This is a genomic window from Proteus genomosp. 6 (assembly GCF_040139785.1).
GTDB lineage: Bacteria > Pseudomonadota > Gammaproteobacteria > Enterobacterales > Enterobacteriaceae > Proteus.
In genome coordinates this window covers 403,701-461,371 of sequence record NZ_JBEEVJ010000001.1, presented here as the reverse complement: position 1 = coordinate 461,371, position 57,671 = coordinate 403,701, and the positions used below count along the sequence as shown (strand labels likewise).

At 38.7% G+C, this 57,671-nt stretch carries 46 protein-coding genes and 1 tRNA gene (1 of these 47 only partly in view); 26 read left to right on the top strand and 21 right to left on the bottom strand.

Annotated elements, in window-relative coordinates; genetic code table 11:
• Positions 1 to 1,349, top strand: the 3' portion of a protein-coding gene (gene dtpB / locus ABN212_RS01990; protein WP_198619424.1) for a dipeptide/tripeptide permease DtpB. Its footprint begins 139 nt before the window's first position; the window shows 1,349 of its 1,488 coding nt (coding positions 140-1,488); its start codon lies beyond the left edge, outside the window; its stop codon occupies positions 1,347 to 1,349.
• Between the two features lie 143 nt (positions 1,350 to 1,492).
• On the opposite strand, the gene fbaA is transcribed toward dtpB, so the two are convergent.
• The 9 genes from fbaA to dnaQ form a co-directional block, all read right to left on the bottom strand.
• Positions 1,493 to 2,572, bottom strand: a complete 1,080-nt coding sequence (gene fbaA, locus ABN212_RS01985; RefSeq protein WP_198619423.1) for a class II fructose-bisphosphate aldolase — start codon at positions 2,570 to 2,572, stop codon at positions 1,493 to 1,495.
• Between the two features lie 63 nt (positions 2,573 to 2,635).
• Positions 2,636 to 3,799, bottom strand: a complete 1,164-nt coding sequence (pgk, locus tag ABN212_RS01980) for a phosphoglycerate kinase (RefSeq protein ID WP_099074324.1) — start codon at positions 3,797 to 3,799, stop codon at positions 2,636 to 2,638.
• A gap of 87 nt (positions 3,800 to 3,886) precedes the next feature.
• Complete coding sequence (gene epd, locus ABN212_RS01975; RefSeq protein ID WP_098940985.1) at positions 3,887 to 4,906, bottom strand: erythrose-4-phosphate dehydrogenase; 1,020 nt, start codon at positions 4,904 to 4,906, stop codon at positions 3,887 to 3,889.
• Positions 4,907 to 5,163: 257 nt separating this feature from the next.
• On the bottom strand, positions 5,164 to 7,158 hold the full coding sequence (tkt, locus tag ABN212_RS01970; protein WP_198619421.1) for a transketolase: 1,995 nt from the start codon (positions 7,156 to 7,158) through the stop codon (positions 5,164 to 5,166).
• A 515-nt stretch (positions 7,159 to 7,673) separates the two neighbouring features.
• The gene (locus ABN212_RS01965) at positions 7,674 to 8,654 is read right to left on the bottom strand and encodes a hypothetical protein (protein WP_349442784.1); all 981 of its coding nucleotides are present in this window, start codon (positions 8,652 to 8,654) and stop codon (positions 7,674 to 7,676) included.
• 48 nt (positions 8,655 to 8,702) lie between these two features.
• A complete protein-coding gene (locus ABN212_RS01960; RefSeq protein WP_198619419.1) occupies positions 8,703 to 9,155 on the bottom strand; it encodes a hypothetical protein in 453 nt (150 codons plus the stop codon).
• A 377-nt stretch (positions 9,156 to 9,532) separates the two neighbouring features.
• Positions 9,533 to 9,862 carry a hypothetical protein gene (locus ABN212_RS01955; RefSeq protein ID WP_311748428.1) on the bottom strand — a complete coding sequence of 110 codons (330 nt, stop codon included), beginning with the start codon at positions 9,860 to 9,862 and terminating at the stop codon, positions 9,533 to 9,535.
• Between the two features lie 188 nt (positions 9,863 to 10,050).
• Positions 10,051 to 10,127: transfer RNA gene (locus tag ABN212_RS01950), tRNA-Asp, on the bottom strand.
• A gap of 123 nt (positions 10,128 to 10,250) precedes the next feature.
• Positions 10,251 to 11,003, bottom strand: coding sequence for a DNA polymerase III subunit epsilon (dnaQ, locus tag ABN212_RS01945; RefSeq protein ID WP_198630210.1), 753 nt, complete (start codon positions 11,001 to 11,003; stop codon positions 10,251 to 10,253).
• Between the two features lie 65 nt (positions 11,004 to 11,068).
• Between dnaQ and rnhA the strand changes: the two genes are divergently transcribed.
• Complete coding sequence (gene rnhA / locus ABN212_RS01940) at positions 11,069 to 11,551, top strand: ribonuclease HI (protein ID WP_023581088.1); 483 nt, start codon at positions 11,069 to 11,071, stop codon at positions 11,549 to 11,551.
• An 8-nt stretch (positions 11,552 to 11,559) separates the two neighbouring features.
• On the opposite strand, the gene ABN212_RS01935 is transcribed toward rnhA, so the two are convergent.
• Complete coding sequence (locus tag ABN212_RS01935) at positions 11,560 to 12,276, bottom strand: methyltransferase domain-containing protein (protein ID WP_198626060.1); 717 nt, start codon at positions 12,274 to 12,276, stop codon at positions 11,560 to 11,562.
• A gap of 38 nt (positions 12,277 to 12,314) precedes the next feature.
• Between ABN212_RS01935 and gloB the strand changes: the two genes are divergently transcribed.
• Both gloB and mltD read left to right on the top strand, forming a co-directional pair.
• Complete coding sequence (gene gloB / locus ABN212_RS01930; protein ID WP_198619416.1) at positions 12,315 to 13,070, top strand: hydroxyacylglutathione hydrolase; 756 nt, start codon at positions 12,315 to 12,317, stop codon at positions 13,068 to 13,070.
• Between the two features lie 75 nt (positions 13,071 to 13,145).
• On the top strand, positions 13,146 to 14,480 hold the full coding sequence (gene mltD / locus ABN212_RS01925) for a murein transglycosylase D (RefSeq protein ID WP_109371532.1): 1,335 nt from the start codon (positions 13,146 to 13,148) through the stop codon (positions 14,478 to 14,480).
• 166 nt (positions 14,481 to 14,646) lie between these two features.
• On the opposite strand, the gene ABN212_RS01920 is transcribed toward mltD, so the two are convergent.
• The 4 genes from ABN212_RS01920 to mazG all read right to left on the bottom strand — a co-directional run bounded on the left by ABN212_RS01920 (position 14,647) and on the right by mazG (position 20,659).
• A complete protein-coding gene (locus ABN212_RS01920; protein WP_109371534.1) occupies positions 14,647 to 16,029 on the bottom strand; it encodes an SLC13 family permease in 1,383 nt (460 codons plus the stop codon).
• A 319-nt stretch (positions 16,030 to 16,348) separates the two neighbouring features.
• Positions 16,349 to 17,650, bottom strand: a complete 1,302-nt coding sequence (eno, locus tag ABN212_RS01915; protein ID WP_036911952.1) for a phosphopyruvate hydratase — start codon at positions 17,648 to 17,650, stop codon at positions 16,349 to 16,351.
• Between the two features lie 62 nt (positions 17,651 to 17,712).
• Positions 17,713 to 19,350, bottom strand: a complete 1,638-nt coding sequence (gene pyrG / locus ABN212_RS01910) for a glutamine hydrolyzing CTP synthase (protein WP_109371536.1) — start codon at positions 19,348 to 19,350, stop codon at positions 17,713 to 17,715.
• A 511-nt stretch (positions 19,351 to 19,861) separates the two neighbouring features.
• Complete coding sequence (gene mazG / locus ABN212_RS01905) at positions 19,862 to 20,659, bottom strand: nucleoside triphosphate pyrophosphohydrolase (RefSeq protein WP_196573510.1); 798 nt, start codon at positions 20,657 to 20,659, stop codon at positions 19,862 to 19,864.
• 244 nt (positions 20,660 to 20,903) lie between these two features.
• Here mazG and ABN212_RS01900 point away from each other — a divergent pair, with 244 nt between their 5' ends.
• A complete protein-coding gene (locus ABN212_RS01900) occupies positions 20,904 to 22,178 on the top strand; it encodes a colicin-like pore-forming protein (protein WP_232806236.1) in 1,275 nt (424 codons plus the stop codon).
• 23 nt (positions 22,179 to 22,201) lie between these two features.
• On the opposite strand, the gene ABN212_RS01895 is transcribed toward ABN212_RS01900, so the two are convergent.
• From ABN212_RS01895 to dgt, 4 genes are all read right to left on the bottom strand, one after another.
• On the bottom strand, positions 22,202 to 22,540 hold the full coding sequence (locus tag ABN212_RS01895; RefSeq protein WP_232799376.1) for a colicin E1 family microcin immunity protein: 339 nt from the start codon (positions 22,538 to 22,540) through the stop codon (positions 22,202 to 22,204).
• Positions 22,541 to 22,689: 149 nt separating this feature from the next.
• Entirely contained in the window at positions 22,690 to 24,927 is a 2,238-nt protein-coding gene (relA, locus tag ABN212_RS01890) for a GTP diphosphokinase (protein ID WP_198626058.1), read from the bottom strand.
• A 71-nt stretch (positions 24,928 to 24,998) separates the two neighbouring features.
• The gene (gene rlmD / locus ABN212_RS01885) at positions 24,999 to 26,324 is read right to left on the bottom strand and encodes a 23S rRNA (uracil(1939)-C(5))-methyltransferase RlmD (RefSeq protein ID WP_349442782.1); all 1,326 of its coding nucleotides are present in this window, start codon (positions 26,322 to 26,324) and stop codon (positions 24,999 to 25,001) included.
• A 389-nt stretch (positions 26,325 to 26,713) separates the two neighbouring features.
• The gene (dgt, locus tag ABN212_RS01880) at positions 26,714 to 28,222 is read right to left on the bottom strand and encodes a dGTPase (protein WP_198619413.1); all 1,509 of its coding nucleotides are present in this window, start codon (positions 28,220 to 28,222) and stop codon (positions 26,714 to 26,716) included.
• Positions 28,223 to 28,349: 127 nt separating this feature from the next.
• Here dgt and mtnN point away from each other — a divergent pair, with 127 nt between their 5' ends.
• Together mtnN and btuF are read left to right on the top strand one after the other, a co-directional pair.
• Positions 28,350 to 29,045 carry a 5'-methylthioadenosine/S-adenosylhomocysteine nucleosidase gene (gene mtnN, locus ABN212_RS01875; protein WP_109371548.1) on the top strand — a complete coding sequence of 232 codons (696 nt, stop codon included), beginning with the start codon at positions 28,350 to 28,352 and terminating at the stop codon, positions 29,043 to 29,045.
• Positions 29,046 to 29,149: 104 nt separating this feature from the next.
• On the top strand, positions 29,150 to 29,977 hold the full coding sequence (gene btuF, locus ABN212_RS01870; RefSeq protein WP_198626054.1) for a vitamin B12 ABC transporter substrate-binding protein BtuF: 828 nt from the start codon (positions 29,150 to 29,152) through the stop codon (positions 29,975 to 29,977).
• A gap of 268 nt (positions 29,978 to 30,245) precedes the next feature.
• Here the strand turns inward: btuF and erpA are convergent, their stop codons facing one another.
• The gene (gene erpA, locus ABN212_RS01865) at positions 30,246 to 30,590 is read right to left on the bottom strand and encodes an iron-sulfur cluster insertion protein ErpA (protein ID WP_006534944.1); all 345 of its coding nucleotides are present in this window, start codon (positions 30,588 to 30,590) and stop codon (positions 30,246 to 30,248) included.
• A gap of 275 nt (positions 30,591 to 30,865) precedes the next feature.
• On the opposite strand from erpA, the gene hemL reads away from it, so the two are divergent.
• The 3 genes from hemL (at position 30,866) to ABN212_RS01850 (ending at position 32,822) form a co-directional block, all read left to right on the top strand.
• Positions 30,866 to 32,152, top strand: a complete 1,287-nt coding sequence (hemL, locus tag ABN212_RS01860) for a glutamate-1-semialdehyde 2,1-aminomutase (RefSeq protein WP_198619410.1) — start codon at positions 30,866 to 30,868, stop codon at positions 32,150 to 32,152.
• Positions 32,153 to 32,403: 251 nt separating this feature from the next.
• Positions 32,404 to 32,652: a hypothetical protein gene (locus tag ABN212_RS01855; protein WP_349442780.1), complete on the top strand. Its 249-nt coding sequence runs from the start codon at positions 32,404 to 32,406 to the stop codon at positions 32,650 to 32,652.
• A gap of 38 nt (positions 32,653 to 32,690) precedes the next feature.
• Positions 32,691 to 32,822, top strand: a complete 132-nt coding sequence (locus ABN212_RS01850) for a hypothetical protein (RefSeq protein ID WP_349442779.1) — start codon at positions 32,691 to 32,693, stop codon at positions 32,820 to 32,822.
• On the opposite strand, the gene mrcB is transcribed toward ABN212_RS01850, so the two are convergent.
• Both mrcB and hrpB read right to left on the bottom strand, forming a co-directional pair.
• Positions 32,799 to 35,105 carry a bifunctional glycosyl transferase/transpeptidase gene (gene mrcB, locus ABN212_RS01845; RefSeq protein ID WP_109371560.1) on the bottom strand — a complete coding sequence of 769 codons (2,307 nt, stop codon included), beginning with the start codon at positions 35,103 to 35,105 and terminating at the stop codon, positions 32,799 to 32,801. The genes ABN212_RS01850 and mrcB overlap by 24 nt on opposite strands.
• Before the next feature lie 143 nt (positions 35,106 to 35,248).
• The gene (gene hrpB, locus ABN212_RS01840) at positions 35,249 to 37,681 is read right to left on the bottom strand and encodes an ATP-dependent helicase HrpB (protein ID WP_198632112.1); all 2,433 of its coding nucleotides are present in this window, start codon (positions 37,679 to 37,681) and stop codon (positions 35,249 to 35,251) included.
• Positions 37,682 to 37,766: 85 nt separating this feature from the next.
• On the opposite strand from hrpB, the gene sfsA reads away from it, so the two are divergent.
• The 16 genes from sfsA to ABN212_RS01760 all read left to right on the top strand — a co-directional run bounded on the left by sfsA (position 37,767) and on the right by ABN212_RS01760 (position 57,452).
• Positions 37,767 to 38,477: a DNA/RNA nuclease SfsA gene (gene sfsA / locus ABN212_RS01835; protein WP_196532251.1), complete on the top strand. Its 711-nt coding sequence runs from the start codon at positions 37,767 to 37,769 to the stop codon at positions 38,475 to 38,477.
• A 196-nt stretch (positions 38,478 to 38,673) separates the two neighbouring features.
• Positions 38,674 to 39,129, top strand: a complete 456-nt coding sequence (gene dksA / locus ABN212_RS01830; protein WP_023580786.1) for an RNA polymerase-binding protein DksA — start codon at positions 38,674 to 38,676, stop codon at positions 39,127 to 39,129.
• Positions 39,130 to 39,182: 53 nt separating this feature from the next.
• Complete coding sequence (gene gluQRS, locus ABN212_RS01825; RefSeq protein WP_198619408.1) at positions 39,183 to 40,094, top strand: tRNA glutamyl-Q(34) synthetase GluQRS; 912 nt, start codon at positions 39,183 to 39,185, stop codon at positions 40,092 to 40,094.
• A gap of 90 nt (positions 40,095 to 40,184) precedes the next feature.
• Positions 40,185 to 41,738, top strand: a complete 1,554-nt coding sequence (pcnB, locus tag ABN212_RS01820) for a polynucleotide adenylyltransferase PcnB (RefSeq protein ID WP_406588703.1) — start codon at positions 40,185 to 40,187, stop codon at positions 41,736 to 41,738.
• The gene (gene folK / locus ABN212_RS01815; RefSeq protein ID WP_100159309.1) at positions 41,731 to 42,225 is read left to right on the top strand and encodes a 2-amino-4-hydroxy-6-hydroxymethyldihydropteridine diphosphokinase; all 495 of its coding nucleotides are present in this window, start codon (positions 41,731 to 41,733) and stop codon (positions 42,223 to 42,225) included. The genes pcnB and folK overlap by 8 nt, the downstream gene beginning before the upstream one ends.
• 360 nt (positions 42,226 to 42,585) lie before the next feature.
• Positions 42,586 to 43,377 carry a 3-methyl-2-oxobutanoate hydroxymethyltransferase gene (panB, locus tag ABN212_RS01810; protein WP_349442778.1) on the top strand — a complete coding sequence of 264 codons (792 nt, stop codon included), beginning with the start codon at positions 42,586 to 42,588 and terminating at the stop codon, positions 43,375 to 43,377.
• A 43-nt stretch (positions 43,378 to 43,420) separates the two neighbouring features.
• On the top strand, positions 43,421 to 44,272 hold the full coding sequence (gene panC, locus ABN212_RS01805; protein ID WP_349442777.1) for a pantoate--beta-alanine ligase: 852 nt from the start codon (positions 43,421 to 43,423) through the stop codon (positions 44,270 to 44,272).
• A gap of 32 nt (positions 44,273 to 44,304) precedes the next feature.
• Positions 44,305 to 44,685 (top strand): aspartate 1-decarboxylase, encoded by a 381-nt coding sequence (gene panD, locus ABN212_RS01800; RefSeq protein ID WP_349442776.1) that lies wholly within the window; start codon positions 44,305 to 44,307, stop codon positions 44,683 to 44,685.
• A 233-nt stretch (positions 44,686 to 44,918) separates the two neighbouring features.
• A complete protein-coding gene (locus ABN212_RS01795) occupies positions 44,919 to 45,551 on the top strand; it encodes a response regulator transcription factor (RefSeq protein ID WP_109371574.1) in 633 nt (210 codons plus the stop codon).
• Between the two features lies 1 nt (position 45,552).
• Entirely contained in the window at positions 45,553 to 47,109 is a 1,557-nt protein-coding gene (locus tag ABN212_RS01790; protein ID WP_198619404.1) for an MASE1 domain-containing sensor histidine kinase, read from the top strand.
• Between the two features lie 67 nt (positions 47,110 to 47,176).
• Positions 47,177 to 48,529 carry an MFS transporter family glucose-6-phosphate receptor UhpC gene (gene uhpC / locus ABN212_RS01785; RefSeq protein ID WP_311747287.1) on the top strand — a complete coding sequence of 451 codons (1,353 nt, stop codon included), beginning with the start codon at positions 47,177 to 47,179 and terminating at the stop codon, positions 48,527 to 48,529.
• Positions 48,530 to 48,531: 2 nt separating this feature from the next.
• A complete protein-coding gene (locus ABN212_RS01780) occupies positions 48,532 to 49,563 on the top strand; it encodes an ABC transporter substrate-binding protein (protein WP_069368510.1) in 1,032 nt (343 codons plus the stop codon).
• A gap of 74 nt (positions 49,564 to 49,637) precedes the next feature.
• Entirely contained in the window at positions 49,638 to 51,716 is a 2,079-nt protein-coding gene (locus ABN212_RS01775; protein ID WP_349442774.1) for an ABC transporter permease, read from the top strand.
• Positions 51,717 to 51,731: 15 nt separating this feature from the next.
• On the top strand, positions 51,732 to 52,772 hold the full coding sequence (fbpC, locus tag ABN212_RS01770; RefSeq protein WP_109371582.1) for a ferric ABC transporter ATP-binding protein: 1,041 nt from the start codon (positions 51,732 to 51,734) through the stop codon (positions 52,770 to 52,772).
• A 216-nt stretch (positions 52,773 to 52,988) separates the two neighbouring features.
• On the top strand, positions 52,989 to 55,067 hold the full coding sequence (locus ABN212_RS01765) for a TonB-dependent receptor domain-containing protein (RefSeq protein ID WP_198630217.1): 2,079 nt from the start codon (positions 52,989 to 52,991) through the stop codon (positions 55,065 to 55,067).
• A gap of 15 nt (positions 55,068 to 55,082) precedes the next feature.
• Entirely contained in the window at positions 55,083 to 57,452 is a 2,370-nt protein-coding gene (locus ABN212_RS01760; RefSeq protein WP_349442773.1) for a TonB-dependent receptor, read from the top strand.
• The last annotated feature ends 219 nt before the right edge of the window (positions 57,453 to 57,671 follow it).

Below are 57,671 nucleotides of genomic sequence, written 5' to 3'. Positions count from 1 at the left end.
TCTCTCAAGAACAGGCTTTCATTACTTTTGGTGCATTCTCTGCACTGGTTTATGGGCTTATTTCTATTGGTGGTTATGTTGGTGACCACTTATTAGGAACAAAACGAACCATTGTTTTAGGTGCTATTGTTTTGGCTATCGGTTATTTCATGACTGGTATGTCAATTATGTATCCTAATTTAATTTTCTACGCATTGGGAACTATCGCAGTAGGTAATGGTTTATTTAAAGCCAATCCTGCAAGTTTATTAGCGAAATGCTATCCACCTAAAGATCCACGTCTTGATGGCGCATTTACGCTATTTTATATGTCGATCAATATCGGCTCATTAATTTCTTTATCTATCGCCCCGGTACTTGCTGAACGTTACGGATATGCACTGACTTATAATATCTGTGGTATTGGCTTGCTCATGGCGTTATTAGTTTATTTCTTCTGTCGTAAAATGGTTGCCAATATTGGTTCTGAACCAGACCATTTACCGATGAACTTTAGCAAACTGTTATTAGTTATTGCTGGCTCAATTGCTATGGTATTTGTTTGTGCATGGTTATTGCACAACGTTATGATTGCAAATATTGTCTTAGTTAGCTTGTCTATTATTGTTGTCTTCATTTATTTCCGTGAAGCGTTTAAACAAAAAGACAGAGTTGCTCGTAATAAAATGTATGTTGCATTTGTTCTGATGTTAGAAGCTGTTGTTTTCTACATTCTGTATGCTCAGATGCCAACTTCACTGAACTTCTTTGCTATTCATAATGTTCATCACACGCTTTTAGGCTTTGATATTAACCCTGTAAGCTTCCAAGCACTAAACCCATTCTGGATCATTATTGCTAGCCCAATCCTTGCTATCGCTTACAGCCATTTTGGCGCGAAAGGTAAAGATTTCTCAATGCCAGCGAAGTTTACTGCTGGTATGCTTCTGTGCTCATTAGGATTCCTTACAGCGGCAGCATCAGGTATGTGGTTTGCCGATGCTCAAGGCTTAACATCACCTTGGTTTATCGTTCTGGTTTACTTATTCCAGAGCTTAGGTGAACTGATGATCAGTGCGTTAGGTTTAGCAATGGTTGCAGCATTCGTACCACAATACATGATGGGCTTTATTTTAGGTATGTGGTTCTTAACACAAGCCACGGCTTATCTGTTAGGGGGTTATGTAGCGACTTTCACAGCAGCACCAGAAGGTATTACTGATCCACTACAAACATTACCTATTTACACTGATGTATTTGGTAAAATTGGTATTGTGACCTTAATTGTTGGTTTAGTGATGTGGGCAACAGTACCTTTACTGAACCGCATGATGAAAGAAGAAAGCAAAGACGTTAAAGTCGCTGGCTAATCTTTCAATCAATATCTAATTGAATATTAAGCGCCTATTTATAGGCGCTTTTATTTTGGGCTAAGAAGATTATTCTCTTTTTGCTAGCCATAAAAAAACCCGCTAAATAAGCGGGTTTAGTTTAATCATTAAGAATGATTCAATTACAGAACATCAATTGCATTCAGTTCTTTAAAGGCTTGTTCTAAACGAACAACCATTGATGCTTGTGCTTGACGTAACCAGTTACGTGGGTCGTAGTATTTCTTGTTAGGTTTATCAGCACCTTCTGGGTTACCTAACTGACCTTGCAGATAACCTTCGTTCTTTTTGTAGAACTGTAAGATACCATCCCAAGTTGCCCACTGAGTATCTGTATCGATATTCATTTTGATAACACCATAGCCAACAGCTTCTTTGATTTCTTCTGCTGAAGAACCGGAGCCGCCGTGGAATACGAAATCTAAGCTATTGTGTGGTAAGTTGAATTTTTCTGATACGTAGTCTTGTGAGTTACGTAGAATTTTTGGCGTTAACTGAACGTTACCTGGTTTATAAACACCGTGAACGTTACCGAAAGATGCCGCGATAGTGAAACGAGGGCTTACCGCACTCAGTTTTTCGTATGCGTAAGCAACATCTTCTGGTTGAGTATAAAGCGCAGAGCTGTCCATACCCGTGTTATCAACACCGTCTTCTTCACCACCCGTACAGCCTAATTCGATTTCTAAAGTCATATCGATTTTAGCCATACGCGCTAAATATTTAGCACAGATTTCGATGTTTTCTTCTAATGACTCTTCAGATAAGTCAATCATGTGAGAAGAGAACAGTGGTTTGCCTGTTTTAGCGTAGTGTTTCTCACCAGCATCTAACAGACCATCAATCCATGGTAATAATTTTTTCGCACAGTGGTCAGTATGCAGGATAACAGGAACGCCGTAATATTCAGCCATTTGGTGCACATGGTGAGCACCTGAAATTGCGCCTAAAATAGCAGCTTGCTGTGGTACATCAGATTTAAGACCTTTACCTGCGATAAATGCAGCACCACCGTTAGAGAACTGTACAATAACAGGAGAACGAACTTTCGCAGCAGCTTCTAACACAGCATTGATTGAGTCAGTACCTACACAGTTAACCGCAGGCAGAGCAAATTTATTTTCTTTTGCTACCGCAAATACTTTTTGTACATCATCACCAGTGATGACACCCGGTTTCACGAAATCAAAAACTTTAGACATGTAATAAGATCCTATATTTGGAACAGGTAGAAAATAACTTTCTACCTGTATGAGCTGACTTAATTACTGTTTAGCGCGTTCTTCTAACATTGCAACAGCAGGAAGTTTTTTACCTTCAACGAATTCTAAGAAAGCACCACCACCGGTTGAAATGTAAGAGATTTTGTCTGCGATATCAAATAAATCAATAGCAGCCAGCGTATCACCACCACCTGCGATAGAGAATGCTTCACTATCTGCGATTGCATTAGCAATGATTTCTGTACCTTTGCGGAAGTTAGGGAATTCAAACACACCGACTGGACCATTCCACAGGATAGTTTTCGCGTTTTTCAGGATCTCAGCTAAACGTTCTGCCGTCACATCACCGATATCCAGCACTTGTTCATCATCTTTGATGTCACTTGCTGATTTTAAAACAGCTTCAGCAGTTTCAGAGAACTCAGTTGCAACACGAACATCACTTGGTACTGGAATATCACATTTTTCCATCAGTTTTTTAGCATCATCAACAAGGTCTGCTTCATATAAAGAACGACCTACTGGATGGCCTTCTGCTGCGATAAAGGTATTTGCGATACCACCACCAACGATTAATTGGTCAGCAATTTTTGATAAAGAATCTAATACAGTCAGTTTAGTTGAAACTTTAGAACCACCAACAATCGCAACCATTGGGCGAGCAGGTTTATCTAATGCTTTACCTAATGCTTCAAGCTCTGCTGATAACAGAGGACCCGCGCAAGCAACTTGTGCAAATTTAGCAACACCATGAGTTGATGCTTGAGCACGGTGAGCGGTACCAAATGCATCCATGACGAAAACATCACATAATGCAGCGTATTGCTTAGACAGAGTTTCGTCGTCTTTCTTTTCGCCTTTGTTAAAACGAACGTTTTCAAGAACAACTAATTCACCTGCATTGACTTCAACACCATTTAAATAGTCTTTAGCAAGGCTAACTGGTGCAGTTAATTTATCTTTCAGATAGTCAACAACTGGTTTTAAAGAGAACTCTTCGTTGTACTCACCTTCAGTAGGACGACCTAAGTGAGAAGTTACCATCACTTTAGCGCCTTGTTTTAACGCGGCTTCAATTGTTGGTAAAGAAGCACGGATACGCGCATCTGAAGTCACTTTACCATCTTTAACTGGAACGTTCAGGTCAGCACGGATAAGAACTCGTTTACCCGCTAGGTCTAAATCGGTCATCTTAATTACAGACATGATGAATCCTCTCATTGATTCTCTAAAATTTAGTAATCTTCTGTTCAGTGCCTTGTATTATTACGCGACACCGTCATTAAAACATGATTATTTAAAACCAGTTGCAGCCATTGCTAACGTTGTATCAAGCATTCTGTTAGCAAAGCCCCATTCATTATCACACCAGACTAAAGTCTTGATCAGGTGTTGCCCACTGACTCTTGTTTGTGTGCCATCAACGATTGCACTATGAGGGTCGTGGTTAAAATCAGTTGAGACTAATGGCAATTCTGTGTAATCCACTATACCACGAAATGCGCCAGTTGCTGATTTTTGAATTAACCGATTGACATCTAACACATTTACAGCAGTTTTTACAGTGACACTTAAATCAATTGCCGTCACATTAATTGTAGGAACTCGTACAGAAATTGCCTCAAAATGATCCTTAAATTTCGGGAAAATTCGAGTAATTCCTGCCGCCAATTTCGTATCAACAGGAATAATAGATTGTCCTGCTGCACGAGTACGGCGTAAATCCTTATGGTATGCATCAATCACAGGTTGATCGTTCATGGCTGCATGGATTGTGGTTACTGTTCCTGACTCTATATTAAACGCGTCATCCATCATTTTAATGATGGGAATAATGCAATTTGTTGTACAAGATGCGTTTGAAACAATTCGGTGCTCTTTTTTAAGTTCGTGTTGATTCACACCAAAAACGACAGTTGCATCTAAATCCGTTGTACCGGGATGAGAAAAAAGTACTTTCTTTGCGCCTTGTGCAATATGCGCTTCGCCATCAGCTCGTGAGCCGTAAGCACCACTACAATCAAGTACAACATCAATACCAAGTTCACCCCAAGGTAAATCAGTAATATCAGCGTGATGAAATAAACGAATAGTATCATCACCCACTTGCAATAAATCGTTATTAATTCGTACATCCCAAGCAAAACGTCCGTGGCTGGAGTCATACTTGAGAAGATGCCCAATACCTTGTGCATCAGCCAATTCATTTATTGCAATAACTGTTATTTCAGCTCGTTTACCTGATTCATAAAGCGCTCTTAACACATTACGCCCTATACGACCAAAACCGTTAATAGCGACTCTGATTGTCATGTGACTTCCTTGATAACTCGTGATTTGCAACCGCTTAGAATAATAGAGCAAGATACTAATCAACAACGATAAATCAAGTAAATCTAGAAATTGTGCAGTCACCGACATTTTAGGATTAACTGAAACGGTTCAGCTTACTGATAATCAGATTACGAGAAATGAGAGAAGATCGCAATAGTAAACAAAGATGGAAGGATAAAAAAAGAGCACATCTGAGAAATTCTTCCCAAAAATGTGCTCTTGTTAACATTTATTGATTATTTAAGTAAAGATTTTGCCTGTGTAACCACATTTTCAACAGTAAAACCAAACTCTTCAAATAACTCGTTTGCAGGTGCAGATTCACCGAAGCTACGCATACCTACAATCGCGCCATCTAAACCAACATACTTGAACCAGTAGTCAGCAATACCTGCTTCGATAGCAACACGCGCTTTCACTGATGCTGGTAATACTGCTTCACGGTAATCTGCATCTTGTTTATCAAATGCATCTGTTGCTGGCATAGAAACAACACGTACTTTACGGCCTTCAGCTGTCAGTTGTTCATAAGCGCTAACCGCTAATTCAACTTCAGAACCTGTTGCAATAAAGATTAATTCTGGAGTACCAACGCAATCTTTCAGGATGTAACCACCCTTCTCGATATTTGCCAGTTGCTCTGGAGTACGTGGTTGTTGCGCAAGGTTTTGACGAGAGAAGATCAGAGCTGTTGGACCATCTTTACGATCAATTGCATATTTCCATGCAACAGCTGATTCAACTTGGTCACATGGACGCCATGTGCTCACGTTTGGAGTTACACGCAGGCTTGCCATTTGCTCAACAGGTTGGTGAGTTGGACCATCTTCACCCAGACCGATAGAGTCATGAGTATAAACAAAGATACTGCGGATCTTCATCAGTGCGGCCATACGTACAGCATTACGTGCATATTCCATAAACATCAGGAAGGTAGCACCGTAAGGAACAAAACCGCCATGTAGTGCAATACCGTTCATGATTGCAGACATACCGAATTCACGTACACCGTAATGGATGTAGTTACCCGCTTTGTCTTCGTTCAGCGCTTTAGAACCAGACCACATAGTCAGGTTACTTGGTGCTAAGTCCGCAGAACCGCCCATGAATTCTGGTAATACTTTACCGAATGCTTCTAATGCATTTTGAGACGCTTTACGGCTTGCAATGCTTGAAGGGTTTTGTTGCAGATTTTCAATAAATGCTTTGGAATCTTTTTCCCAGTTTGCTGGTAATTCACCAGAAACACGGCGTTTGAATTCAGCCGCTAATTCAGGGAATTGTGCTGCGTATGCAGCAAATTTAGCATCCCATGCAGCTTCTTTTGCTTTACCCGCTTCTTTCGCATCCCACTCTTTATAAATTTCTTGTGGAATTTCGAATGCGCCGTATTCCCAGCCTAACGCTTTACGTGTTTCAGCGATTTCTGCATCACCTAATGGGGAACCGTGAGAATCAGCAGTACCAGCTTTATGAGGAGAACCAAAACCGATAGTGGTTTTACAAATCAGCAGTGAAGGTTTGTCAGTGATTTGTTTTGCTGCTTCAACAGCTGCTTTAATGCTTGCTGCATCGTGGCCATCAATACCACTGATTACATGCCAGCCATAAGCGTCGAAACGTTCTGCTGTGTTATCAGTAAACCAACCATGCACTTGACCATCAATAGAGATGCCATTGTCATCATAGAATGCAATCAGTTTACCTAATTGTAATGTTCCCGCTAAAGAACACGCTTCGTGGGAGATACCTTCCATCATACAACCATCACCCATAAAGGCGTAGGTGTAATGGTCAACAATGTCATGACCAGGACGGTTAAATTGAGCCGCTAATGTACGTTCTGCAATAGCAAAACCCACTGCGTTTGCAATACCTTGACCTAAAGGACCCGTTGTTGTTTCAACACCTGGGGTATAACCATATTCTGGGTGACCTGGTGTTTTAGAATGCAATTGACGGAAGTTTTTCAGATCATCTAAAGAAACTTCATAACCAGACAGGTGCAGTAAGCTGTAAATCAGCATTGAAGCATGACCATTAGATAAAACGAAGCGGTCACGATCAGCCCAGTTAGGGTTAGTTGGGTTATGATTTAAAAAATCACGCCATAATACTTCTGCAATATCAGCCATACCCATAGGGGCGCCAGGGTGTCCTGATTTCGCTTTTTGCACAGCATCCATACTTAAAAAACGGATCGCATTAGCAAGGGTTTTACGAGTGGTCATTTTCTACTCCAAGTCGGATAAAAAGCATCTAGATAGCTGATTCTCTCAATGCGGGCCAAAAACCGCAATATAAAAAATCCACAAAGGTGGCTATCGTAATTAGCATAAAGCAATAATTCTTTGATTTGCACAGCATTTTTTACAATCAAAGCGGAAAATAACATTACACCACCGCATTGTTGCGCAACAAAAGGAAAAAGAGACAATAATTTGCGCAATTGAGAAGCGTGCTATTAAACCCTAGCTTGATATGACTAATCAAGATAAAATTTCATTGCTGAATTATCCATCAAATCAAATAAATACCGTATTTGTGTTAATTATAGCCTAATAACTGACTGGACTTGTTATCAGGAAGTAGAATTATACAAATTTTAAAAAGATAAAAAGCAGATAATTCACTGATTCAGTAATAAAAATCCTATTTACATCATATATAAATAAAAGGAAAACATCGCGTAACACAGTTGTTACCCCTTTTATAAAAATAACTTATTTATATATTCTACTTATTTTTAATTAATTTTAGATAAGTAATATTCTAAGTGTAATTCCTTAAAATCTTCTTTTCTGACAAAAAAATGCAAATCAATAATTGATTTCAATAATAGAAAAAATTTTAAATTATCTCTTCTACAAAAAGCTTTTAATTTCAAAATTTCATTTGGATTGTTTTTCAAAATATAATAATTATAATTCATGATGATCATTTTAGACACAAAGACATTGAGTGCTGATTGATCTTTACTTAAGAAACTGGCTAATATTTTAAATATTTTATCCGTATCATTTTTATACGCTTTGATAAATTTCTCAGGTGATAGATAAATTAAACATTGATCTTCTAGTGTAAAAACAAAGTTTTCATCTTTCTCTAGAAGAAAATTAACGATCTCTATTTGTTGTTTTTTAATTATATTAAAATCATCATGATGTTTTTCATTACTGTATTTTAATACAAGATCATAAGTTACATTAATTAGCTCGTCAGCTTTTATTACTTCATCACTAGAATAACGAAAGTAGAGTTTATTATCTTTAATAATAAAATAATGATAATAAAAATCAGCAAATCCCATATCATAGAATAAATAATTAATAAGTTCGGTTTTATAGGTATTCTCTTTTTCTTTACCTAAAAAAGAAAGATCGGATTTTAATTGCGAAACAATATAGCTTGAAAATAAATTTTTATTATAAAAATTTTCATTTCTATTTATAGATAATAAATTAGGTAATATTCTCAGAAAAGAAAAAAATTGATAATAATTTTGATCATAAGGTTCATCACTAATAATCTCATCTATTTTTTTTGAATTAAAAAGCTCATTCCACCACGAAAGATAAAGAGCTGATTTATTTTTTAGTTTTACTGAAATAAATTCATCCAATTCCCCCTCCCAAGGCTGTAAAAATAAAATACCATGTTCAAAAGAAAGCGCTCTTGGATTAAATAATTTTCTTAATTTATATTGATAAATTTTAGTGATATCCATTTCTCTACGTCCTTACGTTATTATAAAACCTTAAAAAAACCAGCAAATTTAAATAGTTATTACTTTATTATGGTAGATCCCTATTGGCCAATATCCTTGATAGTAGATATTAACAATATTTTCCCAGTTGTCTCCAAGGGAAAAGTATTTTTCTGATAAGTATTGCCGAAATGCGTAACTAATCGCATTTTTAGCTGCAATATTGAAATCATGGGCATCATATTGAAATGGAGTACACGGGATATTTTTCACGCTATCCATCACACAACGCGTTATCTTTATACGTTGTTCTATTAATGCCTTAGGTAGAGTTTGCTTTGTATAAAAAGGATCATCTTGAGTTGGTGAGGTAGGTAACCATATAAAATCTAACTCAGAGAGCAATAAACTCTCCAGACCTGAAAATAAAATCACATTATCAGCCTGTAAATCCGCTTTTCCCATATTAGAAAAAAAAGCGGAGCTCTCTATTTTGTGTCGTACTTCGTCAAAAAAAATCATGATTAATCGGCTCAATAAACTCAACATCAATTCTATCAACAGTCACAGTAATATACTGATTTTCAAAATATGTGTAATGATAAAAAAGATCATCTTCAAAGACTAAATTAGCAACAATCAATTTGTTATCGAACAACATTCCAGTAAGTTGGTAAGAAAACGTATTTTCTATTAAACAAATTCCATTACTTTCCTTAAAATAAAAATATTGATGAGCCGTTATAAATTCGATATTCAGACTATGTAACGAACAAAGATCAACAAATTTTTGGGAAATAACTAATCAACCGATTTTTCATCCCTTTTACATCAATAAGTGCGCCTTATGTATTAGCAATAAAACCAAACTTATAAAATGTCATTATTTCTCCTTAGGATCAGTACCAACGTCCCATAGGTGAATTCTCTCTCAGATTTTTATCAATCAATTCTGGTGTGATAATATTTTGTTCAATAACAGGAAGCATAATTTCATCTAGAATTTCGCGATCAATATGACAACCTGTATTATGAAATATAAGGGTTAGCGCTTTATCAATTAATGCTTGCTCATCATATTTTTTTATTTCAAGAATAAATTGAACAATCGCTTGTTTTATCTCTTTATTTTTACTGTATTCGGCTTGTTCCGTTTCGAATTCTTGATAATAAAAGTTATCGAGTTCTTTGGATAGCGTATTTAAACGTAAACGAAATTCCTGCTTCATAAATGAATCCTAAATATACCTAAGAGTATGATTTGATGTCTTTTATCAATAGCAAACCATCCTTATAAATAAAGATAAGAAATAGCATGATTAAGACAGATAAGCAAAGTGCTTTAGTTTGATAAAAGGAACAGTTTGATAGGCTATAAACGCAAAAACCCCAGCATAAATGCTGGGGTTTGGAATGTTGGCGGAACGGACGGGACTCGAACCCGCGACCCCCTGCGTGACAGGCAGGTATTCTAACCAACTGAACTACCGCTCCGCGTATCCTTTCGGATGAGGTGAATATTACGAATCTCTTGCCTTGTCGTCAACTGTTTTTCTAACAAAAAGATGCATTTGGATAATTTTTAATCTCAACTTACTCTTTGTGCTTTTTTTATATTCAAACAGTCTCATCATTTGGTGCAGGACGCCATAAACAATGCCCGCCTTTCTTCTCAACTAAATCTAATCGAGACTCATGCTCAGCAAGTTCATCTGCGGTTGCTCTTATTATTCTTAATCCTGAAACTGGGCGCTCGATACGCTGAATATCATTTTGCTCTTGCTCGTTACTTGATTCGCCTTCCATTGAAAATGCCAATGCTGTTTGTCCACCGGTCATAGCCAAGTAAACATCAGAAAGTATTTCAGCATCCAATAACGCGCCGTGAAGAGTACGTTTAGAGTTATCTATTAAGTATCTATCACATAAAGCATCAAGATTATTTCGTTTACCAGGAAATAATGCCCTTGCCATTGCAAGGCTATCGGTAATTTGGCAGAACGTTTCAGTAGGCGGAATATCACGATTAAGCTTTCTAAACTCATAATCCATAAAGCCGATATCGAACGATGCATTATGAATGATCAGCTCTGCGCCACGAATATATTCTAAAAACTCATCGGCAATATCAGCAAAAGAAGGACAATCCTCTAAAAATTCATCACTAATACCGTGAACTTCAAACGCTTCAGGATCAACTAATCTTTCAGGCTTAATATAAACATGGAAATTTCGCCCTGTTAGTCGACGATTGATAACCTCTACGGCACCAATTTCAATGATATTATGACCTTCATAATGAACGCCCAGCTTATTCATACCGGTGGTTTCGGTATCAAGTACAATTTGTCGTGTGATTGGAGTGCTCATAATCCGTTTTTATGTCAGACTTAGGGTTAGTTTTTCGTATTAATCAAAAAGGATAAGTCGCCTTTATGCACAAGCAGGTAGAAATATTCACCGATGGTTCATGCTTAGGCAACCCAGGCCCTGGTGGTTATGGCGCTATTTTACGCTATCAACAACATGAAAAAACCCTAAGTGAAGGTTTTTTTATGACCACCAATAACCGAATGGAACTTCTTGCCGCTATCGTAGCATTAGAAACATTAAAATTCCCTTGTAAAATTACACTGACAACAGATAGCCAATATGTCAGACAAGGTATCACGCAGTGGATCCATAGCTGGAAAAAGCGCCAATGGCGCAAAGCAGACAAAAGCCCTGTGCTTAATGTCGATTTATGGAAACGCTTAGATAGTGCTATTACTCGTCATGAAATTGAATGGCATTGGGTAAAAGGCCATGCAGGTCATGATGAAAATGAACGTTGTGATGAATTAGCAAAAACGGCGGCTCAATCACCTACACAAGAAGATACTGGCTATATTGAAAGCCAGAAAGATAAAACACAATGAATCATATTTTATAGCTCTGAGTGATTGCGTGTAGCACCTAATACTCGACCTTTTACACTCATGCGTGGCAATGCAAATTTCAATGCAGTGGGTGTTAAAGGAAGCGTTCTTTTACGAGCAATAATTAAATTTAAACAGCCACCGGCGTGATAGCGGCTACCATCACGTTTTATTGGTCTTGAACATGGCATAATCTGGAAATTCTGTTGTGTCATCACTTCGTAATTTAGCACACTAAGCCAATCAATTTGGCGTCGAAGTGAAAACATACGACTTGAATAAGGCTGTTTTTGTCGTAAAACAGGCGTGCATTTACCCAGTCCTAATAAACTAATAGGGTTAAAGCTCGTTAATACTATCCAGCCATCATCAATTAAAACACGATCAGCTTCTCTTAATAGCCAATGAGGATCTGCACTATAATCAAGTACATGAGCCATAAGGCAAACATCAACCGATTTATTTTCAAAGGGTAGATAATCTAAAGACGCGATAACATCCGCATTTATTGCATTTGATGTCACATTGACTTGATGTGAAACGATACTTAATTTGGTATCCAACTCGGCACTGAGTTGACCGAGTTTTAGCAAATGAAAGCCATACATTTTCGGCCACCAGTTTTGTAAACGCAATTCAATCGCCATGCGATAATATTCCCCCCAAGGAATATCACGCCAAGAATCCGGCATTGTAATTGGTTTTACTGAACGCGCTGCTTTCATTGTTTACCCCTTTATATTTTATAAGTAAGGTAACTTATATGGAGCTTATCAGAATTCCTGCTTTATCCGATAACTACATTTGGCTATTAAGTAATGAAAATAGTGAATGTGTGATTGTGGATCCGTCACAAGCAAAACCTGTTATTGAAATGCTCTCTCAACGCTCACTAATACCTATCGCGATTTTATTAACCCACCATCATGATGATCATGTTGGTGGAGTTGCTGAACTTGTAAAAAAATATCCTAACATTGACGTTTTTGGCCCACAAGAAACACAAAATAAAGGTGCCGAAAATATTATTCATAATCAAGAGCGTATTATTGTTGGCTCTTTCACTTTTAATGTAATTGGCACACCAGGTCATACATTAGGTCATGTTGCTTATTATTGTGAACCATATTTATTTTGTGGCGATACACTTTTTTCTGGTGGTTGTGGTCGTTTATTCGAAGGTACCGCACAACAAATGTTTAGTTCATTACAAAGATTGAGTGCTTTACCTGATAACACATTAATTTGTTGTGCTCATGAATACACCCTATCAAACATGGTCTTTGCACATCATATCATGCCAGAAAATGCACTTATTACCGATTATTTAGCCCAAGTTAGTGAAATGCGTAAAAATTTGCAACCTACTGTGCCAATAACACTAAAAAACGAAAAGAATATTAATCTTTTTTTGAAATCTGACGATATTGATTTACAAAGGATTTTAGGTATAACCCCTAATACTTACGCGCCAATTAAGACATTTACAAAATTAAGAGAATTAAAAGACAACTTTTAATTTCTATTGGTTGTTTTATTTTGGCACACTAAGTATTATTTGGTTCAAAAAACACACAGGATGAATTTTTCTATTATGAAGACAAAAGCGATTTTGTTCTCCATATTGCTCTTGGCGGGTTGCCAGCAATCGGAGAACATTAAACCTAATTTGTCTGCGATCACACCAACATCAACGAAAGGGACTTCAACTTCTCACCAACCTCAATATGATGTAAAAACCAATTTATGGGGTTATGTGGTAAGTGAATTGAAAATGGACCTCCCTGAAAATGAAAGGATCTCGCAGCAAGAATTATATTTTTTAAATAATCCCAAACATATACAGAGTGTTGCTTCTCGTGCTGAACCTTATATGTATTCGATTATTGATGAAATTGAAAAGCGTGAATTACCGATGGAACTTGCACTTGTTCCTGTCGTTGAAAGTGCGTTTAATCCCCATGTTACCTCTTCTGCAAATGCCGCAGGTTTATGGCAATTTGTACCAATAACCGGTAATTACTATGGTTTGGCACAAAACCAATGGTATGACGGTCGTCGTGATGTTATGGCATCAACTAAAGCTGCCCTTGATTTACTTGAGCGCCTTTATGTGATGTTTGATAGTGATTGGGCACTTGCCCTTGCTGCTTATAACGCAGGTGAAGGCCGTGTTATGCAAGCAATAAAGGCAAATGAAAGTAAGAATTTACCAACAGACTATTGGTCGCTTTCTTTACCCAAAGAAACTATGAATTATGTTCCTAAAATTCTAGCATTGAGCAAAGTTATTCGTGAAAACGAAGAAACCATTACTTTTCCAAAAAGTAACTACCGAGATAAAGCGTTAGCCTCATTTGATGTCGGCGAGCAAATCACGTTAAATAAAGTCGCTGAATTAAGTCAGTTACCTATTAATACAGTAAAAGATTATAACCCCGGCTATAAGCGTGGAATAACCGCACCGAATGGCCCTCATGTCATTATGTTGCCTCGCAATAAGCTTGACCAATTCCGTAACGCTTTTGAAGATGAAGCTGTATTAGAAACTATTCGCTTGGCTGTTGCCAAAACGAATCAATCTATTAAGCAAGAAGGCGTTTATAAGGTTCGTTCAGGAGATTCGTTTTACGCTATTGCTCGTCGCTACAATATGAGTGTAAAAGACTTACAGCGTATTAATGGATTGAATGCAAAGAGCACATTACTGGTTGGTCAAACATTAAAAATTCATAATGCAGGTAGTGTCAGTAATACCACGACAACGAAACCAACAAAACCTTCACCAAGCTACTATAAAGTACGCCAAGGTGACTCTTATTACAGTATTGCCCGCCGTCACGGCATTAATCTTAAATTATTAATGAGTTGGAACGCCGACATTAAGATGTTAAAACCGGGTACACAACTCACGCTTTATACTAAATAATTAATATCGTCTCTGTTTTATGCTTCTTTAAAAGCCATCGATATGTTTAATACCTTACAGGTGATAAATGTCGATGGCTTTTTTATTACCAATAAAAAAGCGCCTGATATTAACTTATCAAGCGCCTTGTTTTTTTAACTCTACCTGATTAATTCAGCGTATTCACTTACAGCCAGAAGAACCAAGCAAACAGAGAGATAACAAAGATACACACTAAGTTTAGTACACCACCAACACGTACCATTTCAGTTTGTTTAATGTAACCTGAACCAAAGACAATCGCATTTGGTGGGGTTGCAACAGGCAACATAAATGCACAAGATGCACCGATACCGATAATCATTGTTAACGCCATTACAGGCATGCCTAATGCTTGTGCTACTGTTGCAAAGATTGGCACTAACAATGCGGCACTTGCTGTGTTACTGGTAAATTCAGTTAATACGATGATAAAGGTGGTCACGGCAAGAATAATCACAAACCAATGGCTATTACCGAAAGTATCTTTCATAAAGTCAGCCATAACAAGGCTTGCACCAGAAGACTGTAAAATTGCGCTCAGCGTTAAACCACCACCAAACAGCATTAATACGCCCCACTCTGTGTTTTCTTGTATTTGACTCCAACTTGCGACACCAGTTACACCAATAACAATGGCCGCGCTCACAGCAATAACTGTATCTAAATCTTTTACACCACCAAAAGCACTGCTGATGAAAGAGCTGAAGATCCAGCAAAATACGGTAACTAAGAAGATAATCATGGTGATAACACGTTTGTTATTCCACTCTAACACTTCTAGTTTTAAGTCAAATTTGTGTTTTAAGTTAGGACGTAGCATCAGGTACATCACAATAAACATGATAGGCAATAGCACCAACATGATTGGAATACCGTACTTCATCCATGTAATAAAATCTAAGTTCAGTTGAGCTGCGGCAATCGCATTTGGAGGGCTACCAACCAACGTACCTAAACCACCAATACTGGCACTATAAGCCACACCTAATAATACGAATACAAAAGTATTACGCTCTGAACGAATATCTAAGTTAGATAAAATACCTAAGACTAAAGGGAGCATCATTGCTGCTGTTGCAGTGTTACTGATCCACATGGAGAGTAATGCAGTAACGCCAAATAACAGTAATACCGCGACTGAAAGTTTACCTTTTGCAATCATTAGTAAGCGGTTAGCAATTAAGCGATCTAACCCTTGAATATGAAGCGCTGTCGCTAAAGCAAATCCACCAAAGAACAAGAAAATGATAGGGTTAGCAAATGATTTTAATGACTCATTGGTATTCATTAGCCCAAGTACAACGGCTAAAATAGGAATGAATAATGCCGTGATCGTTACATGAATAGCTTCAGTTAGCCATAGTACCCCTACAAATACCATTAATGCTAGGCCAGCATTAGCCTTTGGATCATAAGGTAAAAACTCTAACAATAGCAGTAGCAAAACAACATCTATTGCTAGAATAATTAACCCTCTCTTATTTATCGGGCTTGATTTTGCCGATGGGGCTAAATTGGACGCGTCCATGATAATACTCCACATTAACTGATGTGAACATTAGGTTCACTAAGCTTGAATTGTTAACGAAATAGGTTATATGTGAAATATAAAAACATTTCGCACCATTGAAAATGCGCAAAAGCGATAATTGGGATCTCATCCACGAGAATTAACCAATTTATTAATAAAAGAGTAATAATTGAACACTATTATCTCTTATGCATCACACTTTTTGATCGTTTAAAGGCAGCGGTAATTTTATTTTTTTTATATTTAGGCAAAAAAAATGGGTAAACATCAGGTTTACCCATTTAGAATCAATTAGATTTTCTAATCAAATAAGCGATTATGCTTGGCCTTTAACTTCTTTCAGACCGTTGAAAGGCGCTTTATTACCTAATGCTTCTTCGATACGGATCAGTTGGTTGTATTTAGCAACACGGTCAGAACGGCTCATTGAACCCGTTTTGATTTGGCCTGCTGCTGTACCCACTGCTAAGTCAGCGATAGTTGCATCTTCAGTTTCACCAGAACGGTGAGAGATAACTGCTGTGTAGCCAGCATCTTTCGCCATTTTGATTGCTGCTAAAGTTTCTGTCAGTGAACCGATTTGGTTGAATTTGATCAGAATTGAGTTAGCGATGCCTTTATCGATACCTTCTTTCAGGATCTTAGTGTTAGTTACAAACAGGTCGTCACCAACCAGTTGGATTTTGTCACCAAGAACTTTAGTTTGGTATGCGAAACCATCCCAGTCAGATTCGTTTAAACCATCTTCGATAGAAACGATTGGGTATTGTTTAGTCAGTTCTTCTAAGTAATGAGTGAACTCTTGTGAAGTGAAGGTTTTACCTTCGCCTTTCAGTTCGTAGTTACCAGTTTCATTGTTGTAGAACTCAGAAGCTGCACAGTCCATAGCCAGAGTAACGTCTTTACCTAAAACGTAACCTGCTTTCTCAACTGCTTCTTTGATAGCAGCTAATGCAGCAGCGTTAGATTCTAAGTTTGGTGCATAACCACCTTCGTCACCCACTGCAGTGTTCATACCTTTTGCTTTCAGCACTTTAGCTAAGTGATGGAAGATTTCTGAACCCATACGCACAGCTTCTTTCAGAGTCGGTGCGCCAACTGGTTGGATCATGAATTCTTGGATATCAACGTTGTTATCTGCGTGCTCACCACCATTGATGATGTTCATCATTGGCAGAGGCATAGAATATTGACCGTGAGTACCGTTCAGATCAGAAATGTGCTCGTACAAAGGCATACCTTTTGCAGCAGCAGCCGCTTTTGCGTTTGCTAAAGAAACCGCTAGGATTGCGTTTGCACCAAAGTTTGATTTGTTTTCAGTACCGTCTAAATCGATCATGATTTTATCGATGTTAGCTTGGTCTTTTGCATCCTGGCCAAGGATCGCTTTAGCGATTGGACCATTAACAGCAGCAACCGCTTTCAGAACACCTTTACCTAAGAAACGTGATTTATCACCATCACGTAATTCTAAAGCTTCGCGAGAACCTGTTGATGCGCCTGATGGAGCAGCCGCCATACCAACAAAACCACCTTCTAAGTGAACTTCTGCTTCAACTGTTGGGTTGCCACGAGAATCAATAATTTCACGACCAAGTACTTTAACGATTTTGGACATTCGGTTTTCCTCTGTACAAGTTAAATTTCCGAGAAGAGATACCCTATCTCTTCTCATATATCCTATTTCAGCAGACCTTTTTGGTTATCAAAGGCTGCTTTCACAAAGCCTGCAAATAACGGATGGCCGTCACGCGGCGTTGAGGTAAACTCTGGGTGGAACTGACAAGCAACAAACCAAGGGTGGTTTGGATTTTCAATAATTTCCACCAGCTTGTTATCTACTGAACGACCTGCGATACGTAAACCCGCATCTTCGATACGTTTTAATAGCAGATTATTCACTTCATAACGGTGACGATGGCGTTCTGTAATGGTGTTTTTGCCATACAGAGTACGTACTAAGCTATCACCACTTAAATGGCAAGGCTGAGCACCAAGGCGCATCGTGCCACCTAAATCACTGTCTTCTGAACGCACTTCGACATTACCGTCTTCATCACGCCATTCTGTGATTAACGCAATGACTGGATATTTACAATCTGGTGCAAATTCAGTGGAGTTCGCATCTGCCATATTGGCAACATTACGAGCAAACTCAATCATAGCAACCTGCATACCTAAGCAAATGCCCAAGTAAGGGATTTTATTTTCACGGGCAAATTGAGCGGCCATAATTTTGCCTTCAACGCCACGTTCACCAAAACCGCCTGGTACTAAGATTGCATCTAACCCTTTAAGCATATCAGCGCCACGGGTTTCAACATCTTGTGCATCAATCAATTTGATATTTACTGCAACACGGCTTTTGAAACCGCCATGTTTTAACGCTTCAATCACTGATTTATAGGCGTCTGGTAATTCGACATATTTACCCACCATACCAATGGTCACTTCGCCTTCAGGATTAGCTTCTTCGTAAATAACTTGTTCCCACTCTGCAAGATTTGCAACTGGGCAATCTAAGCTGAATCGTTTACAGATATAATCATCTAATCCCTGTGATTTCAATAGTGCAGGGATTTTATAAATGGAATCGACGTCTTTTAATGAAATAACCGCTTTTTCTGGCACATTACAGAACAGTGCAATTTTGGCACGTTCGTTTGCAGGAATAACGCGGTCTGAACGGCAAATCAACGCATCAGGCTGGATACCGATCGACAGTAACTCTTTTACAGAATGCTGAGTTGGTTTGGTTTTCACTTCACCAGAAGCGGCTAAATAAGGCACCAAAGTTAAATGCAAGTAGAATGTGTGCTCACGACCCACTTCTGCTGCCATTTGGCGAATCGCTTCTAAGAATGGTAAAGATTCGATATCACCAACTGTCCCGCCGACTTCAACTAAAACGACATCATGACCTTCACCGCCACGGATGATACGTTCTTTGATTTCATTAGTGATATGAGGAATAACTTGAATTGTAGCCCCAAGATAGTCACCACGACGCTCTTTGCGTAATACTTCAGAGTATACGCGACCTGTCGTGAAGTTATTACGACGAGTCATTTTCGTGCGAATAAAGCGCTCATAGTGTCCTAAGTCGAGATCAGTTTCAGCACCATCGTCAGTGACGAAGACTTCCCCGTGCTGAATTGGGCTCATAGTACCTGGATCGACGTTGATATACGGATCCAACTTCATCATGGTGACATTGAGTCCACGGGCTTCGAGTATAGCCGCCAGAGAGGCTGCGGCAATGCCTTTACCCAGAGAGGATACGACCCCGCCGGTCACAAAAATATAATTCGTTTTCATGCTGAACCTGAAAGTTTAGGTGTATTAGGATGATGGATATAACTGGACGGGAACACAGTATACCCGAACCTTATTTTCGCTACAAACATTCTTAGTAGTATAAAGTTCTTTTTCATCACGCCACTTATCCGTTTAAACACGAAAAAACAGTAAAAATTCAATTAACTAAACCCGTGAAAATATTTCTCAAGCATTTTAGCTTAATCCTTTCAGCTAAGATATCACTTTTAAACAAGAGATGCTTTATTTTTTTCACGATATTAAGTGTAGCAGGTTTATAGCGAGATCTTTTGCTTATGATCATGCTTTTAATTTTTTTGAGGTTAATCACATTTTTAATGCAATAAAATGTAACTGCGAGATTTTAAATTACCCAAAAACAAAAAAACGAAATTACCTTTTATAATTTCGCTTTTTAAATATTTTTATAAAAATAGCTGAAAAAACGAGATGTTATAGACTATTTTTATCGCACTTTATGTCACGTTGACGTTAATTTGCGTGTCACAATTCACTCAACCTGTTGTCTTTTTGCTTTCTGCCAACAGATCTCCATCTCTTCCAATGAGGCATTTTCTATGCCTATACCTTCTTCTGAGAGCATTTTTTCAACAAAACGAAAGCGTTGTTCGAATTTTCGACAAGCTCGATTTAATGCTTGCTCCGGTTTCTGTTTTAAATGGCGCGATAAATTCACCACAGAAAACAGTAAGTCACCCAGTTCATCTTCAACTCGAGAAGCATCTTGAGGCTCTTTTTTCACTTCAGCCATCACTTCATCAATTTCTTCATAAACTTTACCTAAAACAGGCTCTAGTTCATTCCAATCGAAACCCACTGAAGCACAACGCTTTTGAATTTTTTCTGCTTTCATTAAGGCAGGCAAAGCAGCAGGAATATCGTCTAACAGAGAAAATTGATCTTTGGCTTCACGCTCTTGGGCTTTGAGTTTTTCCCAACGATGCTTTTCTGTAGCTAAATTATTGTCACTTTCAGATGCAAAAATATGAGGATGGCGACGTTCTAATTTATTGCTAATGGCTTCGCAGACATCATTAAAATCAAATAAATTTTGCTCTTGTGCCATTCGTGAATAAAAAACAACTTGATAAAGCAAATCACCCAACTCTTCTTTTAAATCAGAAAAATCTTTACGAGCAATAGCATCTAACACTTCATAGGTTTCTTCTAATGTATAAGGTGCGATAGTGTCAAAAGTCTGCACTTTATCCCATTCACATCCAGTATTAGGATCACGTAGCTGCGCCATAATTTCTAATAAACGAAAGATTTCACGATTTTCTGACATCATATTGCCTTTTAAATAAGAGTTAGCTTTATTCTACCTAACACGTTTTTAGATAAAAAAATGCCGAGAACAGTTGTCTCGGCATCTTATCATTTCAAGCTCAAGATCTTAAAAATAACTTTTTTGAAAGAATAATGACATTTTAAATTGAACTATGAATTTGTTATTTACAAATATACTCCTCGCTATAAATCTACTTTTCAACACCATATAAATACGTCATTTTTATCAAAGGATTAATAAAATGAGTGAAAATATAATTCAATTTAGTTCATTAACTGTAACGCCACATAGTGCTTATATTCCTGAGTATGCTTTTAATAATGGTTTTTCTTTTAATCAAGCTACAAATATTATTTGTAATAATTTTATACAGGATAAAAAACAAGAATGCCCTGTTTGCGGAAAGAAAAATTGCCCTGAGTTTAAAAATGAATGTAAATCTTACTTAAAACAGAAAACCGAATTAGCATTAAAAAAAGCATTAAGAATGCGACCTTATGGCCGTGCTTTAATGCATAGATCAAACGAGTTTAATGAAAGCTCTCCATTACTATTATTGAATATGAAAGAAAACAATATTCCATTAAATAATGAAAATATAGGTCGTATATTTGAAACAGATCTAAATCTAAGTAGAATGTTTTACCAAAAAATGAACTATATAAATGGTTTTCTCTTTGATATTCATTTTAGTCCTCATCCAGATCCTATGTTACAAAATATAGGTGAAAAATTTGGGGAATATTCCCGCTGGCTACCCTCAGTACGATTAGCCTTACATGCCTTATATACAGATAAAGGCGCAGACAATATAAATAATTTTCCTGAGATGCAAAAATATATTAGAGAACAAGATTTTAAATCCGCATGCCAAGATTTCCATAATAATATGACGTTTACACATCGCAATTTCCAAATTGCTGATATTTTAGCTCAACAAGCAAATAAAAAAGAACAAACAAACGATGAATTTAATCTGTTGCATGATTCAGTAAAGTTTACGGCTGATTTTTATAAAGAAGTGTTTAATGCTTATGGTGATAAAGCAAGGAAATTAGCGGAGTCTTTAGCACAACAAACCAGAGGAAAAACTATACGTAACGTTGATGATGCGCTAAAAGCTTACGAAAAATACAAAGCGGATATTAATAGAAGAATTAATGCCAAAGATCGTAAAGCTATTGCAACTGCATTGGAATCGATCAAACTCGATGATATAGCTCAAAAATTAAAAAAATTTAGTAAAGGTATGTTTTTTGTGAGTAAAGCTCTTGACGTCAAAGATCTATCGATAGAGTTAATAAAAGCAACAGAAACAGATAATTGGCGTCCATTTTTTGTTAAAGCAGAGACTATATTTGTAGGAATGGCGGCTACATCTGTAGCAGGATTTACATTTAGTGTACTTCTAGGTGGTCCCATAGGGATATTAGGATATGGATTGCTTATAGCAAGTATTGGGGCATTGATTGATAACGACTTAATTGAAAAAGCCAATAATTTGATTGGTATTTAATTAATACTTTAAAGGTTGTTTATTTAGAGGAACAACCTTTTCACTAACACAAATAATATAAAAATTATTGTAATTGGTATAGATAATAAAAACACGATGAAACTATATAAAGCTAAACCACCAGCTTTACCAGCTGTATCTAAAAATAGTCCTCGATTCCAAAATTCTCTAGTAGTAAATTGAAGAAAAAAATATTCAATCCCCCATTTAGCCAACGGATATAATCCAATACCAGCAATACTAATTAACAATATTAGACTTTCATACTTCAACTCATACTCTAAGCAAGAGTATAAAAATAGAGCGCCAATAAACCATCCCCAACACATATTCTTAATATAGTATTGTTTAGTTATCTTCATATCTATCTACTAGATCCCTTTTATTTAAAGCCATATTTATTTTAAATAAACCCTAGCAATTAAATTACTAACTAAATATACAGATTTTCTGATTTTTAGATAAAAAAATGCCGAGAACAGTTGTCTCGGCATCTTATCATTTTAATATTTTAGTGAGAAAAGCGTTTCGCCTCTATCACATCAGGCAACTGATTAAGTTTTGCCAAAATACGACCTAATACTTGGAGATTATAAATCTCAATATTCATATCGATTGTCGCAATTTGTTGCTTCACATCGCTACGACTACTCACACCAAGTACGTTTACTTTTTCATTGGCTAAAATTGTCGTGATATCGCGTAATAATCCACTACGATCATTCGCTACAACACGTACTACCAATGAATAACCGCTGGAGTAATTTTCTCCCCATACCGCATCAACAATACGCTCTGGTGCATGAGAAAGTAATTCAGCCAGTTGCTCACAGTCAGCACGGTGAATCGAAATACCACGACCTTTAGTAATAAAACCGACAATATTGTCACCCGGAATAGGCTGGCAACAACGTGCAATATGGTGCATTAAGTTACCCACACCTTCGACAACAATACTTCCACCCGAACCAGTGGTTCTTGGTGCTGGCGTTTTGTTTTCGAGTGTCCGCAGTGCTTCTTTATCTTCATCTTCTGCTGTGGCTTTATTCAATCGACTTTGAATAAAGTTTACCAACTGATTGATTCGAATATCACCGACACCAATACCTGCTAATACTTCATCAACACTATGAACGTTATAACGTGCGATCAGCAGTTTTTCTGCTTCTTTCATGTTGATATCCATATGCGCCAATTCGTTATCTAAGATCTGACGCCCCGCAAGAATATTTTTATCGCGATCTTGCTTACGGAACCAATTGTGAATTTTCGCACGTCCTCGGCTTGTCGTGACATAACCTAAGTTAGGATTTAACCAATCGCGACTTGGATTTGGATGTTTTTGCGTAATAACTTCAATTTGGTCGCCCATCTGTAATTGATAGCTAAATGGCACAATACGTCCGCCAATTTTTGCCCCAATACAACGATGCCCCACATCACTATGGATATGATAAGCAAAATCAAGCGGTGTTGAACCTGCCGGTAAATCAACCACATCACCTTTTGGCGTAAAGACATAAACCCTGTCATCAAAGACTTGGCTACGAACTTCATCCAGCATTTCGCCAGAATCCGCCATCTCTTCTTGCCATGCAATCAGTTTACGTAACCATGCAATGCGGTTTTCATAGCTGCCTGTACCACCTTTCGTCGCAGCGCCTGTTGCACCTTCTTTATATTTCCAGTGCGCAGCCACACCCAATTCAGCATCTTCATGCATTTGTCGAGTACGAATTTGAATTTCAACCGTTTTACCTTCAGGCCCTAAAACAACGGTATGAATAGATTGGTAACCATTTGGCTTTGGATTTGCAACGTAATCATCAAATTCATCGGGTAAATGGCGGAAATGAGTATGCACAATACCTAATGCGGCATAACAATCTTGAAGACGTTCTACGACTATACGCACCGCTCTCACATCAAACAGCTCATCAAATGCAAGATTCTTTTTCTTCATTTTGCGCCAGATACTATAGATATGTTTGGGACGACCATAAATATCTACATCAACATTCTCTTCTTTCATATAACCGCGTACTGTACTGACAAAATTATCAATATACTGTTCGCGGTCGATACGACGCTCATGAAGCAAGCTGGCTATTTTCTTGTATTCATCAGGATGAAGATAACGGAAACAGAAATCTTCTAATTCCCATTTTAATTGTCCAATACCCAATCGGTTGGCTAATGGTGCATAAATATTAAAACACTCTTTTGCAGCCAGTACGCGCTCATCTTCTGTGGCATCTTTCACTTCTCGTAAATGGGCTATACGCTCTGAAAGTTTGATGACCACACAACGGAAATCTTCCACCATAGACAACAACATACGGCGAACATTATCCACCTGAACAGAACTTGTTTCATTGGTATGCGTTGCTTTTAACTGGCGTATGGCGTCCATTTCCATTACACCACGAACTAAGCTCCAAATCGCATCACCAAAATGTTCAGTAACGATTTCCTGATCAATAAGATTTTCTTCAGCAAGTGGGAAAAGAAGCGCTGCCCTCATGCTGTCTTTGTCCATGCTTAATGTCGAAAGAAGCTCAACCATTTCAACACCACGCCACAATAGCAGTTCGGCATCTTCATGCCCTTGAACAGTACGATGGCAGTATTCCCAGGTTTGCATGATTTCACTACCCGCATTGACATGGGTTAAGTTCAAGCTGTTGACCCATTTATCAACAGCAAACTCTCCTGCAGGTGTTAAGTGAGCACTTCTTACTGCAACCATATTCTCTCCCTACACGGTATAAATCTTATTTGCGACTTATTTACTGGCTAACTGTTTATTTTCGACTAAATTTATTTTCGACTAAACAGTGCCATTGATTCCAGATGACCCGTTTGTGGAAACATATCCAACATTTTTAAACCAGTAAGCTGATATCCAGAATCTAATAATATCTTACTATCTCTGGCTAACGTGGTCGGATTACAGGAGACATACACGATTTTTTCTGCGGATAACTTCACAATATGTGACATTACCTCCAAAGCCCCTGCTCTTGCAGGATCTAACAATACTTTGTTAAACCCTTCTTTCGACCACGGCATCGCAGAAAAATCAGACGATAAATCTGCATGCCAAAAATACGCATTACCTAATTGGTTTAGTTCTGCATTTTTTTTCGCCATTTCAACCAGTGCGGGCACACCTTCTATACCCACCACTTCACTGACGCGTTTTGCAATAGGCAAAGTAAAATTCCCCATACCACAAAACAGATCTAACACGCGATCTTCTGGCGATAAATCAAGCCACTCAATGGTCTGAGCAACCATCTTAGGATTTATTTCATCATTCACTTGAATAAAATCAGTGGGTGCAAAACGTAAATTAAGACCTTCTATTTGATAGAAGGGTTCCTTCTCAATTGAAGTTAATCGTGCTATCTCGCTATTATCACCTGCAAGATACATCGTAACTTGATGAGTTTGAGAGAAATCACTCAAACTCTGTTTATCACTCTCAGGCAATGGCGATAAATGGCGTAAAATAACCAGCGGCCCATTATCAGCGAGTACCATTTCAACATGCCCTAAATCACGTACTGATGTTAAATTTTTAAGGCATGTCCAAAGAGGAGACAATAAATCATTTAGCTGTGGCTTTAATACTGGGCATTTTTTTATCATGACCAAATCATTAGAGCGCTCTTGGCGAAAACCCATCACCAACCCTTTTTCTGGTTGATAACGTAATCCCAATCTTGCTCTACGGCGATAGCCATATTCGGCTCCCGCAATCACAGGCTCGGCTGAAATAATTACACCCGTTTCACGCTTAATGAGGTGCGATAACACACCTGCTTTTGTTGTACGTTGTAGCGCAATAGGTACATGTTGCTGCTGACAACCACCACAACGCTCATAATATTCACAATGAGGCGCTATACGCTGTTCGCTGGTAGTCAAACGCTTAATAACCTCGCCTTTAGCAAACTGGCGCTTTTCTTCTGTTAAACGAATACGAGCAGTTTCTTGTGGGAGTAATCCTTTTACAAAAATCGTTTTGCCCTCAGCATGAGCAATACCTTGACCATTTGCATCCAATGCACTGGCGGTCACTTCCAGAGTTGTTGCCTGTTTTTTCACAGAACGTTTTTTAGGGGAATAAAACTGCACCATAGTATTAAATTAAGTATCAATGACGGATTAACAGTGAAATGACATCGTTTTAAAATACGCTGTGTGTTTTTCAGCGTTACATGAATGACTATGCATTTCAGAAGAAAACATGGGGAGAGTATAACATCGAACAAGTTATTTACTTAACTGATATAAGCAATATTTTTGTTAAATTGAGAAAACTTTTAATGATAACAACCTAAGATACTTGTTTTATGGATTTTATATTGTTCTATAACTAACAAATATTATATATAACTTTTATATTGAATATATTTACAATTAATAACATCTATTTTCTGTTATTTTAATAAATCTTTATTATCACTAAGAAAAGTCTAAAAATTATCACCAATCAATTAGATAGCGTTTCTCTTAATGATTATAAATTAATCACAAACCATTAATTTCCTATATTCTTCATAAGCATAATGATCGGTCATTCCACTGATATAATCTTGAATTAATCTTGTTCGATAATAAAACTCTAAAATCTTTCCTTTTTCAGAATTTATATCATCTAGCTTTTCTAACATCTCGTTATAAGCCAGTTTATGTTTAACAGAAAGCTTATGATATAAACGCGTCTCAATTACATATTTAGGATGTTCATTATATTTATGCAATCTTAAAAAATCTTCAGTTGATAATAAAAGCAAGGGCTTATAGATATCAAGTAATCCACTGATTACACGATATCCTTTCATTTCAAGCTCTTCAACTTCAGGATGGCTAAATACCCATTTTTTAGCGACACTTTTTAATGTCGTTAATAAACGATGCTCCGCACTATTTCCTTCAAGCAAGGCATGATTAAAGCTCCCTTCATAAACTTGGGGAAGGTTTTTTATAAAACGGTACGCCGTATAAGGCACTAATTTTCCAGTAATATAAACTCGTAAATACATAAAAAACTGGTCTTGCATACTGCGTTTGGCTTCATTTTGATCGACTTTTTTATAAGCACGATTCACAGTAATATCGAATAAATCACCTTCAATCACATCACCATTTTCACGCCATGCATCTCGTAAAAGCTGAACAAGGCGGTTGATATCAAAAATCCCCTTTTCTACCGCATCATCTAAATCCGCAATGCAATAAGAGATGTCGTCAGCCGCTTCCATAATATAAGTGAGAGGAAAGCGACAAAATTCTCCCATATCTAATTTTTCTTGCACTTCTTTTACGAATGCTAATTCAGACCAGTAATACCCCGGTTTTTTCATTAAATAGCTATATTCTTTAGGCACTTCCCCTTGCCAATAAGCAGGACGGGTATATTTCAATACACAACCTATTTGAGCATAGGTTAAATTCAATTTAAGCAGATGATGCGCCATTCGAATCGCTTGAGCATTCCCTTCAAATTGACATAAATCTTGGCGTAAAGTTTGTCGCAATTCATTTAATTGCACTTTAGCTGAATACTGCATAGGAATAAAAGGACAACTATCGAATTCGGCTGTCGCCTCTGGTGATAATACTTTTTGAAACCAATGCTTAATCGCGGCTTCACCAAAATGTCCAAAAGGCGGGTTACCAATATCATGCATTAAGCACGCCATCTCAATTAAGCTTTCTAAACTATCAATACGATCACTTAAACCATATTCTTCAAGCTTATTTTGTTTCTTTAATTCGCCAATAATCTGTTTAGCGATATAACGCCCAATTTGTTGAACTTCAAGAGAATGAGTAAGACGGCTACGTACAGCAGAATTTTGCTCTAGGGGAAAGACTTGCGTTTTTTGTTGTAAACGACGAATAGCAGCTGAGTTAATAATACGTCCACGATCACTTTCAAATTGACGAGAAACCTGTATTTCATCGTTAATATCGATATCACTGCTGTTATATTTGCGTTGATAATTTAACTTCAGCTTAAAATCGATCATTTCTGTCCTCTTTCTGGTTTCGATGAAACGAATTCTCTATTCTTTGTGTTATATCGTGTTTTTCCGATAGATGTTAAACTCTATTTAAATTTCTATTTATTATTAACCTACAAGTGAGTATGACACAATGAGAGTTGGCGTAATAGGTGCAATGGAGCAAGAAGTCACACTTCTGCGTGAGAAAATTGAAGATTGCCAAATCTTATCTCGTGGCGGCTGTGAAATCTATACAGGCACAATCAACGGTGTTGATGTTGCATTATTAAAATCAGGTATTGGTAAAGTTGCAGCAGCGATTGGTACAACATTATTACTTGAGCATTTTCGTCCTGATGTCGTTATCAATACTGGCTCTGCGGGTGGCTTAGACTCAAGATTAAATGTCGGTGATATCGTTGTTTCAACGGAAGTTCGCTATCACGATGCAGATGTTACTGCGTTTGGTTATGAACCTGGTCAAATGGCACAATGTCCTCCTGCTTTTATTGCTGAACCCAAACTTGTTCAAATAGCAGAAGAATGTATTGAATCGCTAAAATTAAATGCTGTTCGCGGTTTAATTTGTAGTGGTGATGCCTTTATTAATGGCGCTGAACCTTTAGCCCGTATTCGTCGCACATTCCCAGATGTTGCAGCCGTAGAAATGGAATCAACCGCGATTGGCCATGTTTGCCATCAGTTTGGCACACCATTTGTTGTTGTTCGTGCTATTTCTGATGTAGCCGATAAAGAATCGCACTTAAGTTTTGATGAATTTTTATCTGTTGCTGCAGAACAATCAAGCTTAATGGTGACAGCGATGTTGGATAAATTAAAAGACTAATTAAGTCGAGATAATTCTAATATTGCTTTATCAATATCCCGCCTTTATTTTTTGCTTATTCTAAGATAAAAAATAGGTGGGTATTTTTTACTATTGGAAATGTAATGCGTTTATTTATCAATTTAGGGTTATTACTCTGTTCATTATTTTGGTTCAATTTCGCCATTGCTATCACGCCCGCTGATCGTGTTATTACACTATCACCATCTGCCACTGAAATGGCTTATGCCGCAGGTATGGGTGATAATATTGTCGGAGTTAGTGCTTACTCTGATTATCCAGAGGATGCTAAAAATATTGAACAAGTTGCCAATTGGCAGGGTATTAATATAGAGCGCATTCTATTATTAAAGCCTGATTTAGTGATTGCATGGCAAGGCGGTAATCCACAACGTTCATTAGATCAATTAAAAGCTTTGGGTATTTCTATCATTTATTCTGATCCACAAAGTATTGAAGAAATCGCAGACGATCTCGTTACTCTTTCCAATTATAGCCATCATCCTGATATAGCATTAAAAAATGCCCAACAATTGCGCCAGCAATATCAAGCGTTACAGCAAAAATATGTATCAAATATATCGAATCACCCTAAAAAAAAGGTGTTTATTCAGTTTGGGATGCAACCTTTATTTACGACATCAGCTCGCACATTACAGAGCCATATTACAGCGCTTTGTGGTGGGGAGAATATCTTTGCTAATAGCCCTGTCACTTGGCCTCAAGTAAATCGTGAGCAAGTACTTACAAAGCGACCTGATTTGATTGTATTCAGTGGTAAAGCAGAGCAAATACCTACCGTACAAACATTTTGGCAACCCCAGCTTACTGTTCCAGTTATTGCTATTGATGAAGACAGTTTTAGTCGCCCTTCACCACGTATTATTAATGCAGCACAGCAAATCTGCGAAGCCATCGCTAATAATGAATGAGTGATTTTATGAAATAAGCTCAGAAAGAATAAAGAAGAGAAAAAAATTTTAACCGACAGACAAAAGTTGTGAGCGAGCAAGCAGTGCAACAAGGCAGACAGCGCGCAGTAAGCGGAGCATACATTAGTATGTGAGCATTACGAGCACTGCTCTAACGCCGTGGCACTACTGCACAGCCACGACGCCAAAGAAGATAAACAGCACAAAGCATTACGAGCGGTGCTATAACGCCACAGCACTACTGCACAGCCACGACGCCAAAGAAGGATCAGATACTAAAAGAAGAGCCGCAACCACAGGTACTCTTAGCATTAGGATTAGTTACAATGAAACGCGAACCCTCTAACCCCTCGGTATAATCCACACAACCGCCCACTAAATACTGCAAGCTCATAGGATCAACCACTAAGGCAACACCTTGTTTTTCTATGGTCATATCGCCTTCGTTCATTGCATCATCAAAGGTAAAACCATACTGGAATCCGCTACAACCGCCACCCGTGATATAAACACGTAAACGCAGATTTGGATTTTCTTCATCTGCAATCAGATCTTTTACTTTATTTGCAGCCGCGTCAGTAAATTGTAACGGCAGAGCCATATCATCACTCATTGTTCACTCCAGACTGGGTATTCCAGCAAAAAAACAGCCAGCAAAAATTTATCTTTCTTGCTGATATAATGTGATGATTATCTAATACCTGCTCATAACCTTCAAGTTTGTTGTGGACAAAATACACTTTTTGCTACCTATCGCTTTTTACGATAATTCACATACTCACAATAACAGTGATAAATCAAAATCTTGTTGCCGTGTATTTGGCTTCATCTGCGCGGTGCTTTAGAATACGCCTTAATCTTACGCTCACCCATCATTAGGAGTCTGACATGAGCAAGTCTGAAACGCTTTATAATCTCGCACAACAAGTGATCCCCGGCGGTGTCAACTCACCTGTTAGAGCATTTAACGGTGTAGGTGGAACCCCTCTTTTTATTGAACGTGCTAATGGTGCGTATATTTATGATGCCGACGGACGCGCTTACCTTGACTATGTTGGCTCATGGGGACCGATGGTATTAGGACACAACCACCCTGCTATTCGCGATGCAGTGACTGATGCGGTACAAAAAGGTTTAAGCTTTGGAGCCCCAACAGCCGCTGAAGTTGAAATGGCAAACCTAGTCACTGAACTTGTGCCATCAATGGACATGGTTCGTATGGTGAACTCGGGCACAGAAGCGACAATGAGCGCCATTCGCCTTGCTCGTGGCTATACTGGACGTGACAAAATCATCAAATTCGAAGGTTGCTATCACGGTCACGCTGACTGCTTATTAGTAAAAGCAGGCTCTGGCGCATTAACTATGGGACAACCAAACTCACCAGGTGTACCTGCTGATTTTGTCAAACACACCTTAACTTGCACTTACAACGACTTAAACTCTGTACGCCAAGCATTTGAAAACTATCCTGAAGAAGTCGCTTGTATCATCGTGGAGCCCGTTGCTGGCAATATGAACTGTGTACCACCTAAAGCAGACTTTTTACCGGGTTTACGTGCGTTATGTGATGAGTTTGGTGCTTTACTGATTATTGATGAAGTTATGACAGGCTTTCGCGTGGCATTAGGTGGCGCACAAGCCTATTACGATGTTGATCCTGACTTAACGTGCCTTGGTAAGATTATCGGTGGCGGTATGCCTGTAGGTGCTTTTGGCGGACATATGGATGTAATGTCTAAACTCGCGCCAATTGGCCCTGTTTATCAAGCAGGAACCTTATCAGGCAACCCTATTGCAATGGCAGCAGGTCTAGCGTGTTTACACGAAGTTTCACAGCCAGGTGTTCATCAAACATTAGATGAGCTAACAACGATGCTAGCTGACGGTTTACTTGAGAAAGCTCAACAAGCAGGCATTCCAATGGTTATCAACCATGTTGGTGGTATGTTTGGCCTATTCTTTACTGATGCGAAAGAAGTCACTTGCTACCAAGATGTGATGAATTGTGATGTCGAGCGCTTTAAACAATTCTTCCACTTAATGCTGGAAAAACGCGTCTACCTTGCGCCTTCTGCATTTGAAGCGGGCTTTATGTCTATCGCTCATACAAAAGAAGATATTCAACGCACTATTGATGCGGCGGAATATGCTTTTGAAAAAATGAAAGGCTAGTTTAAATATCCCTTTATAAAAGCCAGTCAGTTCACAATTGTGAAGTGACTGGCTTTTTATTATTGGCTTTAGCCAGTTTAAGTCGCGTCAGCGTCTTAAATCATAACCACCCGTTTTACGGGCGGTTATGGTTTCTTTTTCCTATCCAATATCAATAGAAGTATCATTTTTGACATCTTTGAATTAAATTCAACCCATTGTTGCCATAATGACTTTAAAACACAAATCGAAGCGTCATATTTGATACTTTCGTGTTAAATTTAATCATTTATTGCCATGGTGGCTTTAAAATACGGCTCAAAGTATCAAAAATGAGCCTTAATAAAATTTTGAAGACAATCGATGATTTATCAGCTGAAGAAAAAACAAGGCTATTCTTAGAATTAAACTCTAAGCAAAAATCAAATAACTATCGTTATTTCAATGAGATATGCAACCCTGAAAAATCACTTAATCTATTTGCACTAGAAGAGCATGAGATAAAAAAATCATTACCTTAGAGCTAAAAAAGCAAGGCATTACCTATGAAGAGATGGCTATGCAAATTGATATTAACCTTAAACTTGCTCAAAATAACTACGCTATAGCAACAAAAAATAAACGGCACTTACGTGCCGTTTTTATTTTACCTAACCTACGTGATGACTTACTCAGAAAACAGATCTTGTAACCACTTTGGCGCGCCACTTTCATCGGTATCTTGCTGAACGGGCGTACACAATCCATCTGGGTTTGATGTCCATACTGGCAATGTACGCACTCCACCGCCATAACAAGCAAAGTTACCTTGGGCATCAACAGACATCTCTGCGATATCTTCTGGTGCTGGTGGATTTAATTTCAACGGTGCCTGATTCTCTAAATAGTTACGATACAGCAATAATGCCCCTGTTGAACCCGTTAAGTTCGTTGGACCATTATTGTCACGTCCCATCCATGAAATCGTCACTTCTTTGCCGTCAATCCCCGCAAACCAACTATCACGTAAATCGTTAGTGGTACCCGTTTTACCCGCAAGGTTGTAATTACCAAATTTTGGTTTTAATACACGCCATGCTGTTCCTGAATTCACCACTTGCTGCATACCAAATAGCGTCATATAAGCCGCTTGAGGTGAAACAGTGGTTTCCGCTTGAGGATAACTTTGATAAAGCACTGTACCATCTTGGGCAATAACAGAGCGCAATGATGATAGTTTTGCACGATTACCTAAACTACCAATTGTTTGGAAGGTTTGAGCCACTTCCATTGGTGTTAAGTTTAATGCACCTAATAGCATCGCGGGTACTTTTTCCAGATTTTCCGCTGGGGCGCCCAAGTTAATCCAAGTTTGAATTACTCGATCTAATCCGACTTCTAAACCAAGATTTACAGTAGGTATATTGCGTGAGGTTGCTAATGCATCCACCAGCATTAATTTACCTTTATAACCGCGATCGTAGTTACGGGGTTGCCAAGGCTTACTCCCCGGAATAGGCACTGAAATAGGTTCATCAGCAAGCCATGTATTTAAACGAAAACGATCAGGCTCACTTAATGCCGTTAAATATGTGGCAGGTTTTGCCAGAGAGCCAATAGAACGACGTGCTGATAATGCGCGGTTAAAGCCCGCATATTGTGGTTGAGAGCCTCCTACTAACGCCCTAACTTCACCACTTAAACGGTCAACAACCACCATTGCCCCTTCAAGATCGTCTATTTTACGTGTTTTACGTAAATCAGCGACACCCACTTCAACCGCTTTTTCAGCCGCGTCTTGCGAGACAGGATCTAATGTTGTGAAGATTTTCGTACCCGATAAATCTTTTACTTTATCGCCTAGGGTTGTTTGTAACTCTTGGCGAACCAATTGCATAAACGCAGGTTGAGGCGTTAACGCTTCACTACGTGGCTTCACCCCTAAAGGACGCGCACTAAGCACGTTATAAAGCTCTTGGTCGATTATCTCTTGGGTTTCCAGCAGTTTTAATACTACATTACGACGCTCTAACGCCGCTTTTGGATTACGCCAAGGGTTATAAGCTGATGCACCTTTAACCATACCCACTAAAAGCGCTTGCTGATCAAGGCTTAGTTCATCAACGGGACGACCAAAATAATAAAGGCTAGCTAATGGGAAACCACGGATCTGTTCATCACCACTTTGCCCTAAAAAGACTTCGTTAAGATACAGCTCTAAAATGCGATCTTTGCTATAACTCGCATCCATAATGATTGCCATATAGGCTTCATTAAGCTTTCTTTTTAGCGTTCTTTCGTTAGTCAAAAATAGGTTTTTCACTAACTGTTGCGTTAACGTACTACCGCCTTGAACCGCTTTACCCGCAGTAAAATTCGCTAATACAGCACGACCAATAGAATACAGGCTGATACCGTCATGCTCATAGAAGCGACGATCTTCTGTTGCAATTAACGTATCCACTAATAACTGTGGAAATTTGTCTCTTGCTAAGAATAAACGTTGCTCACCATTTGCAGATTGCATCATGGTAATCAGCTTAGGATCAAGACGGAAAAAGCCAAATTGGCGCTGATTATCCATGTTAGTGATACTAACAAGTGAATTTTGCTCAAAGGCTAATTTAGCTAAAATTTGCTCTTCACGACCATCAGGGAAATCAAATGGTCGGCGCAACATTTCAATGGTGTTGCCTCTTACCACAAACTCGCCAGGACGTGTGATTTTGTTAACATTGCGGTATTGCATACCCTCAAGTAAGCTCACCATCTCTTTTTGGCTATAATTCATGCCCGGTTCTAAGTTAACGGTACGTCCGTAAACCGCAGCAGGTAATTCCCAAACATTGCCATCAAGGCGCTCTTTGATTTGAGAATGTAAATAAACACCATAAATGCCCATTAAAACCGCAACCACAATGGCGATTTTGACAAATAACCAAAACCAAGAACGACCTCTTTTGGTTTGTTTCGCTGGTCTTTTCTTTCTACTCATGAACTGTATCTCTCATTAAAACCCCTTTATCACGGGATAAAGAAGCCTAACATTGTCGCTATTTTTCTGTGTGATCCCACAAGAAAGCTCTCAAATACGAATAAAACTAGAGCATATTGATCTGGGGTGAAACTAATATTCATTTATTGGCTATATTTTTTTACTCGCCGAGTCGGTGCCGTATTCGCTGGATCATCAGGCCATAAATGCTTTGGATAGCGCCCTTTCATCTCTTTTTGCACCTCTTTATAACTTCCTGCCCAAAACGTGGCTAAATCTTGTGTTTTTTGGATAGGACGATGTGCTGGTGACAATAATTCCATGACTACAGGCAATTGACCATTCGCAATAATAGGGCTTTGTTGTTCGCCATAAACTTCTTGAATACGAATAGCAATCACAGGCGGCAACTCCAAATCATAATTGATAATCACTTTTGTCCCTGTCGGCGCCAAATAATGCGTTGGAAATAAGCTTTGAAGCAACTGATTTTCATGCCATGTTAATTGATTTTTAATAATCGTATTAATATCAATTTGTTGTAATGCTTTTAATGTCTGAACTTCTCCAAGTTCAGGTAAGAGCCATGTTTCTAACGTTTCAAGTAACACAGCTTCTTCTAAATCAGGCAATAAAGCTTCTGGGCACCACTTTTTCGCTAAAGAAAGACGAATAAAAAACTGTTGAGTCTCTTCACTAAGTGCTAAAGCACTTAAGCCGTTCTCTCTTAACCAATTCAATAACGCTTGTTGCATTTGCTGTTTATTGGGCTTGTCGAGTTGACGCTGACTTAAGGTTAATCGCCCTAATTGACGTTGTTGCCATGCAACTAACGTACCGCGTTTTTCATCCCATTCAACCGTGGTATTATTTTCAATAAGCTTAGGAAAGGTAGCTGATATTTCATCAATATCAATAGGCAAAGCTAATAAAATACGGACATCAGCATAATGTGCATTTTGCAGTAATAATGGCGCTAAAATCCACGGTGCATTACTCATAGATTGCGAGTCATCCATCATAGCACCTTGCCCATTTGCTAAACGAAAACGCCCTTGATTATCACGATTTTTAGCAATCCTATCAGGAAATCCTACCGCTAATAATGAACCTAACAATTCCGAGCAAAACGTTCCTTTTCGATGTTGAGAGAGCTGTTTTTCACGTCGCGACCAGAAGGTATTCTTTTGTTGTGCAATCCACTCTAGATTAATTTCTTGTCCTCTTGGAGGCTCTTCTAAAATTGCACATAGACGTGCGGCAGTAACAAGATGATTATCACTTTGCTCACTCGCATAATCCAAAATTGCTGCTAATCGAGGCTCAATGCCCCATTGCGCCATACGTGAACCTCGTGGTGTTAATCCACCTTGTTTATCTATCGCCCCCAAACGATACAATAACTCTTTAGCGGCATGTAATGCTTGTGGTGTTGGTGTATCCAACCAGTTCAACTGATTAATATCACGACATCCCCACTGCAAAACAGAAAGCCATAACGATGATAAATCACTGCTTAATATTTCAGACAATTGATGAGAAGCAACGCGCTCTGCTTGTTCTTGGCTTATTAAATGCCAGCAAATACCTGCCTCAAGACGCCCTGCTCGCCCAGCTCTTTGCGTTTGTGATGATTGACTAGTTCGTTGACGCAATAAGCTAGTGACACCACTTTTCAAATCAAATTGAGCGCGCTTTTCAATAGCACTATCAAGGACTAAACGAATTCCTTCAATGGTAAGACTCGTTTCTGCGATATTGGTCGCAAGAACGACTTTCCGATAACCTTTCTCTGTGGGTTCAATCGCTTTTTGTTGTTCAGCTAATGAAAGCGCACCATAAAGAGGAAATAACAAAACATTGTTATCCACTTTATCTTTTAGAATGTCAGCAACACGCACGATTTCGGCACTACCCGGCAAGAAAATCAGCATGGAACCCGATTCTTGCGCAAGTAATCGTAAAGCCATAGTGGCAATTTCTTGCTCAAAGGGTTGATGTGTATTGATAGGAAAATAGACTCGTTCTACAGGATAGCTACGGCCTTCAGCGCTGATCATAGGAGCATCAGGTAATAATGCGGTGAGCTTTTGATTATCCAATGTTGCTGACATAATCAACACACGCAAATCATCACGTAATCCCATTTGTACATCGAGCAATAAAGCCAATGCTAAATCAGCCTGTAAACTGCGTTCATGAAATTCATCTAAAATCACAAGGCTTACGCCAGCCAACTCAGGATCTTGCTGTAACATACGGTTTAATACCCCTTCTGTTACCACTTCAAGTCGAGTTTTTGAGCTGACTTTGCTTTCCGCTTTCATTCGATACCCCACCGTATTGCCAACTTCTTCATTTAGCTGACTGGCTAAACGATAAGCAATACTTTTGGCAGCAATTCGTCTTGGCTCTAATAAAATTATTTTGCCATCAAAGCAATTTTGCTCCAGTAAATAAAGGGGAAGCGCCGTGGATTTACCTGCACCAGTGGGAGCATGAAGCAAAACTTGTGGGGATTGTTTTAACGCAGCAACGATTTTTTCTGTTACATCAAAGATTGGCAATAAATGCACACAGGCTCCATGATTCATTAACTTTCTTGGCTTGGCATTGTAGCATTAGCGCTTTATTAAAGGTCATATTTTCCTCGGAGTCATTATGAAATTTGAGCAACCGCTACAATCCGCCACTTTACTAAAACGATATAAGCGTTTTTTAGCAGACGTTGTCACCCCAAATGGGGAAGAATTCACGCTCCATTGCGCCAACACAGGCGCAATGACGGGATGTGCGACTCCCGGTGATACTGTTTGGTATTCCACCTCTTCAAATGCAAAAAGAAAATACCCGCACAGTTGGGAACTTACACAGACCCAAACCGATGATTGGATTTGTGTAAATACCTTAAGAGCAAACGGTATTGTTGCAGATGCCATTGAAGCAGGTGACATTCCAGAATTATCTGAATATGACGAGATAAAACGAGAAGTGAAATACGGTAGTGAGAACAGTCGTATTGACATTTTACTTAAATCAAATCATAAAGTTGACTGTTATATTGAAGTGAAGTCAGTCACCTTACTCGACAACGGTATGGGTTATTTCCCTGATGCAAAGACAGAACGTGGCCAGAAACATCTTAGAGAGTTGACCGCTATCGCAAAATTGGGTTTAAGGGCTGTCTTATTCTACGCAGTTCCCCATACTGGCATTACGGAAGTGACTGTTGCTAAAGAGATTGACCCTAACTATGCTTCACTGCTAAAAGAAGCGAGTGATGCAGGGGTTGAAATCTTGTGTTATCGCATCAATATTAGTGAATACAATTTAACAATTGGACAGCAATTACCTTTTATTTCAAATAGTTAATTGAAAAGCATGGCATTAGTTAAGCATTTTTTAACTAAAAAGGGACATTTACTTGCGTGCCTTCACACCATGAGAAAACTTATTGAAGGAATAATTGCTATCCTCGCGGGCATCTGCTATTTATAGCGCCCTATTTTTTCCCCTTCCTGTTTTGAAGGTGGGGATTATTCAGAAATGCGTATGTAGGAGAAGCATTATGCAAGAAGGGCAAAAGCGTAAAACATCGTCCATGAGCATTCTCGCTATTGCTGGCGTTGAGCCATATCAGGAAAAAGCGGGCGAAGAATACATGAACGAAGCCCAATTAGCGCATTTTAAGCTAATACTTGAATCTTGGCGCAATCAGCTCAGGGATGAAGTCAACCGCACCGTTACTCATATGCAAGATGAGGCGGCAAACTTCCCAGATCCCGTTGACCGTGCTGCACAAGAAGAAGAATTCAGTCTTGAGCTGCGTAACCGTGATCGTGAACGTAAACTCATTAAGAAAATCGAGAAAACACTGAAAAAAGTCGAAGATGATGACTTTGGTTTCTGTGAATCTTGTGGAGTGGAAATCGGCATTCGCCGTTTAGAAGCTCGTCCTACAGCAGATTTATGTATCGACTGTAAGACATTAGCTGAAATCCGTGAAAAACAGATGGCTGGCTAATAATGAGCAAACGCCTCAGCCTAATACGTTGAGGCGTTAATCTGAATCTTTCGATGCACGAGATTACAGACTATATTGGGCGCTTTGCGCCATCGCCAACGGGTCAACTTCATTTTGGCTCATTGGTTACTGCACTTGGCAGTTATCTTCAAGCTCGCGCACACCACGGGCGTTGGCTTTTGCGCATCGATGATATCGACCCTCTTAGAGAACCTCCCGGCACTGCATCCCAAATTATTCGTACATTAGAACATTATGGTTTGTTCTGGGATGAAGAGATCCTCTATCAATCGCAACGCCATGATGCTTACCGTGAGATTTTACACACTCTTTGGAAAGAAGGTGTTTGCTATCACTGTCATTGTAGCCGTCATCGTTTACATGACTTAGGGGGTGTGTATGATAACCACTGTCGTCATCGCGAGCCACTCACAACTAATGTTACACCTTTTGATAAAGAGAGTGCATGGAGGTTGATCCAACAGCATCCTGTTTATCATTTTGAAGATGTCATTCAAGGTACATATTATTCAAAGAGTACGTCTATCGTGTTAGAAGATATGATTATTCACAGAAAAGATAACTTATTTGCGTATAATCTAGTGACAGTGATTGATGATAGTTATCAGGGTGTAACCGAAGTTGTTAGAGGTGCCGATCTACTTGATCCCACATTGCGACAAATCAGTTTACATAAACAACTGAATTTACCTATTCCGCGTTATGCTCATTTACCTTTAGCAATAAATCATGACGGTAATAAATTATCAAAACAAAATCACGCAAATGCGTTACCAGATACTGATCCAAGACCCGTCATTATCGATGCTTTACGGTTTCTTAATCAGCCTATTATTGCGGGTTGGCAAGATTATTCGTTAGCATCATTGTTAGAGATTGCGATAGCGCAGTGGTCACCTTCTGAGATTTTAAAACAAAATCATCAGCAACAAGGGTATGAATAAACCACACAAAGCATTCTCAAAAAATGTTCAGTAGGCTATGATTAGCCGCTTAATTTTTTAATTATTAGAATTTATTATTCGAGGTGTCATATTTTTAATCGAGTAGCACATTTCTGCCGTAATCTGCTAGGGCGACAAACAACGTCATCAGACACACAACCGGTAGCGAGTGAAAGGCCAGTCACTGCATCTGACCGACCAATACAAGAAACACAGAAACCTGTGCGTCGGCGTCCTGCTATATCCGCAGACCGTCCCCGTAAAAAAAAGAGTAATAAAGAAAAGGCGAACGGGAGTGATTTGCCAATGACTGTGATCCCAAGAGATCAACACCCAATTTCACGTAACGACATCAGTGATAATGCATTAAAAGTGCTTTATCGCCTAAATAACTCTGGCTTTCAGGCTTATTTAGTTGGTGGCGGTGTCCGTGACTTATTACTGGGAAAAAAACCAAAAGATTTTGATATTGCCACTAATGCAACACCTGAAGATGTACGTCGATTATTCCGTAACAGCCGTTTAGTCGGTCGTCGTTTCCGTCTTGCGCATATTATGTTTGGCCCTGAAGTGATTGAAGTTGCGACTTTCCGCGGCTCTCATGAAGATCATGAAGTTTCAGACAATAACCAATCCCAGCAAGCACAAAGCGGTATGTTACTGCGCGACAATATTTTTGGCTCAATTGAAGAAGATGCCATCCGTCGTGACTTTACATTAAACAGCCTCTATTACGGTGTTGATGATTTTGCTGTACGTGATTACGTTGGTGGCTTAGCGGATCTGAAAGCGGGTATTATTCGCTTAATTGGCGATCCTGAAACGCGCTATCGCGAAGATCCCGTCAGAATGCTTAGAGCCATTCGCTTTGCTAGTAAATTGGATATGCAAATTGCGCCAGAAACCGCAGAGCCAATTGCCAGACTTGCTCCTTTATTACGTAATATTCCATCGGCTCGTCTTTTTGAAGAATCGCTGAAATTATTACAAACGGGGCAAGGATACAAAACTTACAAGTTAATGTGTCGTCATCAATTACTTGAACCGCTGTTTCCGCTGATTGCATCTAAAATGACAGAGCAACATGATACGCCGATGGAGAGAATGCTAGATCAAGTTCTCAAAAACACGGACTACCGCATCAATAAAGAGATGCGAGTCAATCCGGCGTTCTTATTTGCGGCGATGCTGTGGTATCCATTAATTGAACATGCCGAAAAATTAGTCCAAGAAAGTGGTCTTTCTTACTATGACTCTTTCTCTATGGCGATGAACGATATTTTAGATGAGCAATGCCGTACTATTGCGATACCAAAACGCATTACCACAACAATGCGTGATATCTGGCAATTACAGCAACGTTTACCTAAACGCCAAGGTCGTCGTGCGAATAAATTACTTGAGCACCCTAAATTCCGTGCAGCATTCGATTTACTGGAATTACGTGCCAATGTACAACACAATCCAGAGCTTCAAGCGTTAGCTGGTTGGTGGGCTGATTTCCAAGCCTCTAACAATACGCAACAGCGCTCAATGGTCTCTGAATTAGGCCAAGCCCCCGTTCGTAAACGTCCGCGTCCACGTAAACGCCCTCGTCATCCAAGCGCAAAACCAGCATCAAGACACGAGAATACCAATGAGTAAACAGAAAAAACGTGTTTATATCATTTTAGGTAGCAATTTGAATTCACCTGAAAATCAGGTGAATTCAGCGATTAAGGCAATCAGTGAGATCCCACAAACAACATTGATTGCACAATCATCTTGGTATCGTACTCGCCCAATGGGACCACAAGATCAGCCTGATTATCTTAATGTCGCTGTTGCGGTTGATACAACGTTAGCACCTGAAGAGTTGCTTAATAACACACAAGCGATTGAATTAGCGCAAGGTCGTGTTAGAAAAGAAGGCAACCGTTGGGGCCCAAGAACGCTTGATCTTGATATTATGTTATTTGGTGATGACGTGATCCAAACCGAGCGATTAACCGTACCTCATTACGGGCTTAAAGTACGTGAATTTATGCTTTATCCATTAGCAGAATTAGCACCCGACCTTCGCTTTCCTGATGGTGAGTTATTAGCAGATAGATTGGCGTTAGTGCCTGAAAATGGCATGGAAAAGTGGTAATTTCACACTAGTACGTTCTTAATGCTAAAGGTTGATACTGTAAAAAATATAAACAGTATCAGCCTATCTCTTCTCTTTTACTTTCCCTCAATTTTTCAAACACATCTCTCCTCCCCAATCTCTAAACTCTTTTATATTTATTTTTCACATATAGGCAATTGATAAATATAAATAAAAATTATCATTTATTATTTTTCATTACTCATTTAATTACTTTTTCTTCGTTTTTAGTCCTTAAATGCTACAATCGAAAGCGACTTTATTTTGATGATCTAACATTTTCTTTAATAAACAAACAATTATGTGAAGTAATTAATTTTATCTACACACAAAAAAATGACAATGATGGAGTTTGTTACAATGAAACCCACTACGCTTTCAACACTGAACCGCTATAAGCAAGAAAAGAAAAAATTCGCCACAATCACCGCTTATGATGCAAGTTTTGCTCGCCTTTTTGCACAAGAAGGTATTCAAGCCATGCTGATTGGTGATTCATTGGGTATGACACTACAAGGTCATAACAGCACCTTGCCTGTCACCGTTGAACAAATTGCCTACCACACTCGTTGTGTAAGAGCGGGTGCGCCTAATGCTTTCTTGATTGCAGATATGCCGTTTATGTCTTATTCCACCCCTGAGCAAGCTTGTCTTAATGCCGGCATTCTGATGCAAGCAGGAGCTAATATGGTGAAGATTGAAGGTGGAAGTTGGTTAATTCCTACCGTTAAAATGCTCACTGAGCGTGCGGTTCCTGTCTGTATTCATTTAGGTCTAACACCACAATCTGTCAACGTCTTTGGAGGTTATAAAATCCAAGGTAGAGAGCACGATGAAGCCGAGCAATTGAAGCAAGATGCCATCGCCCTTGAAAATGTGGGTGCTCAATTGGCGGTATTGGAATGTGTTCCTGTTACTCTGGCTAAAACAATTACAGACGCATTAACGATACCTGTTATTGGTATTGGGGCAGGCAATGTCACAGATGGACAAATTCTTGTTATGCATGATTTATTAGGTTTAACACCTCAAGCCCCTAAGTTTTCAAAAGACTTTTTACAAGAAGCAGGCTCCTTAAAAGGTGCGGTTAGTCTTTATGTTCAACAAGTTGAACAAGGCCTGTTTCCAGAAGAAAAACATTCATTTAACTGATTTATTATCTTAATTATCAATATTGTTTAAAAGGAGTCACGCCGTGCTAATTATTGAAACTACGCTTATCTTACGCAGAGAAATCAAGCGATTAAAGCAAGAAGGTAAACGCATTGCATTGGTTCCAACAATGGGTAATCTGCATGAAGGTCACCTAAAATTAATTGAAGAAGCGCGTATTCACGCAGATGTTGTGATCACATCTATTTTTGTTAACCCACTTCAATTTGATAGAGAAGCGGATTTAGCAAATTATCCTCGTACTTTACAAGAAGATTGCGAGTTACTGCGTGATAAACATGTCGATATTATCTTTGCGCCTTCAGCAAAAGAAATGTATCCACACGGTATGGAAAATCAAACAACTGTTGATGTCCCTGTATTATCTACCGTATTAGAAGGTGCAAGCCGTCCTGGTCATTTCCGTGGTGTCACGACAGTTGTCAGTAAGCTTTTTAACCTTGTACAACCTGATGTTGCGATGTTCGGTGAAAAAGACTTCCAACAACTGCAAATTATCAAAAAGATGGTAAGCGATTTATGTATGGATATCAGCATCGTTCCTGTTGCTATCGTACGTGACAAAAATGGTTTAGCGCTCAGTTCGCGCAATCGTCTATTATCTGATAACGAAAAACAACAAGCCCCTGCACTTTATCAAGCGATGCAAGAAATTGCAGAACAACTAAAGTCGGGCAATCATGATGTTAATCAGCTACTGCAAAATGCAAAAAACACCTTAGAGCAGCAAGGTTTTCGTGCAGATGAGTGCTTTATTTGTGATGCGGATACACTCACACCATTAAATGAAGAGAGCCATCGGGCCTTGATTTTAATGGCTGCATGGCTAGGTAATACACGCTTGATTGATAACCAGCAAGTTAACCTTGTTTAATATTCATTATTAGAAAAATAGGAAACACAACAATGCTACGCACTATGTTACAAGGCAAACTTCATCGCGTAAAAGTCACACAAGCTGATCTTCACTATGAAGGCTCTTGCGCAATTGATCAGGATTTTATGGATGCCGCAAGCATTCTTGAAAATGAAGCGATTGATATTTATAACGTTGATAATGGTGAGCGTTTTTCAACCTATGCCATTTGTGCCGAAAGAGGCTCTCGGATTATTTCAGTCAATGGAGCAGCTGCGCGTCGTGCCGCCGTTGGCGATCGCTTAATTATTTGTTCTTATGTGCAAATTCCTGATAGTGATGCGCGTAGCCATAAACCTAATATTGCTTATTTTGAAGATAACAACGAGATGAAACGTATTGCAAAAGCGGTTCCTGTTCAAGTTGCTTAATCAATAAGAAATAACACATTTCCCCATAAACAGAGGTTCCCTGTTTATGGGGAATTATCACCTGAATAATAAATAATCTATTGTTATTATTTGCTTGTCACGATTCACCACGACAAAAACGAGACATAAGATTCAAAACCGTGTTTCTTCTCCATTTTTCCTCGCTTATCTTTCTGTAGCTTGTTATAAATCATATAAGTATTGTCTGACTACTCTCTGACTAATAAAAAATTATGATAAAAGTTGCTTTAGTAGATGATCACATTGTTGTGCGTTCAGGATTTGCACAACTCTTAATGTTAGAACCCGATATTCATATCGTGGGTGAATATTCTAATGGGCAAGAAGCATGGCCTTATTTAGCACATGACGATATTGATGTTGCTGTGATGGATCTCTCTATGCCTGGCGAAAGTGGTCTACAACTCCAAAGTCGCTTAAAACAAAAGCGCCCTGATTTTCGCACCATTATTTTAAGTATCTACGATACGCCCGCTTTTGTTCAAAGCGCATTAGATTCGGGCGCCCGCGGTTATTTAACAAAACGTTGTGGCCCTGAAGAGTTAGTACAAGCCGTACGCGCTGTACATCAAGGTGGCTGTTATCTTTGTTCTGATGCAATGAAAGCGTTACGACAAACACCCGAAAAAGAAGATGCATTACATACGTTAACACCTCGCGAAAGAGAGATTTTCAATCTTTTAGTTCAAGGCGTTAATGTCAAAACAATTGCGGTACAACTTAACCTTAGCCACAAAACCGTTCACGTTCATCGAGCCAATGTTCTTGGTAAATTAAGCTGTGAAACCACTATCGATCTGGTTCATTTCGCCTTAAAAAATCAATTGATTACAGGCTCGCTGTAAAATGAAAAGGGGACTGCGTTTTTTTCTTCAATCCCTCTTTTTATTACTCACCTACTCTTTACTTTGGCTATCGCTTTGGGTGATTGGCTTCTATTTAAGTAAAAACGGGCAACAAGCCGCCCTTTTCTTACCTCAAGGTCTACGATTAGCCCTAATAATTTTACTTTGGCGGCGTTTTTGGCTACCAATGTTATTTGCTGAATGGGGGCTTTATTACTGGTTAGCGCAAGAGCAATTAATTACCCACGCCATTATTTATCTCTCACCAATACTAAGCCTTATTATCGCGTTAGAAGTTCAGCGTATTTGGTGGCGATATCCTCTTTATTGGCAACGCCTAACCCTATTAATTAGTGCCGTTGGCTTTAATAGCCTGCTACAAGCCTTTATTCTTGGTTTTGTAATTAATACCACCAGCGGTATTTTTCTGACATCCGTTACTGGTGGCATATTACTCGCCCCTTTTGTTTTTTTACTTTATGAATATCTACGCGAATTACAAAGTCGCACTTTAGTCTCTGACGGCACACTCGATCCGCCATTAAGAACCTCCTTACTCATGTGGGGATTTCTATTTTGCCTTATCGGATTAAGTGCACAGTTTTTCTTAACACCCGAAATAGAACGCTTATTAGTTATTCTTGTTTTTATCCCTAATGTATTTATGGCGTATCGTTATGGCTGGCAAGGCGGCGTATTATCTGCAATATTAGGCAGCTTAATTATCACCTTTGCTCGACAAGTTAATGGCGCGTTTAATGACTTACGTGAGTTAGAAATGTTTTTAACTACGCAAGCTATTATTGGCATTGGTTTAGGGATAGCAATCAGCCGCCAACAGCAATTAGCCCATAATTTACGTCACTATCGATTACGCTTAGAGCAAGAACTTCAGGCTAGACGCGAACTAATGGAGCAACTTGTTCACACCGAAGAAGATGTGAAAAAAGCCATTGCTCGTGAATTACATGATGAGATTGGGCAAAATATTACAGCCATCCAAATTCAATCAATGTTAGTAAAAAAGATGGCTGATAACGATAAAACGCGCCAAACAGGGGAACAAATCGAACGGCTTGCACTGCAAATTCATCAATCTACACGTCAACTACTCCGACAATTACGCCCGCCTGTTTTAGAAGAAATGTCGCTTGAAAAAGCCCTTCACCATTTAATTAATGAGTTTGCTTTTGATGACAACGGTATCATCTGTAATTTTAATTACTCGTTAGATAAAGAGCCTAAAAATGAAACCATTATTTTTACCCTCTACCGTTTAGTACAAGAGCTGTTAAACAACATTAGTAAACACGCCAACGCGACCTATATCCAAATCTCACTGACTCAAAACCAAAACCGATTACGACTGATGATTAGTGATAATGGTATTGGCATGTTACCCACGTCATTATCAGCACAACAAAGTAGTGGCTTTGGATTACGCGGAATTGAAGAACGCATTCGTGCTTTAGGTGGAGAATGGGAAGTGGTAAATCATCACGGTACGAAAATAATTGTTAACTTACCCACAAATTCAAAAGAAAACAGTGAAAACTAAGAATAAGTCTTAGTCATCTACAACCTTATCTCATTCTTTTTCGCGACATTTTTTTTACATTTGCAACATCAAAGAGGATGTTATGTCAGGTAAAAATTCGGCATCAATAAATAAGACCTATAACTTTTGGCGCAAAAATTTAATGCTGTCGATGATTATTGGTTATGCCACCTTCTACCTCACACGTAAAAGCGTCAACTTTGTGATGCCCGTTATGCAAGTTGAATTGAATTTAGATAAAGGAGATATCGGTTGGATAGCCAGCCTTTTTTATCTCACTTACGGTTTATCTAAATTTGTTTCTGGTATTTTCCACGATAAGTGGGGATACCGCTGGTTTATGGGTGTTGGATTAGTAATGACAGGCATTATGAATATTATCTTTGCCTATTGTCTTTCGTTTCCTGCACTGCTTTTGGTCTGGGCACTAAATGGTTTCTTTCAAGGCTTTGGATGGCCACCTTGTGCAAGGTTGTTAACACACTGGTATTCACGCAATGAACGTGGCTTCTGGTGGGGATTATGGAATATCTCAATCAACCTTGGCGGGATGAGTCTTCCCATTTTAACTGCGTGGCTAGCGACGCATTATAGTTGGCAAGTCGCACTGCTTGTTCCCGGTATTATCGGCATCATCATCGGGCTATGGTTGTGTGTACGATTAAAAGGGACTCCCGCAGAAGAAGGACTTCCTACTGTGGGTGTGTGGCGGCGCGATGTGTTTGAATTACGTCAAGAACAAGCCTCTCCGCCTAAACCTATGCTAACTATTTTGAAAGAGAGCATTTTATTTAACCGAATGATTTGGTTGCTAGGGTTTTCTTATATTTTGGTTTATCTCATACGTATGGCGATAAACGATTGGGGAAATATCTGGTTATCAGAGACACATGGCGCCAATTTATTAAGTGCAAATGCCATTCTTTCCTTGTTTGAAGTAGGTGGCTTGCTCGGGGCGTTATGTTCAGGCTGGGGCTCGGATTTATTATTCCGCGGCCAACGAGCACCAATGATATTGCTGTTTTCACTCGGCCTTTTTACCGCAGTAACAGCACTTTGGTTAATTCCAATTCATCATTATGCGTTACTCGCAGCCTGTTTTTTTAGTATCGGTTTTTTTGTGTTCGGACCACAGATGTTAATCGGGCTTGCTGCAACAGAATATTGCCATAAAAACGCAGCAGGCACGGTAACTGGCTACTTGGGATTGTATGCCTATTTAGGGGCGGCAATGGCAGGTTGGCCATTAAGTCAGGTCATGGCGCATTATGGTTGGACTGGGATGTTTGCATTATTAACCAGTGCTGCGGCCTTAATGGGACTCTTACTAATGCCGTTGTTGATTGCTGATGTTAGCAAACAAGAGCATTCAGTTGGCCCACTTTCATTTTCCGATGACGACACATTTAAAAGGTTCTGAACATGAAATTGAAAACCCTCTCTACACTCGTTGCTGCTGGTCTGGCTCTTTCTGCGGTTAGCTTATCAACAAATGCGGCTGGTCGTTTAGTCGTTTACTGTAGTGCGACAAATGCGATGTGTGAAGCTGAAACAAAAGCCTTCGCCGAAAAGTATGATGTTAAAACTACCTTCGTTCGTAATGGTTCTGGGAGTACTTTAGCTAAAATTGAAGCTGAAAAACGTAATCCACAAGCTGACGTTTGGTATGGCGGTACAATGGATCCTCACTCACAAGCGGGTGAAATGGATCTGCTAGAGCCTTACGTTTCTCCTAATCTCGATCAGATCATGCCACAATTTCGTGATCCAGCTAAACGCAAAGGAAACTACTCTTCTGCGGTCTATGTCGGTATTTTAGGTTTTGGCGTCAATAAAGATCGCTTAAAAGAAAAAGGCATTGCTATTCCAACCTGCTGGAAAGATTTAATTAAGCCTGAATACAAAGGCGAAATTCAAATTGCTGATCCACAAAGCTCAGGTACGGCTTACACTGCACTGGCAACCTTTGATCAATTATGGGGCACTGAACAAGCCTTTGATTACCTGAAGAAAATCAATACAAATATCTCTCAATACACCAAATCAGGTATTGCTCCTGCACGAAATGCAGCCCGTGGTGAAGCAGCCATTGGTATTGGTTTCCTACATGATTACTCATTAGAAGTTGAAAATGGCGCCCCACTTGAATTGATCTCGCCTTGTGAAGGTACAGGGTATGAAATCGGTGGTGTCAGTATCATTAAAAATGCCCGCAATATGGATAACGCAAAATTATTCGTAGATTGGACACTCTCAAAAGAAGCGCAGGAAATTAGCTGGAAAGAAGGTAAATCTTACCAAATTCTAACCAATACCTCGGCTGAATCTTCACCTATGGCACTGAAATTATCAGACTTAAAACTCATTAACTACGACATGGATAAATATGGCGATAGTGAAGTACGTAAGGAACTGATTAATAAGTGGGTTACCGAAGTAAAAATGGGTAAATAGCTCATTAACAGAGCGAGATAACCTCTCGCTCTCTTTTTCTCATAATAATAAATACATTTACTCTCGGGGGATTTATGTCTCACACACTCGCTTTACCTGAAAAAAAGAGGCGGGCTCCCATATTTTTATGGATCCTAATTGCATGGATGGCATTTGCGTTACTGCCATCATGGAGCCTTGACTACGGTCTTTTAGACTCAACAGCAGATGAATTGCTCACCTCTTATGGCTGGAGTAGCCTAAATATCAGTTGGCTCTGGTTTTTATTACCGAGTTTACTGCTATTTCGCCCATTAACTGCACCTAAACGTGAAAATCGCTCTCGCCACTATTTTGATGCGGGTTTTGCCCTATTTTGTGCATTTATTACGATAGTCAGTGCAACCCTTGAAGGGCGTGGCTTAGGTTATTCTGCGATCATCCTTTTTATTTCTCTGGGAATGATCATGAAAACCGCCTTAACACGCCTTGAATGGCTGGGCGGTGATAGCTTTGTTATCGGCTCTTTGATAGCTGTTGTTGCTCTGATTGGCGCCTTTATTATCTTCCCTAGTATCGCTATTTTTATTCCGATGTTTAAAGATAGCGCGGGCAATTTTGCACCTTTTGAGTTTATCGCGATTTTAAGCCAAGCCCATATTGTGCAAGTGATGCTTAACTCAATTGTGCTTTCTATTGCTGTGGGGATAGGTTGTACTTTCTTTGGTTTAATACTGGCCATTTATACGTCACGTATTGCGGTGCGCTCTGCCATTATCGGCCGTGTATTTTCTATCTTACCTATTGTTACACCACCTTTTGTTGTCGGTTTAGGGGTGACGTTAATGATGGGACGTTCGGGTTATGTGACAGAGTTTCTGGCCACTTACGCAGGACTTGAAAATACCAACTGGTTATATGGTTTTACAGGGATTTGGTTGGCGCAAGTGCTCGCCTTTACCCCTATGTCATTTATGATTTTAGATGGCGCCATTAAAACCATTCATCCTTCATTAGAAGAAGCCTCTTACACCTTAAGAGCAAACCGTTATCAAACTTTCTTTAACGTCTTTATGCCGTTGCTTAAACCTGCGTTAGCCAATGCGTTTTTAATTGTAATTGTGCAATCTCTTGCTGACTTTAGTAATCCGTTAGTTTTAGGAGGCAACTTTGACGTTATCGCCACACAAATTTATTTCTATATCACAGGCTCTCAGCTTGATTATCAATCAGCCAGTACATTAGGCGCATCACTGTTAGTTTTCTCACTATTAGTGTTCTGTGTGCAGTATATGTGGATTGGTAAACGCTCTTACGTCACGGTATCAGGTAAATCTTATCGCGGTGATGTTCAACCTCTTCCATCGTCACTGATCGCATTTGTGACTACTGTTTTAGGTATTTGGGTTGTCTTTAATATCCTGCTCTATGGCAGTATTTTCTACGGTAGCTTTACCGTTAACTGGGGAGTTGATTACACCTTAACACTCGATAACTTTATCAAATTATTTGGTCAAGGAATGAGTGACGGTGCATGGCCTTCATTATTAGATACCTTGTTATATGCGGGTATCGCCGCGCCGATCACGGCAATTCTCGGACTATTAATTGCCTATATCGTGGTGCGCCAAGACTTTAAAGGTAAAAAAAGTATCGAGTTCACAACCATGCTTTGTTTTGCCGTACCAGGAACCGTCGCAGGTGTCTCTTATATTCTTGCGTTTAACGACTCGCCTTTCTATTTAACGGGAACGGCGGCAATTGTGATTATCTCTATGACAATGCGTAACGTGCCTGTGGGAATACGTGCGGGTATTGCGGGATTAGGGCAAATTGATAAATCGCTTGATGAAGCTTCTCTAAGTTTAAGAGCGAACTCAATGAGAACCATTTTCTATGTGCTGTTACCGTTATTACGCCCTGCTATTTTATCTGCGCTGATTTATAGCTTTGTGCGTGCGATAACGACAGTCAGTGCCATCGTTTTCCTTGTTACACCAGATACACGCGTTGCAACCGCTTATATTTTAAACCGCGTTGAAGATGGTGAATACGGCGTCGCAATTGCCTACGGCTCGATTTTAATCGTCGTGATGTTGGCAATTATTTTCTTATTTGACTATTTGATTGGCGAAGCCCGTGTTTCACGCTCTAAAGCCAAAAATGCACAGTAATACGGAGTATAAATCATGACACAACAACATTTCGTTGAACTGAAAAATGTAATTAAGCGTTTTGGCACTAACACGGTGATTGAAGATCTCAGTTTGTCTATTCCACAAGGCAAAATGGTTTCATTATTAGGGCCTTCAGGTTGCGGTAAAACAACCGTATTACGTTTAGTGGCAGGGTTAGAAAAACCGACAGAAGGCAAAATTTTTATCGATGGCGAAGATGTTACCGACCGTTCGATCCAGCAACGCGACATCTGTATGGTGTTTCAGTCTTATGCCCTTTTCCCTCATATGTCGTTGGGCGAAAATATTGGCTATGGCTTAAAAATGCTGGGGCGTCCTAAGGCTGAAATCAAACAACGTGTTTCTGAAGCCTTAGAGCTGGTGGATTTAGCAGGCTTTGAAGACCGTTTTGTTGACCAAATTTCAGGTGGTCAACAACAACGTGTTGCATTAGCTCGCGCCTTAATTTTGAAACCTAAAGTGCTGCTTTTTGATGAACCATTGAGTAACCTTGATGCTAACTTACGTCGTAGTATGAGAGAGAAAATTCGTGAATTACAACAACAGTTTAATATCACGTCTCTTTATGTCACTCATGACCAAAGTGAAGCATTTGCCGTTTCTGATATGGTTTTAGTGATGAATAAAGGCAAGATAATGCAATTAGGTTCACCACAAAATCTTTATCGCCAACCCGCATCTGAATTTATGGCAAGCTTTATGGGAGATGCAAACTTATTCCCAGCCACATTGGGCGCTGATTATGTTGATATTTTCCAATATCGCCTACCAAAACCAGATACATTTAATACGACTAAAACCGAAGTTAGAGTTGGAGTTAGACCAGAAGCGATTACCTTATCTCAACAAGGCGATGTCTGTCAGCAATGTAAAATAGTGCACGTGGCTTACATGGGACCACAATATGAAGTCACGGTAGAATGGCAAAATCAAACCTTGCTATTACAAGTCAATGCCACACAGCTTCAGCCGAATGTAGGTGACAGTTATTATCTGCAAATTCACCCTTATGGTATGTTTATCCTAGAATAAGCGTCTTTATCTTATTTATCTTAAAGGCACCTTTGAGGTGCCTTTTTTCATCTCTTCTCCCTCTTTCAGAGAAAATATTTTTATATATAAATTACAATAACTTATAAAAATTTTATCATTTTGAAAAAATCACCACTTGCTAATGATAATTATATTTACTTACAATATTTACAAAATGTTATGTTATAACATTATAAAATAAAGGAGGTAAGTAAAATGAAAAAATCTGTTTTTAGTTATACAACGCTTTTTATTTCAATAAGTTATTCATTATTTGCAAACGCAAACACCACAACGAAATCAGAAGAAAAACCACAAAATGAGGTATTAAAGGTTTATTCAACGCCTTTACAAACACCACAAGAAAAAATGGCAACACCCGTTGCTGTCATTACACAAGAAGAGTTACGCGCTAATCGTAGTGCATCTATTGCTGAAACATTGACATCTCTACCCGGTTTTCATGCCAGTTTTTTTGGTGGAGGCTCAGTGCATCCCGTTATTCGTGGGATGTCAGGCAACCGAGTAAAAGTATTGCACAGTGGTAGTGATCTTATGGATGTATCGTCGATTGGTGCAGATCACGCAATCACGAGTGAACCTTTTTTAAGCCAGCGTATTGAAGTATTAAAAGGATCTTCAGCATTACTTTATGGAGGAGGCACAATCGGTGGCGCCATTAATGTTATTGATAGCAAAATTCCTATGTCAGTGCCTGAAAAAGGTTACGATGGCGAATTACATTATCAATATGATTCTGTTTCTAAAGGAAATACCGGTGCAGCAGGTTTGACATTAGGGCAAGATAATTTAGCTCTGCGTATTGAAGGCACGAAACGTTACCAAAGTAACTACAAACAACCCGAGCCATTACATCAAGGGGAAGCAAGCCGCTTAGCTGGTTCTTATCAAGATAACCAATCTGCAAATATCGGTGCATCATGGATCTTTGATGAGGGTTATATTGGAATTGGCTATGGTGAGCAACATCGCCGATATGGATTACCTGGTCATACTCATTTTCATGATCATGAGGAGGAGCATCATCACGCCCCTACTCACCCACCTTTAGTTGGTCATCATCATCATGATCACAATCATGAATACCCTGATGAACAACATGAGCATGGCATTCCCTATATTATTATGGAGAGTAAACGATGGGATCTTCGTGGTGAAAAAAGTAACCCATTTGCCGGTATTGAATCGGTACGTTTCAGTGCGGCCAGAACCCATTATCATCATGATGAAAAAGAAGATCATGAAGTTAGTACCCAATTTAAAAACAAAGGAGATGAATTAAGATTTTCTTTCACACATCAACCTATTTTAGGCTGGCATGGTGTTATTGGCGGGCAATTTAATCAACGTGATTTTAGTGCTTATGGAGAAGAGGCTTATGTACCGTCAACAAAAACAAAAAATCACTCACTCTTTTTATTAGAAGAATACCAATTCGGCGATTTTCGCTATGAATTAGGTTTTCGCCAAGAGTGGCAATCACTGTTAAATAGAGAAACTCAAAAAAACAATAAACAGAGTGCATCTTCGATTTCTGCTGGATTAGCGTGGAATTTTACACAAGATTATTTTTTAAATTTATCACTATCACACACGAAAAGATTACCTGTTGCAGAAGAGCTTTACGCGAATGGTGTTCATGCTGCAAGTCGAACTATTGAAAAAGGCGATCCTAATTTAACCGCAGAGACGGCAAATAATATTGATATTGGGATAACTAAAGTAACAGGTGATATTCAATTCAATATTAGTACCTATTATAACCATATTGATAATTATATTTATGGCAAGTTTACTGGCGCTGAATTAAATAATGGATATCGACCATTACAATACGTACAACATGATGCTCAATTCAAAGGTGTAGAAGGTAATATTGACTATTACTATCACCAAGATAGCTTAATTGGTATTTCTGGTGATTATGTCAGAGCAAATTTACTGCATAATAAAGGAAATATTCCAAGGATCCCCGCTTATCGATTAAGCGTTTATATTAAACATAGTTTAACAGAAAATCTAAATGGGCAAATTCGGGTTGATCACTTTGGAAAACAGAATAAAACAGCCGAATATGAAACGCCAACAGCATCTTATAATACAGTTAGCTTAGGTAGTGAATATATTGGCTATTTAGATAATACCAATTATACCTTGTATGCCAAAGTTAATAATATCTTTGATGCAAAAGGGAAAGACAGTACCTCTTATATTAAAGATGAAATGTATTTACCAGGTCGTAATATCATATTAGGCACTACTCTTACATTCTAAGTATAAAAAATAATTATGAAAAAAAGTAAATTCTCTATTATTTTACTTATGCTTTTGTCGTCTCCTTTATATGGAAAAGAGAATAATGAAGATAAAAGCAAAGGAAAAGAAATACCAAACGATGTTATTACTGTTAAAGCAACATCAATAAAAAACAAAGAGACTTTCTCTTCATTGTTACTGAATAATCGGGAAGAGATAAAAGGAAAACAACTTGAACAAATAAAGTCCAATACCATTGGTAATACCGTTTCAAAAGTCGCAGGAGTACAAGCAGAAGGTTTTGGCCCTAATGCCGCAAGACCCGTTATTCGTAGCATGTCTGGAAATAGAGTAGGTATTTTAGTCAATAATCTTCCTATTAATGATGTTTCATTTATTAGTGGAAATATGCCTATTCCCATTGATATGAACAGAATTAATGAAATATCGATCAGTAAAAACTCTGAAGCACTACTTTATGGAGGTAGTAGCAGTGGTGGTGCAATTCATTTGTGGGATGATAGGATAATGACACAGTTGCCTGAAAAAGCGATTTCAGGCGCCGTGACATTTAATGGAAGTACCAATAACGGTAATGGTGGATCAGCAAATATTAAATTCAGTAATGAAGAAAACTGGGTTTTTAATATTTCAGGTGCCACTAAACGAGTTACTAGATATAAAATTCCAACACATTCTAAAGCAGCACCGTGTTATAGCTATCAACAACTAAAAAGTCACTTTGCGTTACGTGATCAATGCCAAGTTGATATGAAAGTGTTTACCAGCCGTAATCCTGAAGCTTACCCTTACATTAGTGAGTTTTGGAAAAAATACAAAGTTGAATATGAATTAAGCGAAGATGATAAATATACTTTTAAAGATAAAGATTATTTTTCAGGTATTGGTTATGTTGATAATGAAGCTAACTCACAATATAAACCCGGCAGTCCCACATCCATTGAACATGTAACACCGCCTAAGCATTATGTTGAAAATAATAATAAAGAAATTCCTAATAGCTTTTTAAAAAGCCAAAGTGGCAATGCATCACTCTCTTATATTGAAGATGATGGTTATTTAGGCCTATCTATTACTGATTTTCAAACATCTTATGGTGTACCAGGATATGCTTATCTCACGTCGAAAACGACACGAGAAATGTACAAACCTATTTCAGTTTCAAACCATAATCGACGAATAGATATACAAGGAAAACATTATCACTTAACGCCCTTTTTCAGAGACAGCGCTTTTTATTACTCTTATTCTGAATCGAAAGATGAGGAGTTGGTCGGTCAAATTGCATCATCGGTATTTAACACTAAAAGCCATCAATTAGCGATAGAAACTGCACATACTCCGCTATTTAATCGTCTTAATGGTGCTGTCGGAATTAACGGTAATTATCGTGATCTGAAAACGTCTGGCTATGATGCTTATTTACCAAGTGTATTGACCAAAGAGTATGGAATATATTGGGTTGAGTCGTTAAATTTATCTCCTTTTGAAATTACTGCGGGATACCGTAAAGGCTATACCCATCATCATCTAAATATTCCTGATAATTATAATAGCGGTCGAGGACAAGGTTCAAATCTGCAAAATCGTCATTTTGATACCAGTGCAAATACATTAGCCTTATCTTTTACACCAATTGATGAATGGACATTAAAGCTACAAAAAAATATTTCTTATCGTGCTCCTGAAATTAATGAACTTTATACACATGGTCCCCACTATGCTTATTTAATTGAAGAACAAGGAAACAGTAAATTTAATACAGAAAAAAGTAAGAGCATTGAATTATCATCCATTATTGAGATTGGTAATTTTTCTAATAAACTCAATCTGTATAAAACTGACTATAGCGATTTTAAGTTTAGACGCTTAACGGGCGTAAGTCGTGGTGGCGTTACAGTAATGGAATGGGATGAAACTGATCTTGAAACAAAAGGTTTAGAATACGAATTTAAATATTTATATGAAATGCCTCACGACCATAATCTTACATTCACACTATTTGGTGATTTTGTTGAAAACAGAAGTAAAAGAAAGCTCTTTATTGCAGGTAATTATTTGCCTAATCTTCCCAATGAAAAACATGGTATTAGCCTTAATTATCAGCATGAAGAGTTAACCGCATTTAGTACTGTGACTTACTATAAAAAACAAAAAGAAAGTGGTGGATTAATGTATGGTGGGGATATTACTTTTCCTTCTTACACATTAGTTGATGCAGGAATTGGCAAAAAATATCATCTTGATAAATTAGATGTTTCTGTTGATTTTATTATTAATAATCTCACCAATACAGAAGCAAGACCCGCTTCTTCTCAGTTGAAATATTTAGCCCCTTTGCCAGGTAGAAATTATGGAGTGAATATCAAAATTGATTTTTAATATTTTCTAATTTAGCAAGATATAAAGTAAGCGAGGCACCCAATGGGTACCTCTTTTTTATAATAATACTACGACATTTTCCCCTGGTGTGACATCCTGGTGTGAATGTTTGAGGTAATGCTTGGTGTAGCATATTGCTACGTTTTTATTGTTTTAGAAAAATACTTGTACTACTCCCTTTATTTTTTGAGAAGCTATCAGAACAAAAGCTGATAGCCT

Bases quoted from the DNA above. Each gene is read 5' to 3' on its own strand.
- fbaA (WP_198619423.1), bottom strand. From the start codon at position 2,572: ATGTCTAAAGTTTTTGATTTCGTGAAACCGGGTGTCATCACTGGTGAT.
- pgk (WP_099074324.1), bottom strand. From the start codon at position 3,799: ATGTCTGTAATTAAGATGACCGATTTAGACCTAGCGGGTAAACGAGTT.
- epd (WP_098940985.1), bottom strand. From the start codon at position 4,906: ATGACAATCAGAGTCGCTATTAACGGTTTTGGTCGTATAGGGCGTAAT.
- tkt (WP_198619421.1), bottom strand. From the start codon at position 7,158: ATGACCACTCGTAAAACCCTTGCTAATGCGATCCGTTTTTTAAGTATG.
- ABN212_RS01965 (WP_349442784.1), bottom strand. From the start codon at position 8,654: ATGGATATCACTAAAATTTATCAATATAAATTAAGAAAATTATTTAAT.
- ABN212_RS01960 (WP_198619419.1), bottom strand. From the start codon at position 9,155: ATGATTTTTTTTGACGAAGTACGACACAAAATAGAGAGCTCCGCTTTT.
- ABN212_RS01955 (WP_311748428.1), bottom strand. From the start codon at position 9,862: ATGAAGCAGGAATTTCGTTTACGTTTAAATACGCTATCCAAAGAACTC.
- dnaQ (WP_198630210.1), bottom strand. From the start codon at position 11,003: ATGAGCACTCCAATCACACGACAAATTGTACTTGATACCGAAACCACC.
- rnhA (WP_023581088.1), top strand. From the start codon at position 11,069: ATGCACAAGCAGGTAGAAATATTCACCGATGGTTCATGCTTAGGCAAC.
- ABN212_RS01935 (WP_198626060.1), bottom strand. From the start codon at position 12,276: ATGAAAGCAGCGCGTTCAGTAAAACCAATTACAATGCCGGATTCTTGG.
- gloB (WP_198619416.1), top strand. From the start codon at position 12,315: ATGGAGCTTATCAGAATTCCTGCTTTATCCGATAACTACATTTGGCTA.
- mltD (WP_109371532.1), top strand. From the start codon at position 13,146: ATGAAGACAAAAGCGATTTTGTTCTCCATATTGCTCTTGGCGGGTTGC.
- ABN212_RS01920 (WP_109371534.1), bottom strand. From the start codon at position 16,029: ATGGACGCGTCCAATTTAGCCCCATCGGCAAAATCAAGCCCGATAAAT.
- eno (WP_036911952.1), bottom strand. From the start codon at position 17,650: ATGTCCAAAATCGTTAAAGTACTTGGTCGTGAAATTATTGATTCTCGT.
- pyrG (WP_109371536.1), bottom strand. From the start codon at position 19,350: ATGAAAACGAATTATATTTTTGTGACCGGCGGGGTCGTATCCTCTCTG.
- mazG (WP_196573510.1), bottom strand. From the start codon at position 20,659: ATGTCAGAAAATCGTGAAATCTTTCGTTTATTAGAAATTATGGCGCAG.
- ABN212_RS01900 (WP_232806236.1), top strand. From the start codon at position 20,904: ATGAGTGAAAATATAATTCAATTTAGTTCATTAACTGTAACGCCACAT.
- ABN212_RS01895 (WP_232799376.1), bottom strand. From the start codon at position 22,540: ATGAAGATAACTAAACAATACTATATTAAGAATATGTGTTGGGGATGG.
- relA (WP_198626058.1), bottom strand. From the start codon at position 24,927: ATGGTTGCAGTAAGAAGTGCTCACTTAACACCTGCAGGAGAGTTTGCT.
- rlmD (WP_349442782.1), bottom strand. From the start codon at position 26,324: ATGGTGCAGTTTTATTCCCCTAAAAAACGTTCTGTGAAAAAACAGGCA.
- dgt (WP_198619413.1), bottom strand. From the start codon at position 28,222: ATGATCGATTTTAAGCTGAAGTTAAATTATCAACGCAAATATAACAGC.
- mtnN (WP_109371548.1), top strand. From the start codon at position 28,350: ATGAGAGTTGGCGTAATAGGTGCAATGGAGCAAGAAGTCACACTTCTG.
- btuF (WP_198626054.1), top strand. From the start codon at position 29,150: ATGCGTTTATTTATCAATTTAGGGTTATTACTCTGTTCATTATTTTGG.
- erpA (WP_006534944.1), bottom strand. From the start codon at position 30,590: ATGAGTGATGATATGGCTCTGCCGTTACAATTTACTGACGCGGCTGCA.
- hemL (WP_198619410.1), top strand. From the start codon at position 30,866: ATGAGCAAGTCTGAAACGCTTTATAATCTCGCACAACAAGTGATCCCC.
- ABN212_RS01850 (WP_349442779.1), top strand. From the start codon at position 32,691: ATGCAAATTGATATTAACCTTAAACTTGCTCAAAATAACTACGCTATA.
- mrcB (WP_109371560.1), bottom strand. From the start codon at position 35,105: ATGAGTAGAAAGAAAAGACCAGCGAAACAAACCAAAAGAGGTCGTTCT.
- sfsA (WP_196532251.1), top strand. From the start codon at position 37,767: ATGAAATTTGAGCAACCGCTACAATCCGCCACTTTACTAAAACGATAT.
- dksA (WP_023580786.1), top strand. From the start codon at position 38,674: ATGCAAGAAGGGCAAAAGCGTAAAACATCGTCCATGAGCATTCTCGCT.
- gluQRS (WP_198619408.1), top strand. From the start codon at position 39,183: ATGCACGAGATTACAGACTATATTGGGCGCTTTGCGCCATCGCCAACG.
- folK (WP_100159309.1), top strand. From the start codon at position 41,731: ATGAGTAAACAGAAAAAACGTGTTTATATCATTTTAGGTAGCAATTTG.
- panB (WP_349442778.1), top strand. From the start codon at position 42,586: ATGAAACCCACTACGCTTTCAACACTGAACCGCTATAAGCAAGAAAAG.
- panD (WP_349442776.1), top strand. From the start codon at position 44,305: ATGCTACGCACTATGTTACAAGGCAAACTTCATCGCGTAAAAGTCACA.
- ABN212_RS01795 (WP_109371574.1), top strand. From the start codon at position 44,919: ATGATAAAAGTTGCTTTAGTAGATGATCACATTGTTGTGCGTTCAGGA.
- ABN212_RS01790 (WP_198619404.1), top strand. From the start codon at position 45,553: ATGAAAAGGGGACTGCGTTTTTTTCTTCAATCCCTCTTTTTATTACTC.
- ABN212_RS01780 (WP_069368510.1), top strand. From the start codon at position 48,532: ATGAAATTGAAAACCCTCTCTACACTCGTTGCTGCTGGTCTGGCTCTT.
- ABN212_RS01775 (WP_349442774.1), top strand. From the start codon at position 49,638: ATGTCTCACACACTCGCTTTACCTGAAAAAAAGAGGCGGGCTCCCATA.
- fbpC (WP_109371582.1), top strand. From the start codon at position 51,732: ATGACACAACAACATTTCGTTGAACTGAAAAATGTAATTAAGCGTTTT.
- ABN212_RS01765 (WP_198630217.1), top strand. From the start codon at position 52,989: ATGAAAAAATCTGTTTTTAGTTATACAACGCTTTTTATTTCAATAAGT.
- ABN212_RS01760 (WP_349442773.1), top strand. From the start codon at position 55,083: ATGAAAAAAAGTAAATTCTCTATTATTTTACTTATGCTTTTGTCGTCT.